Below are 57194 nucleotides of genomic sequence, written 5' to 3'. Positions count from 1 at the left end.
CCTCGGGGACCCCTGCGCGCACGACGGACCCGGTGGTGGGCCCTTCCGGGAGCCCTGGGACGAGCCGGTCGGGCGCGTCGGGCCCCGGACGCACGTCGACCCCGGGAGCCGACGGGGGGGACGGCTCGACCGGGGTCGACGAGAGCAAGCCTACGCACCCGTAGGGGGTGCTCGCGCACCGACCCGCCGCCGTCGTCCGTACGCTGGTCCCGCGGCGTCACGACCCCGCCAGCCGCCCGTCCAGCACCCCGCCCGGGCGGCCGCCCGCCGCCCGGCCCAGGAGCTCCGATGCCGCCCGACGTCCTCCTCCCCGCGTCCGACGCGGGCACGTCGCTGCGGCTCTCGCTGCCCTCCGACCTCTCGGACGCGTCCCTCGTCGTCGCGACCGTCGTCGCCGTCGTCGACGTCGTGCTGCGCGTCGTCGCGCTCGCCGTCGTTCCGCGCGACCGCCGGCCGTCGTCGGCGATGGCCTGGCTCATCCTCATCTTCTTCGTGCCGTCGCTCGGCGTGGTCGCCTACCTCCTCATCGGCAGCCCCAAGCTGCCGCGGGCGCGCCGGGAGAAGCAGGCGAGCATGAACCGGCTCATCGAGGAGGCCGCGCGGGGGGCCGACGACGTCGTCGAGGAGCACCCCTGGCCGCCGTGGGTGGAGGGCGTCACGCGCCTCAACCACGCGCTCGGCGCGATGCCGCTCCTGTCGAGCAACGACGCCCACATCATCGCGGACTACCACGACCAGCTGCGGGAGCTCGCGGAGGGCGTGGCCAAGGCGCAGCGCTACGTCCACGTCGAGTTCTACATCCTGTCCTACGACGACGCGACGGCCCCGGTCTTCGCGGCGATGGAGGACGCCGTCGCCCGCGGCGTCACCGTGCGGGTGCTGCTCGACCACATCGGCTCGTGGCGCTACCCGGGCTACACGAGGGCGGTGCGCGAGCTCGACCGCATCGGCGTGCAGTGGCGCCTCATGCTGCCGGTGCAGCCGCTCAAGGGGCGCTACCAGCGCCCCGACCTGCGCAACCACCGCAAGCTCGTCGTCGTCGACGGCGAGACGGCGTTCGTCGGGTCGCTCAACCTCATCGACCGCACCTACGACAAGCGCGCCACCATCAAGAGGGGCCTGCTGTGGCAGGACCTCCTCGTGCGCCTGCACGGCCCGGTGGTCCACGAGGTCGACGCGCTCTTCGTCACCGACTGGTACAGCGAGACCGACGAGGTCGTCTCCCAGGCGACCGACCACCTGGCGCCGCCCGACCCGGGCCGCCGGCTGCACTGCCAGGTGGTCCCGAGCGGCCCGGGCTTCGAGGGGCAGAACAACCTCAAGCTCTTCAACGCGCTGCTCTACGGCGCCTCGCGCCGCGTCTCCATCACGAGCCCGTACTTCGTGCCGGACGAGTCGCTGCTCACGGCCGTGACGACGGCGGCCGAGCGCGGCGTGGAGGTCGAGCTGTTCGTCGGGGCGATCGGCGACCAGGTGCTCGTCTTCCACGCCCAGCGCTCCTACTACGAGGCGCTGCTGCGGGCGGGGGTGCGGATCTGGCTCTACCCGGCGCCGTACGTGCTCCACGCCAAGCACATGTCCGTCGACGACGACGTCGCCGTCGTCGGCTCGAGCAACATGGACATCCGGTCCTTCGAGCTGGACCTCGAGCTGACGCTGCTCGTCCTCGGGCGCGAGCTCACCGACGAGCTGCGGCGCGTGGAGGACGACTACCGCTCCCGCAGCACCGAGCTGACGCTGGAGGCGTGGTCCGGCCGCGGCTTCTGGCGCCGGCTGGCCGACGACCTCGCCCGGCTGACCTCCGCCGTCCAGTGACGACGACGCCCGCCGCCCGTCAGCGGGCGGCGGGCGGGTCGTCCGGCGTCAGAGGCCGCGGCGGCGGGCGGCGCGGTCGGTGCCCTCGGACGGCACGAGCACCCACAGCACGACGTAGATGATGAGCTGGGTGCCTGGGAGCAGGAACGAGAGCACGAAGAGCAGGCGCACCAGGGCCCTGCTGAGGCCGAAGCGGTCGGCGAGGCCGGCGCAGACGCCGGCGACGACGCGGCCGGAGCGGGGGCGGACGAGCACGGGGGCCTCCTCGGGGGGTCGGGACGGTCGGACGAGCCTGGCAGCGGCGGGCGCCGGGCGCCCGCCGGGACCGAGCACCAGCCGGTGGGGGCGTCAGCCGGTGGGGGCCGCCGAGGCGGCGATCTCCGAGAGCGGCACGGCGTCCTCGGGCGCTTCCACGACCACGTCGGCGCCCCAGTCGGAGAAGTCGACGGTGGACGTCGAGGAGACCTGCTGGCCTCCCGAGCTGGTCTCGACGCTCGTGGCCATGCGCACGGGCAGGCCGTCGGGGCCGACGTAGAGGTCGAAGGGGACGCTCGAGAGGCCGAGCTGCTCGTACTGGCTCCGCAGCTGCTCGGGGTCGGCGCCCTCCTGCTGCGCCCGCTCGGCGGCCGCCTCGAGGTCGACCGTGCCGGTGTAGTGGGTCGTCGCGGTGCCGTCGACGTCCTCCGGGCCGACCTCCTCGACGTCGTCGCCGGCCTGCTCGAGCAGGCGCAGCTGCTGCGAGGGGTCGGCGCCCCCGAGGGGGCCGCTGGAGGCGCCGAGCTCCGGCAGCGACGCCTGCACCCACCGGTCGGGCGGCTGGCCCGGCAGCCCGGAGACGTAGACCGAGCCGTCCACCTGGCGCAGGTCGAGGGCGACCTCCCCCTGGCCGGGCAGCTGGGAGGTCAGCCGCACCTCGAGGGTCTGCGCCGCGCTGTCGAAGGCGCCCTGGCCCGTGGCCGTGACCACCTGGCCGCCCGCGCTCGTCCGGGAGGAGAAGTCGAAGGAGCCGCTCCCCGCCTCCTGGCCAGCCGCGAGCGCCCGGGCCACCGCGGCGGCGGCGCCCGAGGACGACGTCGAGGTCGCCGACGGGCTCGGCGCGGAGGTCGCGGCAGCGCTCCCGCCGTCCGAGGAGCCGCCGTCCGAGCCCCCGCTGCAGCCGGCCAGCGCGAGCGCCCCGGCCGCGAGCAGGGCCGCGGGCGCGCGCAGGGCCCGGCGGGGGCGCAGCTCCCGACGGGCGCCCGGCTCCGGGTGGAGGGCGGCGGCGCGCGCGGCGTCGCGGTCGGGGACGGCGTGGGCCGCGCGGGTCGTGCCGGTCATGGGGCCTCCTCGTGCGGGCGGGCTCCCACCGTCGCACGCCGCGCCGGACGGCGCCGGGGGGCGACCCGTCAGCCGGTGCGTCAGCGGGCGGTGGCCCGGCGCACGAAGTCGGCGAGGTCGGCGCTCTGCTGCCGCCGGCTCGGCTCGTGGACGTACATCATGTGGCCCGCCTCGTAGTACCGGTGCTCGACGAGCTCGCGCTGCGCGGCCGGGACGCGCAGGTGCGCGAGGTCGTCCTCGGCGCTCGAGAAGGGCGTGGCCCCGTCGTAGCGGCCGAGCGCGACGTGGACGCGCAGGTGCGGGTTCTGGCGCATCGCCCGCGACAGGCGGTCGAGGACGCTGACCGAGGCGTTCTCGAACTCCTTGTAGCTCCACGCCTCGTGGACGCCCGGGCCGAAGACGTGGAACGGCGCGGTGTCCTCCACGCCGAGCTCGGCGCGCAGGAGGTGCTGGTTCGCGGCCGCGTAGGCGCCGAGGAGCGCGTCCACGGCGGGGTCGTCCTCGAGGGTCTCCGCCGTGCCCGAGGCGGCGGGCCCGGTGAAGCGGGAGTCGAGGCGCCCGACGACGAGGCCCTCGTCGCGCAGCAGCTCGGCGAAGAAGCGCAGGTGCTCGACGCGCAGGTCGGCGCGGTCGACGTAGGCCTCCGAGAGGCCGGTCAGCCGGGCCAAGGTCGCCACGGCGTCCGCCCGCTCCTCGGCCGTGAGGCGGGAGCCGCGCGCCAGGACGACGGGGTAGCGCTGCTCCGCGTACGCCTCGGCCTCGGCGACGACGTCGGCCAGGTCCCGGCCGGGGTGGCGGCCGTGGCGGTGCGCCGTCGCGGCGTAGAAGGGCAGGTACCGCGGGTAGGAGCGGTCGTCGCCCGGGGTGGCGAGCAGGACGCCGAAGTTCAGCACCGCCGAGACGAGGACGAGCCCGGACAGGTACAGGCCCGCGCCCTGCAGGTGCTCGGCGAGGGCGGCGGCGCGCGTGGTGCCGTAGGACTCCCCCGCGAGCAGCTTGGGCGAGAGCCACCGCCCCTCCGCGGTCACCCACTGCCGGACGACCTCCCCGACGGACTCGACGTCGGCGGTGAAGCCGTGGAAGTCGCCGGCCCGCTCGCCCTCGACGACGCGGGAGCGGCCGGTGGAGACGGGGTCGACGAAGACGAGGTCGCTCACGGCCAGCAGCGACTCGGGGTTGTCGACGAGGCGCCCCGGCGGCGGCTCGGGCGCCCCCGCGTCGCCGGCGACGACGCGGCGCGGGCCGAGGAGGCCGAGGTGGAGCCAGACGCTCGAGGAGCCGGGACCGCCGTTGAAGGCGAAGGTGACGGGTCGCGTGAGCGGGTCGGCGCCGTCGAGCGTGTAGGCCGTGATGCCGACCTGCGCGCGGGGCCGCCGCCCCTTCCACACGCCGTCCTCGACCCGGTCGCCGGAGAGGACGACGCGGCCCGCGCGGGCGGTGTAGCGCAGCTCGCCGTCGGGGGTGGCGAGGACGTGGTGGGTCGTCACCAGCTCGTCCTCGACGGGGGCCGCGCCGCTGCCGGCCGCCCCACCGCTGGCCGACCCGCCCTCGGCCGACCCGGCGGGGCGTCCGGGGGCGTCCGCGTCGTCGTGGCGCTCGCCGGGGCGGTCGGGCTGGTCGGCGTCGTCGCTCACGGCGCGACGCTAGCCGCCGCAGCGCCCCGCCCGGCCCTACGAGACGGGCTCACGCGGGCCGGCTCACGCGGGCCGCAGCTGGTCGGCGCCGAGCCAGGACTCGACGACCGTGGCCATCTCCCCGTCGCCGAGGGCGTAGACGACGCGGGCCAGCCAGCCCGTCGGGCCCAGCCGCCACTCGGCCACGACGCCGGCGAAGGGCTCCTCCTGCTCCCCGCCCTCCCCCGGCTCGTCGGGCAGCACCCAGCAGTGGCGGTGCGCCCGGCGCAGCTCCGCCGGGTCCGCCGCGGGGCGGTCGTCACCGGGCGCCTCGTGCTCCTCGACGGGCGGCGGCGCGGAGGGCCCCGAGGGGACGGCGCGACCCGGCCGGTGGGCGCCCCCCGGGCCCCCGTCCGGCCCGGACCGGCCGAGCAGCGCGCCGCCCGCCGCCGTCCGCGCCACCGGCTCGCCGCGCCGGGGCCCGCGCCCGGCCGTCATCCCGCCCGCCACGGGTCCATGGTGCCCCGCCGCGAGCCACCTGTCGAACGCGTGTTCGACCTTGGCTGTCCGGGGGGCCCGCCGGGACGTCCGGCGAGCCGTCAGAGGGCGCGCGGCCGGTAGGCCTCGACGAGCCGGTCCATGACGCCGTCCATGTGCGGGTCGACGACCTGGCGCGCGGGGTCCGCGTCGTACCACTCGACGACCTCGCGGGCGCCCCGCGCGAAGGGGGTCGTCGCGGCGAAGCCCGGCACGAGGGTCTTGAGGACCGTGTTGTCGAAGACCATCGAGTGGGCCTTGTCGCCGAGCAGCCCGGCGCCCCACTCCGCGTCCGCCGCCGCGATGGCGTCCGACGGCACGTGGACGATCCGCGGCTCGACGCCGGCCGCCGCCGCGACGGTCCGGTAGATCGCGTCCCACGGCAGCGCCTCGTCGGAGGTGATGTGCACGGCCTCGCCCAGCGCGCGCTCGTTCCCCAGCAGCCCGGTGAAGCCCTGGGCGAAGTCGCGGTGGTGCGTCAGGGTCCACAGCGACGTCCCGTCGCCGTGCACGACGACCTCCTTCCCGCGGCGCATGCGGTCGACGACCGTCCAGCCGCCGTCGAAGGGCAGCAGGGTCTTGTCGTAGGTGTGCGAGGGGCGCACGACCGTCACGGGGAAGCCGTCTTCGCGGTAGGCCGCCGTGAGCAGCTCCTCGCAGGCGATCTTGTCGCGGCTGTACTGCCAGAAGGGGTTGCGCAGCGGCGTCGACTCGACGACGGGGACGCGCAGCGGCGGCGTCTGGTACGCCGACGCCGAGCTGATGAAGACGTACTGCCCGGCGCGCCCGGTGAAGAGCTCGACGTCGGTGCGCACGTGGTCCGGGGTGAAGGCGACCCAGTCGACGACGACGTCGAACTCCTCGTCGCCCAGCGCCTCCCGCACGGAGGCGGGGTCGCGGACGTCGGCCTGCCGCACCCGGGCGCCCTGCGGCAGGGGCCGCGTCGTCGTGCTGCCGCGGTTGAGGACCGTGAGGTCGATCCCCCGCTCGACCGCGAGGGCGGAGCAGGCCGAGCTGATGATGCCGCTGCCGCCGATGAACAGGACCTTGAGGGCGCTCATGGCCTCACGCTAGGTCCGCGGCGTCGTCGGGGCCCGTCCCGACCGCGGGCGCCGGGACGCGCTCGCCCCCGCTCGACCCCAGCGACGACAGGACGAGCCCGACGACGAGACCCACCAGCGTCCCGCCGCCGACGAAGGGCAGGCCGTCGACGCCGATCTCCGCGCCCGCCGGGGCGGTGAGGACGAGGGACACCAGTCCACCCGGCAGCGCCGCGAAGAGGATCGGGCCGGCCAGGAGGCCCACGAGCTCCTCGAGCGGGCCCCCGCCGAGGAGCACCGCCGCGGAGGCGGTCCCGGGCGTCGCGGCCGCCGCGGCGAGGGCGAGCCGCCGCCGCCCGGGACGGGGAGTGGGCCCGAGCAGCACGAACGTGACGGTGAGGACGCCGAGCACGGCCGCGGACAGCGCGGCGGAGGCGGCGGCCGCCGGCACGAGCAGGTACCCCCAGCCGTCGCCCAGCCCGTCGACCTCCAGCCCGTTCACGCCCAGCGCCACCGCGGTCCCCGCTGCGGCGCCGGCGCCCACGAGCCGGCCGCGGAGCGTCAGGGGGTCGCGGCCGGCGCGGCTCGGCCGTGCACCGGGCAGGGCGGCGGCGAGGCCGGCGGCGACGGCGCAGCCCACGACGACGACCGCGAGCAGGCCGGCCGTCCCCGCGAGCACACCCCCCGCCCCCTCCCCGACGGACGGGGCCACGAGCACGTTGCCCAGGACGAGCGCCGCACCGCCGCCGAGCACCACGGGCCAGCGGGGTCCGCTCGCCGCCCGGCCCGCCGGGGCGACGAGGAGCACCAGCGCCAGGAGCACCACCACGAGCGCCCCGAGGCGGGTGTCGTGGAGGGCGAGGTCGACGGTGCCCACGCTGTCGACCTGCCAGGGGTCGCCCCCGGGCGGTGCCCCCGCTTCGACGAGCGCGAGCTCGGCCGCTCGCGCCGCGCCGGTCGACGCCACCGCCGACGCCCACGCGGTGGCGCCGCCGAGGGCGCCGAGCGCCCCGACGGCGCGGCAGGACCAGGTGCCGGAGGCGATCTCCGCCCGCTGGGACCTCGTGGCAGCTGACACCGGCGCCTCCCCCGTGGCTCGTCCCGCCGTCGCGGGACGGCACGAGTCTGCCGGTCCTCGCCGTCCGGCGGGAGCGTCTCGCACGCACTCCTCAGCCGTCGGCGGCCCGCCGTGCGGCGTTCACGCGCCGGCCGAGCGGCCGACGCCTCTCGGCGGGACCTTCCGGGCGTGAGCGTGCAGACCCCCACCTCCCCGGCGACCGACGCGGGCTCCGCGAGGAGCGTGTCCCGGCGCGGCGTCCTGCTCGGCGGCGCCGCGGCCGCCGGTGCCGCCGGGCTGACGCCCGCCGACGCCCGGGCCGCCGTCGGCGACCTCCTCTCGCGCGCCGGCGTCTTCGCCTTCGGCGTCGCGAGCGGCGACCCCACCGCGACCGAGGTCCTCCTGTGGACGCGCGTCACGCCGGTGCCCTCGGCGGTGCCCGGCAGCGGTCGCGGACCGGCGCGCGACGTCGTCTGGGAGGTCGCCGCGGACGAGGGCTTCCGCGAGGTCGTCCGGCGCGGGCGCACGTGGACGAGCGCGGAGCGCGACCACACCGTCAAGGTCGTCGTCAGCGACCTGCAGCCCTACACCGAGTACTTCTACCGCTTCCGCGTGCGCCGCGACGTCTCCCCGGTGGGGCGCACGCGCACCTCGCCCGACGAGCCGGGCACGACCCACGCCCTGCGCCTGGCCTTCGCGTCGTGCAGCAACTACACGGGCGGCTACTTCACGGCCTACCGCGGCATCGCGGCGCGCGACGACCTCGACCTCGTGCTCCACCTCGGCGACTACGTCTACGAGTACGGCAACGAGCCCGCCGTCCCCGGCGTCCCCGGGTCCGGGGACCGCTACGGCCCCCGCGAGCTCGTCGGCGTCCGCGACCACCAACCGCCCGTCGAGATGGTGACGCTCGAGGACTACCGGGTGCGCCACGCGCTCTACAAGTCCGACCCGGACGCCTAGGCCGCCCACGCCCGCCACCCCTGGGTCGTCATCTTCGACGACCACGAGATCACCAACGACGCCCACGCCACCGGCGCCGAGAACCACGAGGAGCAGGACGACCCGGGGACGCCGTACACCGGCCCCGGGCAGGCCGACGGGGTCCGCCCCGAGGGCGACTTCCTCGAGCGGCGGGCGCGCGCCTTCCAGGCGTACCTGGAGTGGATGCCGATCCGCGAGCCCGAGCACTGGCAGCTGGAGCCCCACCAGGGGCGGCAGTTCTTCCGCCGGTTCTCCTTCGGCGACCTCGCCGACCTCTCCGTGGTCGAGACGCGGCAGCACCGCAGCCAGCAGGTGCCGGCCCTCGTCGACGGCGCGGTCAACCCGGCCCTGGTCGACCCGGAGCGGCAGCTGCCCGAGCGTGAGCAGCTGGCGTGGCTGACCGAGGGCCTCCGCCGCAGCGAGAAGGCGTGGCACCTGGTGGGCAACCAGACCGTCTTCGCGCGGGTGCTCAGCACGAGCGGTCCCGAGGGCGCCGTCTTCAACACCGACCAGTGGGACGGGTACCAGGCCGACCAGGCCGCGGTCCTGGCCGCGATGGCGGACGCCACGGCCGACCCCGTCATGCTCACCGGGGACATCCACTCCTCGTGGGCCAACGACCTCCCGACGGACGTCGCGGCCTACACCGCCGACCCCGGCGCCACGTCCGTCGGCGTCGAGTACGTCTGCCCGTCGGTCACGAGCAACGGGTTCAAGGAGTCGCTCGGGGGCGCGGCGACGGCGCAGGCCGTCACCGCGGCGTTCCAGCGGCGCAACCCGTGGGTGCGCTACCTCGACGGGATCGGGCACGGCTTCGTCGTCCTCGACGTGACGCCGGAGCGGGTCCAGGCCGACGTCCACTTCATCGCCTCGGGCGGCGACACGGGCCTGGCCGTCGACCCGCGGCTCGACCCCGACGCCGTCACGCGGTACGAGACCTCGTTCGTCTCGGTGCGCGGGTCCCGCAGGATCAGCGGCCCGGTGGACGAGCTGGGGCCGCGGAGCGACGAGCTCCGCTCGGCGTCGCGCCGCTGAGGTCGGCCGGGAGGGGGTCCAGCCGGAGGTGGCAGCCCCTCGTCGTGCTCTTCCACGACGAGGGGCTGCCACCCCGGCCGTCTCAGGCCTGGGCGGCGTCCAGCGAGCGCGACGGGCGCTGCACGTGCCCGAAGCGGTGCCGCGTGCGGCTCACGGCCTGCTCGCGGACGACGGTGAGCAGCTCGCGCCGTCCCGCGGCGAGCGCGGGACCCGGGACGAGGCTCGTGCCCGCCTCGGCGGCCGCCGTGGCAACGGCGTCCTCGAGCCCGCCGAGGACGCGCAGGCGCTCCCCCGCCCGGCCCTCGCGCAGACGGGCGCCGAGCGCGGCGGCGTCCTCGACGACGACCCGCACCCGCGGGGCCGGGTCCGCCCCGGCGGCCGCGACGGCCCGCAGGTCCTCCCGGCCGGCCGGGACGCTGAGCTCGAGCGGCGTCCCGGCGCGGGCCGCGGCGAGGCGCACGCGGGCGACGTCGCGCGGCGTCGTCCCGGGCCCGCACCGCACGCGCAGCGACGGCAGCGGCCGGTAGCGGAAGGTGTTCTCCTCGACCTCGAGACCCGTCTCGTCGTGCTCGACACCGACCTCGGCGGCCCAGGCGCCCTCGTCGGAGGCGGCGGCGGCGCGGAGCCACGCCGCGTCGTCGTCGCCCACGTGGGACGTCGTGGCGGCCAGCACCGCGGCGACGGACGGGACGACGTCGCCGCCCGTGGTCGCCGGGAGCGGCTCGGCGTCGGCCCAGGTGCCCAGCTGGGCGACGTAGTTCGGCCCGCCGGCCTTGGCGCCCGGGCCGACGGTCGAGCCGTCCCAGCCGCCGAAGGACTGCCGCTGGACGATCGCCCCGGTGATGTGGCGGTTCACGTAGGCGTTGCCCACGGGCGCCAGCTCGAGCCAGGCGTCGACCTCGGCGTCGTCGAGCGTGTGGATGCCGCCGGTGAGGCCGTAGCCGGTCTCGGCGGCCACCTGCGCGGCCTCCTCGAGGTCGCGCACCGCCATGACGCCGAGGACGGGGCCGAAGCACTCCGTCGTCGCGAACCACGAGCCGCGCCGCACGCCCTCGCGGACGCCCGGCGACCACAGGCGGCCCGAGCCGTCGAGCGGGCGGGGCTCGACGAGCCAGCGCTCGCCGGGCTCGAGCGTGGTCAGGCCGCGCAGCAGCTTGCCGCTCGGCGGCTCGATGACGGGGCCCATGACGGTGGACAGGTCCGTGCCCCACCCGACGGGCAGCGAGCGGACGGCGTCCGCCAGCTGGCGGCGGAAGCGGTCGGAGCGCGCCACGCTCCCGACGGCCAGCACGAGGCTCGCGGCGGAGCACTTCTGGCCGGCGTGGCCGAAGGCGGAGCGGACGACGTCCGCGACCGCGAGGTCGACGTCCGCCGACGGCGTGACGACGAGGGCGTTCTTACCGCTCGTCTCGGCGAGCAGCCGCAGGTCGGGCCGCCATGACCGGAAGAGCCGCGCCGTGTCGGACGCGCCCGTGAGGACGACGGCGTCGACGGCCGGGTGGGTGACGAGGCGCCGCCCGGCGTCGGCCTCGTCGGTGCGCAGCAGCTGCAGGAGGCCCTCGGGCGCCCCCGCCTCGGCGAGCGCCCGCTGGATCGGCTCGAGGCCGACCTCGGAGCACCGCACCACCTGCGGCGCGGGCTTGATGACGACGCCCGCCCCGGCCGCGAGGCCCGCGAGCACGCCGCCCATGGGGATGGCGACGGGGAAGTTCCACGGCGGCGTGACGACGACGACCCGCGCGGGGGCGAAGGCGGCTCCCTCGACGCGCTCGAGCTCGACGGCGCTGCGCGCGTAGTAGCGGGCGAAGTCGGCGGCCTCGGAGACCTCGGGGTCGGCCTCGGCCACCGTCTTGCCGGCCTCGTGCGCCATGACGGCGACGAGGTCGCCGCGGCGGGAGGCCAGCAGGTCGCCGGCGCGGCGCAGGACGGCGGCGCGCTCGGCGGCCGGGACGCGCGCCCAGGCCTCGCCGGCGGCGCGCGCCCGCTCGACGGCGGCGTCGACCGCGGCGACGTCGGTGACGACGGCCGCGCGGACGGGGCCGGGGTCGCGGGCGAGCACCCGCTCGGCCCAGACGCGGTTGGCGGGGAGCGACGGGTCGGTGTCGGGCTCGCCGGTGAAGGCGAGCGCCTCGTCGGGGGTGCTGCCGGTCGTGCGCTCGCCCGGGCCCTGCTCGCCCTCGGAGGCCTCCTCGGCGAGCCGGTCCTGCGTGCGCCGCGGCGCGGCGGGCACCTCGAAGCGGCGGCGCACCGAGTCGCGGAAGCGCTGCTCCTGGTCGGCCAGGGGCGCCCCGCCCGCGGAGTCGGGCGCGAAGAGCGCGTAGAGGTAGTTCTGCGGCGCGGCGTTCTCCTCGAGGCGGCGCACGAGGTAGGAGACGGCGACGTCGAAGTCCTCGGGGTGCACGACGGGCGTGTAGAGCACGAGCCGCCCCGCGTCGGCCCGCACGGCGCGCGCCTGCGCGGGCGCCATCCCCTGGAGCATCTCGACGTCGAGACCGTCCTCGGCCCCGCGGGCCCGCGCCACCTCCACGGCCAGCGCCACGTCGGGCAGGTTGTGGCTGGCGACGCCGATGCGCACCCAGCGCGTGCGCTCGGGCGTGAGGGCGACGTCGAGGAGGCGCACGTAGTTGGCGTCGACGTCCTCCTTCGAGGTGTACGGCGCCTGCGGCCAGTCGTGCACCTCGGCGTCGACGTGCTCCATCGCGAGGTTGGCGCCCTTGACGAGGCGGACCTTGACCGGCGCGCCACCGGCCTCGACGCGGGCGCGGGCGAAGGCCGTGATGCGCTCGAGCGCCGGGAGGGCGTCGGGCAGGTAGGCCTGCAGGACGATGCCCGCCTCGAGGTCCTCGAGCCCGGGCGTGGACACGAGCTGCTCGAAGACGTCGACGGTGAGGTGGAGGTCCTTGTACTCCTCCATGTCGAGGTTGAGGAAGACGTGCGGCGAGCGCGAGCGCGCCGTCCGGTACAGCGGCAGCAGGCGCTCGACGAGCCGGTCGCGGCTGCCCTCGACGTCCCACGGCACGAGCTGCGCCGCGACCGACGACGCCTTGACCGAGACGTAGTCGACGTCCTCGCGCTCGACGATCCGGCGGACGGCGTCGAGGCGGCGGTCGGCCTCCTCGTGGCCCAGCACGGCCTCGCCGAGGAGGTTGAGGTTGAGCTGGACGCCGTCCCGCCGGGCCTTCGCCAGGTGGCGGCCGAGCGGCCGGTCGCCGGCGTCGGCGACGAGGTGGCCGACGAGCTGGCGCAGGCGCAGGCGGGCGGCGGGCATGGCGACCCTCGGCAGGAGCGGCGCGAGGCGCGCGCCGGCGGCCATGAGCACCTTGTCCGGCACCGAGAGGAAGTCCGGCAGCGCGTCCCCGACCATCTCGCCGAGCGCCCGGGCGGCGACGGCGTCGTCCTCCGGGCGCGCGACGCGGTCGACGAAGAACATCGTCATGTCGACGCCGGCGGGGTCGTGGACGAGGGAGGCGAGGCGCTCGGTCGCCTTCTTCTCGTCGGCGGCCTGCGGGCCCTTCGTCGCCTCGACCCAGCGCTGCGCGCGCTCCAGCGCCGCGGGCACGCAGCGCTCGACGACGTCGTCGGCGGGGGCGGCGGGGGCGGACGCGACCCGGGCGTCCCACGCGTCGCGCTGCTGCCCGAGGCCCTTGCGGGCCGCGCCGGACGGGGGGGCGGGCGTCGTCGCCGCGCCGGGGGCGGGGTCGGTGAGCGTCATGCCCCGAGGGTGCGCCTGCCCGGGGGCACCTGTCTTGTACGGTCCCGACTCCCATGACGAGCGGCGCGGACCACGGCCCCGACGAGGGTGACCTCGGCGCCGTCGACGACGTCGCCGCCCCGCTCCCCGCCGGCGGCCGCCTCCCCGGCGGGTGGCCCGCGGAGGCCCTCGCGCCCGCGCTGCTCGACCTGCTCGACGAGACCGCCGACGTCATGTTCTGCGCGAAGGACGCGGGCGGGCGGTACACGGCCGTCAACGACGCCTTCGTGAGGCGCACGGGCGAGCGCTCGCGCCGCGACGTCGTCGGCCGCACGGCGCGCGAGCTCTTCGTGCCCGACCTCGCCGAGCGCTACGAGGAGCAGGACGCCGGCGTGCTGCGCACGGGCGAGCCGCTGCGCCACGAGCTCGAGCTCATCCGCCGCGAGGGGGGCGCCCCGGGCTGGTACCTCACGACCAAGCTGCCGGTGCGCGGGACGGACGGCGCGGTGCTCGGGCTGGTGAGCCTCAGCCAGGACCTGCGCGAGGCCGACGACGCGGACCCGGCCCTCACGGGCCTCTCACGGGTCGTCGAGCTCGTCCAGTCCTCGGTGGCCGCCCCGCCGCGCACGAGCGACCTCGCCGCCGCGGCCGGCTGCTCGGTGCCCGTGCTCGAGCGGCGCGTCCGCCGCGTGTTCGGCCTGTCGCCCCGCCAGCTCGTGCTGCGGACGCGCATCGACCGCGCCGCCGACCTGCTGACGAGCACCGACACCCCGCTCGCCGACGTCGCCGCCGCCTGCGGCTTCTACGACCAGCCGTCCTTCACCCGGCAGTTCGCCCGCCTGGCCGGGGAGACGCCCGGGCAGTTCCGGCGGCGCGGGCGCTGAGCGTCGGGGAGGGCCGCGGGCTCAGGCCAGCGGGTCGTTGCCCCAGTTCATGAGCGAGTAGCGCCACTTCGAGTGCTCGACGTCGTCCTTCGGCTTCTGCGCCCGGTGCCGGTGCACGTAGCCGACGACCTTCCTCATGTGCGCGACGTCGTCCTCGGTGAGGTCGTCCTTCTTGGTCCGCTGGATCTCGACGATCCGCCGCCCGCTCTGGTGGCCGGTCGACTCGCCGTCCCCGCCTGTGTCGCCCACGGACTTCGACTCGTCGGTCTCCAGCCACTCTTCGAGCTGCTTCGGCGTCATGTTCACCGCGTCCTGCCAGTCGTCCCACACGTCGTCGAGGCCCTCGGCCCGCTGGTTCGCCATGGCCAGCACTCTGCGACAGGCCCCCGGTGGCGGCACCTCGGGGCCGGACGAGCGGTGGTCTCCGCCGCCGAGGAGGACGACGTCCGGTGCTGCGCGCGTCGTCGCAGGTCAGCGGCTCGGTCCCGAGGACGGGAGGGGCTTCGTCCTCCCCGGCGGTGCCCTACCCGCGCGGCGCGTACTTGATCACGCCGACTCCGAGGACGCAGATCGCGGCGCCGACGACGTCGGCCGTCGTCGGGCGGAAGCCGTCGAGGGCCACGCCCCACAGCAGGGACCCGACGACGAAGACCCCGCCGTAGGCCGCCAGCACTCGCCCGAAGGAGGCGTCGGGCTGCAGCGTGGCGACGAAGCCGTACACGCCGAGCGCCATGACGCCGAGCCCGGCCCACCACCACGGCCGGCCCTCGCGCACGGCCTGCCACACGAGCCACGCCCCGCCGATCTCGGCGAGCGCGGCGAGGGCGAAGAGCGGGACCGAGCGCAGGACCGTCATGCGCCGAGCCTCCCAGCGGACCTCCGCGGGTCGACATCGGCGAGCGTACGTGGGCGAAGCCCGGCGCGACGAGGTGGGCGCGCGCCATGATGACCGGGCGGGCGCCGGTCCGCGCCGCCGAGGGGAGTCGCCGTGGACGTCAGGCGGAGCGAGCCGGGCCGTGGGCGGGGCTTCGCGGTCCCCGTCGTCACCGGGCTGGCGCTGTGGCTGGTGACGACGTCGCTGCTGCCGGTCCTCGTCCCCTTCCTGCAGGAGCAGACGGGCCTCTACCCGCCGTACGTGCTCACCGCGCTCTGGTCGGCGGTCCAGGTGGCGCTCGTCGCCCTCGCCCTCGTCCTCGTGCTCCTCGGCGTCTTCCGCCTCCTGCGCGCGCTCGAGCTGCACCTCGCGGCGGGACGCCCGGGGGTGGAGGCGCGGGTCGGCGCTCCGCGGGCGGACCCGTCCACCGGCGTCCGGAGCGGCCGGGACTGAGGTCCGGCAGCGCCCTGGCCGTCCACCGGCAAAGCGCTGGGCTGTCGCGCCCGGTGTCCCTAGGGTCCCCTTGTGGACGCCGACGACCTCCCGCCCGAGCTCGAGGCCAACCGGCGCAACTGGGACGAGCGCGTCCCGATCCACCTCGTGGGCTACGGCGCGGACGCCTTCGCCGCCGACCCCGAGCGCCTGAGCGACGTGGCCCGCGAGGACCTCGCCCTCATGGCGCCCCACCTGCCGGGCGGCACCGTGGCGGGGCTCGACCTCGTGCACCTGCAGTGCCACATCGGCACCGACACGCTGTCCTTCGCCCGCCTCGGCGCGCGCGTGACGGGCGTCGACCTCTCCCCGGCGGCCGTCGCCGCGGCCCGAGACCTCGCACGGCGGGCCGGGCTCGCGGCCGACTTCCTCGAGGCCGAGGTCACCGCGGCGGCGGACGTGCTGGGCCGGACCTTCGACGTCGTCCACACGAGCATCGGCGCGCTGTGCTGGCTGCCCGACCTCGACGCGTGGGCGCGGACCGTCGCGGCGCTCCTGCGCCCGGGCGGGCTCTTCTTCGTCCGCGACACCCACCCCGTCCTCGCCGCCCTGGACGACGAGCGCGACGACGACCAGCTGGTCCTCACCCGCCGGTACTTCGCCGGGCCACCGCTGCGGTGGGACGACGACGTCAGCTACGTGAACCAGGACGTGCGCATCGCGAGCCGCGAGACGTGGGAGTGGCACCACCCGCTGTCGGAGGTCGTCGGCGCGCTGCTCGGCGCCGGCCTGCGCGTCACCTCGCTCGGCGAGCAGACGACGCTGCCGTGGAGGGCGCTGCCGCACATGGTCGAGGTCCCCACGGAGCACGGCACCGCCCACGCTCTGCCCGAGGGGCGCGAGCGCCTGCCGCTCACCTTCTCCCTCACCGCCGTCCGCGACGACTGAGCACCCCGGACCGGCGCCCGGGACCGCCGCCCGAGCCCGGCGAGGCGGGTCGGGAAGCAGCCGCACTGCTCAAGCGTTCATGCACCTCGCGCGCCGACGGTCGGCGCGGGGACGGAGCGCTGCCATGTCGATCGTCGTCACCGGGGCCACCGGCCAGCTGGGCCGCCACGTCGTCGAGGAGCTCCTGGAGCGCGGCGCCGCCGCCGACCAGGTGCTCGCGACGGGGCGCCGCACGGACCGGCTCGAGGACCTCGCCGCGCGCGGCGTCCGCACCGCGCAGGTCGACCACGACGACCCGACGACGCTCGACGGCGTGATCGGGAGCGGCGACGTCGTCCTCCTCGTCTCGGGCTCCTCCCCGGGCGCCCGGGTGGAGCAGCACCGCGCCGTGGTCGACGCGGCGGTGCGCGCGGGCGCCGCGCACGTCGTCTACACGTCGGCGACGCGGGCCGACGACACCCCGCTCGTGCTGGCGCCCGACCACGCCGCGACCGAGGAGCTGCTCCGAGCGGCCGACGTGCCGGTGACGGTGCTGCGGAACAACTGGTACACCGAGAACTACGGCGCGGACCTCGAGCGGGCCCGCGAGAGCGGCGTGCTCGCCGCGGGCGCCGGCGACGGCCGGGTCGCGAGCGCCTCCCGCCGCGACTACGCCGCCGCGACGGCCGCCGTCCTCCTCGACCCCGCCGCGCACGCCGGCCGCACGTACGAGCTCGGTGGCGACGTCGCCTGGACCTACGACGAGCTCGCGGCGGCGATGGGCGAGGTCCTCGGGCGCGAGGTCACCTACCAGCGCCTGTCGGCCGAGCAGCAGGGCGTCGCCCTGCGCAGCGCCGGGCTGGACGAGCAGACGGCGGGCTTCGTCGTCGCGCTCGACCAGAGCATCGCGGCGGGGGCGCTCGACGTCGTCACCGGCGACCTGGCGCGCCTCGCCGGGCGCCCCAGCACCCCGCTCGTCGAGGGCCTGCGCCCGCTGGCGGGCTGAGCCGCGTGCCCCTGGCGGTCAGGCGCGTGGAGGGCGCAGCGCGGCGGCCGCGCGGGCGAGCTGCGTGATCTGCTCCCAGTCCCGGGCGGCCACCAGGGCCGGCGGGGCCAGCCACGAGCCGCCGACGCAGGCGACGTTGGGCTGCGCCAGGTAGTCCACCGCCCCGGTGGCGGTGACGCCGCCCGTCGGGCAGAACGCGACGTCCGGGAAGGGGCCGGCGAGCGCCGCCAGGAGACGGACGCCTCCGACCTGCTCGGCGGGGAACAGCTTCATCTCCGACAGCCCCAGGTCCTGGACCGCCAGCACCTCCGTGGGTGTCGCCACCCCCGGGAGCACCGCGGCGCCGGTCTCCTGCATGGATCGCACGAGGGAGGCGTGCGAGCCCGGGCTGACCAGGAAGCGCGCTCCCGCGCGCACGGCCTCGCGGGCCTGCGCGCCCGTCCGGACCGTCCCCGCCCCCACGACGGCGCCCGGGACCTCGGCGGCGACGCGCTCGAGCGCCGCCAGCGCCGCGTCGGTGCGCAGCGTGACCTCGAGGACGGGAAGGCCGCCGGCGACGAGCGCTCGCGCCACCGGGACGGCGGTCGTGGCGTCGTCGAGGACGAGCACGGGGATGACGGGCGCGACGGCGAGGAGCTCCGCGGCTCCGGGACCGTCCGCGCCGGGGACGCTCATGACGGCGTGCCCGCGGCCAGGGCCCCGCGCACGCCGTGGGTCCGCAGCGCGTGGAACCAGTCGTCCGCCACCGAGACCCACGCCTGGTCCTCGGCCAGGGCGGGGTCGAGCACGGCCACCAGCCGAGCCACGACGTCCCGGCCAGCGCTGCGCTCGACCACCTCGCGCAGCCGGTCGGCCAGGGGGTCGTCGAGGGGGGCCGGTCGACCGTCCGGGCCGAGGGGGTCGGCCACGTGCAGGCACCAGGCGGCGACGGCCAGGGCCACCTGGTCCGCCGGCGCCCCCGCGGCCCGCCGGGCGCGCGCCGTGCTGAGCAGGCGGGGCCCCAGCTTCTGCGACCCGTCGGCCGCCACGCGCGACGTGGTGTCCGGCAGGGCGGAGTTCGCGAAGCGCTCGAGCACCTGCTCGCCGTACGCCGCCAGGTCGACGCCCTCCGGCGGGACGAGCGAGGGGAGCGCGTCGTCACGCAGCAGCGCTCGCGCCGCGCGCTCGATCGCTGGGTCGGTGACGGCCTCCGCGACGGTGGCGGCGCCCGCGCGCAGCCCCAGGTAGGCCAGCAGCGAGTGGGTGGCGTTGAGCACGCGGAGCTTGGCGCGCTCGAAGGGCGCGGCGTCGGCCGTCAGCCGGGCCCCGACGGCGTCCCACGCGGGGCGCTCCCCGGCGAAGCGGTCCTCCACCACCCACTGGAGGAAGGGCTCGGCCACCACGAGCCCCTCGTCGCGCAGACCGCTGAGGCCGGCCGCGGCGGCGCGGTCCTCCTCGCGGGTGCCCGGGACGATGCGGTCCACGACGCTCGAGGGGAAGGCCACGTCCCCGAGCGCCGCGGCGGCGTCGGCGCCCGCAGCATCGAGGAACTGCGTCACGAGCCCGCGCAGGAAGCTCCCGTTGCCGGGCAGGTTGTCGCAGCAGACGACCGTCTGCGGACCGGCACCCGCCCGGGCGCGCTCGACGAGGGCACGCCCCAGCTGGCCCACCGCCGTCCGCGGCGGGCGCCCGGCCAGGTCGGCGGCCACCTCGGCGTCGTCCGTCCTCAGCCGCCCCGTCGCCGGGTCGTGGCGGTAGCCCTTCTCGGTGACCGTCAGGGTGACGACGCGGGTCGCCGGGTCCGCGAGCGCGGCCACGACGTCCTCGGGCTGCTCCGGCGCCGCGAGGACGCGGCGGACGGCGCCCCCGACGCGCAGCTCGCGCGCGCCACGCCCGGACACGAGGACGCCGTAGAGGCCGTCCTGCGGCGCGAGCTGCTCCAGCACGGCGCGGCTCCTCTGGCTGACCCCCGTGATGCCCCAGGACAGGTCGCCCGACGCCGCCATCGCCCCGTCGGTCAGCAGCGCCTGGTGGGCCCGGTGGAAGGCGCCCAGCCCGAGGTGGACCTGGCCCGGGGTGACGTCGCGGGGGTCGAAGCCGGGCGCGGCGACGGGACGGCCGGCGAGGCGGGGCAGGCTGGCGAGGCTCAAGCGGTCCACGGGTCCTCCGTCGGGTCCAGGACGACCGGCGGTCGGCCCGCGGTCGCCAGGTGAGCGCGCACGTCGGCCGCCGACGCGACGAGGCCCGTCCCGCCGCGCCCGCCGAGCGCCAGCGAGGCCGCGGCGGTCCCGGTCCGGACGGCCTGGACGAGGTCGTCGCCCTGCGCCAGCCGGGCCGCCGTCGTCCCGGCCAGGACGTCCCCCGCACCGGTCTGGTCGACCAGCGCCGGGGCGGGCACCGCCGGCACCCACGTGTCGGGGCCGTCGCCGGACACCAGCACCCCTCGGCTGCCGCACGTGACCGCCGCGGCGGCGGCCCCCAGCGCCCGGACCGCCGCCGCCGCGGCGCGCGGGTCGTCGGCGTCGAGCAGGAGGCCCGTCTCGCCCGGCCAGGAGGGCGTCACGAGCGCCGCGCGCGGTGCCAGCTCGGCCAGCACGGCGCGCGCCGCGGCGGCGGAGGTGAGGCGGGGGCGGTGGTTGGGGTCGAAGACGAACCGTCGGGCGGACCTGGCGGCCCGTCGCACCGCCGCGAGCGCCGACGCCGAGACGGCCGCCGTGATGCCGCTCGCGAGCACGACGCCGGCGGCGGCGACCACGTCGTCGTCCAGGTCCTCGGCGTCGAGCGTCGAGCCCGCGCTCCCGGCGCGGGCGTAGGAGAACTGCCGCTCCCCCGCGGGGTCGCTGTGCTGGAGGTACACGCCGTGCTGGCCGGGGACCCGCCGCAGGAGGTCGGTCCCCACGCCGAGGGCCGCCACCCGGTCCACGAGCGCGTCGCCGAGCTCGTCGTCCGGCACGCGCGCCACCAGACCCGTGCGGGCTCCCGCGGCGGCCGCGGCGGCCGCGGCGTTGAGGGCGTCGCCGGAGAAGGACAGCACGGCCTCGACCCCGGCCGCGGCGGGCAGCGCCGTCGAGACCTCGACGAGCACCTCCCCGAGGACGACGACGTCGTGCGCGCTGCTCACCAGTCGTGCACCGACCCGTCGAGCAGGCGGTTCACGGGGAGGTACCGCGGCGCGTAGGGGTACCGGGCGGCGGCTTCCTCGTCGACGTCGACCCCGAGGCCGGGGGCGTCCCCGGGGTGCGCGACGCCGTCGGCGATCTCGTAGCCGGTGCGGAAGACCTCGCCGGCCGGGTCGCGGTGCCCCATGTGCTCCTGGATGCCGAAGTTGGGGATCGCGAGGTCGACGTGCAGCGCCGCCGCGAAGGAGACGGGGGACAGGTCGCTCGCCCCGTGCGACCCGCTGCGGACCCCGTACAGCTCGGCGAGGGAGAAGACACGGCGCAGGTGGGTGATGCCGCCCGTGTGGCTGACCGAGGTGCGGATGTAGTCGACGAGCCGCTCGGTGATGAGCTGCTGGCAGTCCCAGATCGAGTTGAACACCTCGCCGACCGCGAGCGGCGTGGTCGTGTGCTGGCGGATGGTGCGGAAGGCGCTCTGGTCCTCGGCGGGCGTCGGGTCCTCGAGCCAGAACATGCGGTAGGGCTCGAGGCTGGCGCCCAGCCGCCCGGCCTCGATGGGCGAGAGGCGGTGGTGGGCGTCGTGCAGCAGCGCGAACCCGTAGCCGAAGCGCTCGCGGACCGCGGCCATGAGCTGCGGCAGGAATTCGAGGTAGGCGGCCGTGTCCCAGCGGTCCTCCGCGGGCCGCTCGCCGGAGGCGGGCTCGTACACGCGCCCGTCGGCGGGCGGGACGCCGTAGCTGCCCGCCTCAGCGCCGGGTACGGCCGCCTGCACCCGGACGGCGCGGTAGCCGGCGTCGAGGTGGGCGGCCACGTCCTCGAGGGCCTCCTCGACGGTCGCGCCGCTGGCGTGGCCGTAGAGCGTGACCTCGTCGCGCGCGGCGCCTCCGAGCAGCCGGTGGACGGGTGCTCCCGCCAGCTTCCCGGCGACGTCCCACAGCGCGACGTCCACGGCGGCGATGGCCGTCATGGTCACCGGGCCCCGCCGCCAGTAGGCACCCTTGTAGAGGTAGGACCAGGTGTCGGTGATGCGCGTGGCGTCCCGGCCGACGAGCAGCGGGCACACGTGGTCGCGCAGGTAGGACGCCACGGCGAGCTCGCGACCGTTGAGCGTCGCGTCCCCCCACCCGACGACGCCGTCCTCCGTGGTGACCTTCAGCAGGACGAAGTTGCGCCCCGGGCTCGTGACGACGACCGAGGCGTCCGTGATCTTCAACGCGCTCCTCCTCGAGCGTGCACCGGTCGGCGTGACCGGCGCGCCGTGACGACTGCCATGCAAGTATGGCAGTCCGACTCGGTGTCCGGCGTCACCGCGTCAGGTCGCGCGCCGTCGCCTGCGCCCGCAGGGCCACCTCGATGGCTGTGAAGGCGTGCTCCTGCGTCATCGCCTCCTCCGTGCGGCGGAGGCAGTCGAGCACGAGCTGGCCGAAGTACGGGTAGCCCACCTCCCCGTGCAGCCGGAAGTGCGTCTCCTGGTCGCCGTTGGCGAGGAACAGGTGGGCGGGCCCGTCGTCGGTGCCGAGGTTCATGTACTTGCGCTGCTCGATGAAGCCGTCGGTGCCCAGGATGAAGGTGCGCCCGTCACCCCAGGTCTGCAGCCCGTCCGGGGTGAACCAGTCGCAGCGGAAGTACCCCGTGGCCCCGGTGCTGGTGACGAGGTTCGCGTCGCCGAAGTCGTCCAGCTCGGGGTGCTCAGGGTGGGCGTAGTTGGCGATCTGGCTGCTGACGACCTCGGCGTCGGTCGCACCCGTGTAGTGCAGGACCTGGTCGACGTTGTGGCTGCCGATGTCGGTGAGGATGCCCCCGTACTTTTCCTTCTCGAAGAACCACGCCGGCCGGCTCGGGGCGTTGAGCCGGTGCGGACCGAAGCCGACGACCTGCAGCACCCGGCCGATCGCCCCCTGCTCGATGAGCTGACCGGCGAAGACCGCCGTCTCCACGTGCACGCGCTCGGAGTAGTAGACGGCGTACTTGCGGCCGGTCCTCGCGACCGCGGCGCGCGCCGTGGCCAGCTGCTCGAGCGTGGTGAGCGGGGCCTTGTCGGTGAAGTAGTCCTTGCCCGCCTCCATCACCCGCACCCCCAGGGCGCACCGCTCGCTGGTGACCGCGGCCCCGGCGACGAGGTGCACCTCGGGGTCGTCGAGCACCTCCGCCTCGCTGCGCGCCACCCGCACGTCGGGGAAGCGGTCGCGGAAGCGCGCGACCTTCTCCGGGTCGCCGTCGTGCACCCACCTCAGCGTGGCGCCGGCCCCGAGGAGCCCCTCGCACATGCCGTAGATGTGCCCGTGGTCGAGGCCGACGGCCGCGACGACGAACTCCCCGGGCTCGACGACGGGGGCCGGCAGGGGGGCGGGCGCGTAGGTGCCGCCGTCCGACGTGCTCATCACTTCTCCTCGTGCTCGTGGTCGCGCGGGGTGGCGCCGTCGGCGCCACCGGGAACGCTGATCGCCCCGGCGAGCTCGGTGACGGAGGCGGACTTGGTGAAGAAGCGGGGTGCGCGCTCGACCAGCGTCCCCGGCAGGGCGTAGGGGTCGTCGGGGGCCAGCGGCAGATCGACGCCGCGACGCTCGATCCCTGCCTGGTAGATCGCCGTGATGAGCTCGATCGTGCGGCGGCCGTCGTGCCCGTCGACGACGGGCCGACGTCCCGTCTCGATCGCGGTCAGGAGGTCGTCGACCTGCCCCTCGTGCCCGGTGTGCGCCAGCGGCTCGTGCGAGTCCGCCAGCGCGCGCAGGCGCTCGACCAGGTCGGCGCCGCCCCCGGGGACGGGGAACCCGTTGGGCTGGGAGACGGAGGCCACCACGTCGCCGTCCAGACCGACGCTGGCCTCCCGGCCCTGGACGACGACCGCCTGGCGCTCGCCGTGGTCCACCACCGAGCTGGTCACGGTCGCCAGCGCACGCTCGTAGGCCAGGACCGCGACCGAGAGGTCCTCGACCTCGGCGTTCTCGTGCGCCACGTTGGCCAGCACGGCCGTCACCGACAGCGGCGCGCCCAGCAGCCACAGCAGGAGGTCGATGTGGTGCACCGCGTGGTTGAGGGTGCAGCCGCCACCTTCCTGCTCCCAGGTGCCGCGCCACGACAGGTCGTAGTAGGGCAGGCCGCGCCACCAGGCCGAGTCCACCTGGACCCGCGAGACGGGCCCGGTGAGCCCCGAGTCGACGGCGGCCTTCAGCCGGACGACGTCGTCGCGGAAGCGGTTCTGCGCCACCGACGAGAACATCGCCCGGCTCTGCTGCTCCGCACGCAGGATGGCGTCGCAGGCGGCCAGCGAGGGAGCCATCGGCTTCTCGCACAGCACGTGCACGCCAGCCGTGAGGAGGTCGACGCTGATCTGCTCGTGCGTGGCCGGCGGCGTGCAGATGCTGACGAGGTCCACCCCCTCACCGGCGAGGAGGTCCTCGTGCGTCGGGTAGATGCTCGCCTGCTCGAGGCCGAGCTCGCGGCGCAACGCCTCCGCCCGCTCCGGGACCATGTCGACGAGGGCCACGACGGAGCAGCGGTCCGGGAACTGCTGGTAGGCACGGATGTGGGACGGCGCGATGTTGCCCGTCCCGATGACGGCGACTCTGATCACTCGCTTCTCCCTCTCGGTGGGTCGTTGGGTCGGGCGCGGGGCCCTCTCGTGCGGGCGGGGTCTCGCGGGCTCCTCGTCGGGGCCGGTCGCCAGGGCAGCACCCGTCGCGGCTCGCCGCCCTCGGGCGTCGTCACCGACGGCTGAGGGCCTGGACGGGGTTGGCGAAACGCAGGCTGACGGCGAGCCCCACGACGGCGACGACCATGTAGTGCACCGTCATCGCGGCCGTCAGCCCCGCGGCGACCCCCCCGGGGTTCGACAGGGCGCCGAAGATGGTGACGACGAGCGTCTGGGTGTCGGCGGAGGAGACGAAGAACGTCAGCTCGAAGGAGCCGAGCACCCGCACGAGCGTGAGCACCCCGGCGGCCGCCACCCCGGGCAGGAGCAGGGGCACCAGGACGAGCGTGAAGAGCCGCCAGGTGCCGGCGCCGAAGACCCGGGCGGCGTCCTCGACGGCGGGGTTCACCTGCTCCACGTAGGGGACCGTGATGAGGATGACCAGCGGCAGGGCCGGCACCACGTTGACGAGGATGACGGCGGTGAGGCTGCCCCCCAGGCCGACCCGGTACATGAGGGCGGCCAGCTGGGTGGCGTAGGTGATCTGCGGCAGGATGATGGGCAGCAGGAGGACGAGCATCAGCGCGCTCTTGCCCGGGAAGTTCTTGCGCGCCAGCGCGTACCCCGCCGGCACCCCGGCCACGAGCGACAGGGCGACGACGGCGACACCGACCTCGAAGGTCACGACGAGGGCTCGGGCCACACCCGTGGTCGCCCACGCCCGCCGGTACCACTCCAGCGTGCCTCCGTCCGGCCACCAGCCCGAGCGCCAGGACCCGCCGAGGGACTCGACGAGCACCGACCCGAGGACGGCGACGACGAGCAGGACGAAGGCCGCCGCGGCGGCGTAGGTGATGAAGGCCGTGAGGGTCACGCCCCGCAGGCGCTGCAGGCGCCCGCCCCCGGGCGAACGGCGTCGTGCGCCGTCGCCGGCGGGCGTGGTCGTCCGTGGCGGTGCTCCGGTCGACGCGCTCATCCCTTGCCCCCCGAGCTCGTGCCGCGGAAGAGGCGGTCCCGCACCGCGAACAGGACGACGAGCAGCACCACCTCGAGCACCGTCATGACGACGGCGATCGCCGACGCGGCCGGGTAGTCCGAGCGCTGGGAGGCCGCCTGGTAGATCGGCAGCGTGAGGACGTGGGTCGCGTTGTCCGGCTCGCCGACCAGGATCGCCGAGGGGAAGATCGCGAAGGCCTCGACGAGCGCGAGGGTGAAGACGGTCACGATCCCCGGCAGCGCGAGCGGCAGCGTGATGCGCCAGAAGCGGGCGGCGCGGCCGGCGCCGAGCGTGGCCGCCGCGTGCTCCAGGGACGGGCTGATCCCGCCGAAGAAGCCCATCAGCAGCAAGAAGCTGAGCGGCAGCGTCGTCAGCACCCCGGCGATGAAGGTCCCCCAGTAGTTGTAGATGTACTGGTGCTCGCCCAGGCCGAGGGCGCCGGAGAGGAGGTTCACCCAGCCGTAGGTGGAGAAGACGCGCGTCATGCCCTGGGCCACGAGGACGCTGCCGAAGGTGATGGGCAGCATGAGCACGAGCACCACCGCGCCGCGGCCGGGGAAGTCGCGCCGCAGCTGGTACGCCAGCGGGGTCGCGAGGAGGACGGCGACCACCGCGACGGGGACGGCCAGGCGCAGGGTCTTGAGGATCGAGTCGCGCTGGTAGGCGCTGCCGAAGAATTCGGCGTAGTTCGCCAGCGGACCGCCCCCCTGGAGGGGCTGGAAGGAGATCGACACCCCGTACAGGAAGGGGTAGACGAACAGCGCGCCGATGACGACCACGGCCGGGAGGAGCAGCAGCAGGCCTCGGTCGACACCCCTCTCCGCCAGCCGGCGCCGCAGGGCCCCGGCGGGGGGCGCGTCACCCTCGTGGGGGGCCGTGGTCCGAGGCTCAGTGGTCGTCGCCACGGCCGACCTCCTCCCCGCCCGGCGCGCCCGCGCCGGCGCCCGGGAACACGAGGACCCTCTCCGGGTCGATCCTGAGGGTGAGCTGCTCCCCCGCGCCCACGTGCTGGTCCGTCCTGACGTGCAGGACGGAGCCCCCGGCGGTGCGCGCCTGCACGGCGAGCTCACGACCGTGGTACTCGACGACCTCCGCCACGGCGTCCAGCTCGTTGCCGCGGCCACCCCTCGAGCCCACGACGACGTCCTCGGGGCGGATGGCGACCGAGACCGGGTCCCCCGGTGCGCCGGGCGCCGAGGTCGCCGCACCACCGCGCAGGAGCCCGGTGAGCCGCGTCCCGTCGACCACCACCCCAGCCGTCCGACCGCGTGGAGACGCATGACCCGCGCCCGAGACCTGACCCGAGAAGAGGTTCCGGTAGCCCATGAAGCCGGCGACGTAGGCGCTCGCCGGGTTCGTGTAGACCTCCTCCGGGCGCCCCGTCTGCTCCAGCCGGCCGGCACGCAGGACGACCAGGCGGGTGGCGAGGGAGAGGGCCTCCTCCTGGTCGTGGGTGACGTAGAGGACGGACAGCCCGCGCTCCTGGTAGAGGCGCTTGATCTCCGTGCGCAGCTCCACGCGCAGCGCGGCGTCGAGGTTGGACAGCGGCTCGTCCATGAGGACGACCTCGGGCTCCACCGCCAGCGCGCGGGCGATGGCGACGCGCTGCTGCTGACCGCCGGACAGCTGCGAGGGGAGCTTCGAGGCGTAGTCGCCGAGCTGCACGAGCTCGAGCGCCTCCGCGGCCTTCCGGGCGCGTTCGGCCCGGCCGGCGCCCTGCATCCGCGGGCCGAACTCGACGTTCCGCTGGGCGCTCATGTGCGGGAAGAGGGCGTAGTTCTGGAAGACCATCCCGAAGCCGCGCCGCTCCGGCGGCAGCATGTCGATGCGCGTGCTGTCACGCCAGATCGCGCCGGTCGTGAGGGGCTGGAGGCCGGCCATGCACGCGAGGGCCGTCGACTTGCCGCAGCCGGACGGGCCGAGCAGCGCCACGAACTCGCCGTTCGACAGCTCGAGGTCGAGGTCGAGCAGCGCCGGCGAGCGCCCGTACCAGCGCGAGACCCCCTCCATCCGCAGGGAGGAGAAGGACGCCGACGTCGTCCCGGGCGGGATGGGCCCGCCGGCCCGGTCCTGCGGAGGCGCACCGACGCGCGACCCACCGCCCCGCACACCGGTCGTGGGCTCAGCCGCCGACATTGCTGCCGATCCTCTCCTGCCAGAGCTCGAACATCTCGGTCAGGTCCGCCGGCGCCAGGGGCGGCTCCACCGTCCCCTCGGAGAAGGCGGCGGGGTAGAAGTCGGGGCGCCCCCACTGCTGGTAGTCCGCCTGGGCCTGCTCGGAGGCCTGGTCCAGCGACGTGCTGGCGTTGGCCGTGTTGAGGGCGCCGCTGTCGTAGGCCTTGACCTGCTGCTCGGGTGTCAGCTGGTCGCTGATCATGGCGAGCGCCACGTACAGCGCCTCCGGGGAGACCCCCTTCGGCACCATCATGAAGTGGCCGTCCTCGATCCAGTGCTGGTCGGCGAAGAGGGTGACGGCCGTGTCCGGGCTCCAGCCGCCGTCCCGGCGGTTGTTGATGTCCATCGAGACGATGGTCGGCACGAGCTCGAGCTGGCCGGCGCCGAACTGCTGGTTCATGATCGTGGAGCTGGCCGGGTAGGAGCTGACGTGCTGGTTGAGCTCGTCGAGGTAGGCCCAGGTCTTGTCCCACCCGTCGACCGGGTCCGACGGGTCGGAGTCGCCGAGCAGGTACGGGAGGGTCTGCACGAACCCGCGGCCCGGCCCGGAGTTGTCCGGCTGGGCGTAGGCGAACTTCCCCGGATGGGCTTCCGCCCACTCCAGCAGCGCTTCCGGGGTGTCAGGGACGTCGGTGACCGTCTCGGGGTCCGACGCCAGCATGGGTCCGGAGTAGTCGAAGCGGTTGACGACGCCCTCGCCGTCCGAGAGCTCCTGGAGCAGCGCGCGGGGCTCGTCCTGGACGTCGTCGAGGTCGGGGAGGCTGTCGGCGTGGGCTGGGTAGAGCTCCAGGAGCGCGTCCTGGCTCTGCGCGGCACCGAGCACGTCGGGCCCGCCGATGACGATCGTCGTCGTCACCTCGCCCGCCGTCTGCTGCGCCCGGATCTTGCCCATCACGTCCGGCGCGGCGGCGGACTCGTAGGAGATGTCGGAGACGAGGTCGGGGTGCTCCTCGACGAAGCTGTCGAACATGGGCTGGCTGCCGACGAGGTTGCCGGCGCCGTCCAGGACGGTGACGGCGATGGGCTCGGAGGGCTTCTCGGGCGTCACGTCGGACGCCTCCTCCTGCTGTTGGGCGCCCGGAGCCCCGCAGGCGGCGAGGCCGAGGAGCATCGAGGAGGCGAGGGCGACGCCGCGGAGGGCGTGGGCTTGACGACTACCGGGCACGGGTACTCCTTCGTACGCGTAGTGGTGCTCTGTCGGGTGCCGCCGCTGTCTCCGACGACGGCGGGGTGAGCGTCGCGCGAGGTGGTCCAGGCGCCCACGTCGGTGCTCGGCGGGCCGGCGGCGAGGTGCGTCCCCGCGGCGGTCCCGATGACTGCGCCGACGTTAGTGATCGATCACTTTTCTGACAAGACCCCTCGGCGACGATCTCTCGCAGGCGTGCGGCACCCGTCCGGCTCGGTCCGGCCCCTCAGTCGTGGGGCGTGCGACCGGCGTCAGGCAGTCGCTCGGGCTGGGGCTCGAGGTGCAGCAGCGGACCCCGTGGTGGCGTGAGCGGGCGCCGGCGTCCCGGCGCGGGGCCCGTGGAGGACCGGAGGACGAGTCGCATCAGCGGGGAGTCGGGCGCGTCCTCGCCCCTCGTCGCCCTCCCGGGCGAGGTCGGGCGGGCGGCCGGCAGCGCGTCGACGAGCGAGGTCATCGCCTGCCGTCCCAGGGCCTCACGGTCGACGCTGACGGTCGTCAGCCCCGGGGCCGACCACGGCGCGAAGGACTCGTCGTCCCAGCCGACGACGCTCGCGTCGGCGGGGACTCCGAGCCCTCGCGCCTGCAGGCCCCGCAGGACGCCCAGGGCGGTGAAGTCGTTGGCGGCGAAGACGCCGGTGACCGGGGTGCCCGCGGGGAGCGCCAGGACCGCCTCGTAGCCGCACGTCACGGACCAGTCCCCCTCGCGCACCAGGGGGGCGGGCAGGCCGCGTCGCCGGGCTGCGGCCAGGAAGACGTCCCGGCGGTTGCGGGCCGACACCCACCCCGGCGGCCCCGAGACGTGGAGCAGGTGCCGGTGGCCGAGGTCGACCAGGTGGTCGAGGATGTCGGCGGCCGCCGCGGCGGTGCTCGTCGCGCCGAAGGAGCGCATCCGGTCGTCGAACTCCTCGGCCACGACCACCGGGGTGCCGTCGACGGCGGACCGTTCGACACCTTCGAGGGGGGCGAGGGAGAGCACCCCCTCCAGCCGGCTCGAGCGAAGGAGGTCCCGGAGGCGTCGGGATCGCTGCGCGCCGCCCCCCTCCAGGCTCACCACCTCGACCTCGTAGCCCTCGGCGTGGGCGACGGCGGCCGCGCCGCGCAGCATGGCCACCGGGGCGCCGTGGGTGAGGTCGGGGAGAAGGACCGCGAGCCGCCGGGACCTCCGGGTCCTCATCGAGCGGGCGATGGCGTCGGGGCGGTAGTCGAGCTCCCGGACCGCGCGCTCCACCACCTCGACCGTCGAGGGCTTCATGCCGCTGTCGCCCTTGAGGTATCGCGAGACCGTCTGGTGCGAGACGCCCGCCCGCGCGGCGACGGTGTGGATGGTCGCGCGACCGGCCTGGCGGTCCGGCGACGACCCGAGGGACCGCTGGCTCCCCTGGTGGCCCTCGACCGCCCGTCCGTGCTCCTCCGACGCCGTCAGGACCACCTCCGCACGGCTCCGACCCGCGAGGCCGGCCGAGGCGGGTGGCCGCGGCCGGAGCACGCCGACCCGGGACGTGCGCGCCGACCCCTCATCCGGCCTCCCCCGCCGCCCAGGGCTCGACGTCCGTGGTCACGGGGCGCCCGGACTCCGCGGCGGCGGTGATCGCGAGACCCAGGAGGTGGTCCTGGCACGCCTCGGCCAGCGGGTAGGGGGCGGGCCCGCCCTCCCGCGCCCAGGCACCCGTCGCCTCGAGCGCCGACGCCATGGCGATCTCCTCGTCCGACAGCCGCGCCCCGGGGAAGGGGTTGCGGTAGACCACCTCGCCGTCGAACGAGACGTGGTCGAGGTCGAGCACCTCGAAGTCCGCGTGGGCGCCCGTCTGCCGTCGCACGAGCCGGGACTCCACCACCGTCGCCGGCCCCAGCAGACGGACGACCCGCTCGTCCACCACCTCGCCGCGCTCGCCGCGCACCACGACGCGCGTCGAGCGCAGCGGATTGCGCGTCTGGGTCTCGGTGAAGTCGTACAGGCCCGCTCCGGTCCCGAAGTCGATCGTGGCGTGCGTCGTGGTCACCGGTCGCACCTGCACCTGGTCCGCCCAGCCGGCCCGGGAGAGGGGGTCGGCGAGGAGTGACTCGGTGCTCGTGGCGCGGACCTCCGTCGGTCCGCACCCGGCTCCGAGAGCTCCCCGCAGCAGCGAGACGGCGTGGTAGAGCTGGGTCATCGAGACCTGCGCGGAGGTCACCCTCCCGATGTGACCGGCTCGCAGGACCGCGCTACGGGCCGCGCTCATCGGCTGCAGCCCGTACTGCTCCGCCACCTGCACCAACCCGCTCCCCCCGACGCGCGACCACAGCTCCCGCAGGCCTGCGGCGTCGCGCGCGGGCGGCGTCTCGGACAGGACGGGCAGTCCCCGCTCGACGAGCTCCTCCACGACGACCGGGTTCGCCCCCCAGGGCAGAGCGGTGAGCACGACGTCGGGACGCTCGCCGGCGAGCTCTGCCGTGCTGGAGAGGACCGGGACGGACCACCGGGCAGCGACATCGTCCCGGCGCTGGGCGGAGCGGGACACCACGCCCACGACGGCGAAGCGCCCGGGCAACCGTCGAGCGAGGTCCACGAACAGCCCGGCCCGGAAGCCGCTGCCGACCACGCCGACGCGCACGGGGCTGGCGGTCTGCCGGGGGTCGTCGCCGACCGGAGCGCTCGGGGTGAGCACGGGGCCTCCTCGTCGTCGACGGCGTGCGGGCACCCTACGCGCGGCAGGTCCTGCGCTAGCGTCGACGGTCGAAGTGCCGCCGCGCCGACCGCCTGGTCGCCGGCTCCGGGGCGCGACGGCGCTGCTCGAGGAGCCGGGCTCCTGCCGCCGCGGGGCTCGGACCTCCGGCCCGGGCCGACCGGCTGCCTCCCCACCCTCGAGGAGAACTGCGTGACCACCCCGCTCCGCCTGCACCCGGACCGGCTCCTGCCGGCCGACCCGAGCACCCGGGAGGTGGCCCGCCGCCTGCACGCCGCCGTCGTCGACGCCCCGATCATCTCCCCGCACGGCCACGTCGACCCCGAGCTCGTCCTGCGCGACGAGGCGTTCCCCGACCCGGCGTCGACGTTCATCACCCCGGACCACTACGTGACGCGCCTCCTGCACGCGCAGGGCGTCGACCTCGCAGACCTCGGCGTGACCGACGCGGACGCGCCGGTCGGCGCGGCGCCGCCAGACCCGCGCCGCGTCTGGCGGCTGCTGTGCCACCACTGGCCAGCGCTGCGGGGCACGCCGTCGCGCTACTGGCTGGAGAGCGAGCTCGCCGAGCAGTTCGGCGTAACGACCCGCCCCTCGGAAGAGACGGCCGATGCGATCTACGACCAGGTCGCGGCGAGCCTGGCCGAGCCGGCCTACCGGCCCCGAGCCCTCTTCGAGCGCTTCCGCATCGACGTGCTGGCCACGACCGACGACCCGGTCTCCGACCTCTCGGCCCACCGCGCCCTGGCCCAGGACCCGACCTTCCCCGCCCGCGTGCTGCCCACCTTCCGCGCCGACCGGTACCTCGACCCCGGCCAGGAGGGGTGGGCCGCCCACGTCGCGGCGCTGGGCGCGGCCGCCGGGGTCGACACCGCCTCCTGGGACGGGATGCTCGAGGCCCTGCGGCGCCGGCGAGCCTTCTTCGCCGAGCACGGCGCCACCGCCACCGACCAGGGCCCCGTGGACACCGGCTCGGAGCCGCTCTCCCGGGCCGAGGGCCGGCGCCTGCACGCCGCCGCGCTCACGCAGGGGGTGAGCGCGGCCGAGGCCGCCGCCTACCGCCGGGCGATGCTCTTCGAGAGCGCCGCCATGGCGGCCGAGGACGGCCTCGTCATGCAGCTGCACCCCGGCGTCCTCCGAGGCCACCACACGCCCACGCTCCGCCGGTTCGGCCCGGACACGGGTCACGACCTGCCGCTGCCGACGGACTTCGTGCGAGGGCTCCGACCGCTGCTCGAGCGCTTCGGGACGTCGCGCACCTTCCGGATGGTGCTCTTCACCGTCGACGAGACGACGTTCTCCCGCGACATCGCTCCGCTCGCGGGCTTCTACCCCTCCGTCTACGTGGGTGCGCCGTGGTGGTTCCTCGACACCCCGGACGCCGTCCTGCGCTTCCGCGCCGCTGTCACGGACACGGCCGGCTTCTACCGGACCGCCGGTTTCGTCGACGACACCCGCGCGTTCTTCTCGATCCCCGCCCGCCACGACATGGCGCGACGGTTGGACGCGGCCTTCCTCGCCCGCCTCGTCGTCGAGCACCGGCTCGACGAGGACGAGGCCCGCGAGACCCTCCACGACCTCGTGGAGCGCCAGCCGCGCGAGGCGTTCCGGCTCTGACACGCCGGGCCGCCCTGAGGCATCGCCGGATCCTGCACTACCTTGCGAAGTGTGGTGGTAGCGGACGGATGGTCCGGCGGGGCTCCGCCGGCGGTCCTCTCGCGCGGCCGGCGGGGAAGCGCCCGCCAGGTCGTCCACGACGTCCTGCGCCGCCGCGTGCTGTCCCTCGAGCTCCCACCGGGGGCGCCGTTGTCGGAGAGCGAGCTGGCCGCGGAGCTGGGCGTCTCGAGGACGCCGGTCCGCGAGGCGCTCATCCTGCTCGCCGACGAGGGGCTCGTGGAGGTGGTGCCGCAGGCGGGCACGCGCGTCTCCCGGCTCAGCGTCGCGGCCGTCCGCACAGCGCAGTTCGTGCGCGAGGCCGTCGAGACGGCCGGCCTGGCGCTGGCCGTCTCCCGGGCGGGCGCCGCCGACCACCGCGCCCTCGAGGAGCTCCTCGAGCGGCAGGACCACGCGCGCCGGGAGGGCGACGTCGACGCCTTCATGGCGCTGGACGACGCCTTCCACGCGCGGCTGCTCGAGGTGGCGGGCATGGCCGGCGCCTGGTCGGTGGTCGACGAGGCGAAGACCCACCTCGACCGGGCGCGCCGACTGTCCCTGCCGGGCGACCACCGCGTCGAGGACCTGCTCGCGCAGCACCGCCTCGTCGCGCGGCACCTGCGCGACGGACGGTCCGAGGCGGCGGAGGCGACCCTGCGCGCGCACCTGCGGCTGGTGCTCGAGGACCTCGAGGGCGCCCGGGTCCGCCACCCCGGGCTCTTCGACGACGGCCCGGGGGCGTCCAGGCCGGGCCGCGTCCGCCGGACCGGTGGCCGACGAGTCCCGACGACCCCCGCGCGGCCGACCGCGCACCGCCCCGAGAGAGGTGCTCCATGACCGAGGACGTCCACGCCGCCTGGCTCCCCGACCGGGTCCTCGCGCCGCTGGGACGGGGCGGGGCGGCGCTCCTCGCCCCCGACCTGGAGGACGGCCCGGTGCTCGGCGCCGTCCGGGCCGAGCTGGAGCGGGCCGCCGCTGCCCACGGGGGCCGCATCACCACGTGGTCGCCGGGGCATGCGGTCCCCGACGTGGTCCTCGCCACGCCCGCCGGCCTCGCGGACCTCCGCCACCCGGCGGCGGAGGGGGCCGCCGCCGGCGCGGCGGACCTGTCGGACGAGGGCTGCCGCGTCGTCGCGGCCGGCGGCGCGACGGTCGTGTGCGCGCGCACCGCGACCGGGCTCCTGCGCGGCCTCTTCGCCGTCGTCCGGGCCGGCGCCCGACCCGGGGCGCGCGCCGCCGGAGCGGAGGACGTCCGCGTCGCGGTGCACGAGCCGGACGCGCCGTGGCGCGTGCTGGACCACTGGGACAACCTCGTCGAGCACCCGGTCATGGGCGTCGTCGAGCGGGGCTACGCCGGCGCGTCGCTCTTCTGGGCCGACGGGCGGGTCCGGGAGGACCTCTCCCGGGTCCGGGACTACGCGCGCCTCCTGGCCTCGACCGACGTGAACGCCGTCGGGCTCAACAACGTCAACGTGCACGCGGTCGAGGCCCGCCTGCTCATGGACGGGCTCGACGACGTCGTCCGCCTCGCGGACGTCTTCCGCCCCTACGGCATCCGCGTCCTGCTCTCGGTCTCGTTCGCGGCGCCCGTCACCGTGGGGGGGATGGACACGTCCGACCCGCTCGACGAGGGCGTCCGGCGCTGGTGGGCCGACCGCGCCGCGCAGGTGTGGGCGCGCATCCCCGACTTCGGGGGCTTCGTCGTCAAAGCGGACTCCGAGGGCCAGCCGGGTCCCTTCGCGTACGGCCGCACGCACGCCGACGGCGCGAACGCCCTCGCCCGTGCCGTCGCCCCTCACGGAGGCACGGTCTTCTGGCGCGCCTTCGTCTACGACCACCACCAGGACTGGCGGGACCGCTCCACCGACCGCGCCCGCGCGGCCCACGACCACTTCGCCCCGCTCGACGGGGACTTCGACGACGCCGTGGTGCTCCAGGTCAAGCACGGGCCGATGGACTTCCAGGTCAGGGAGCCCCTCTCGCCCGTGGTCGCGGCCATGCCGCGCACCCGGCTCGCCGTCGAGCTGCAGGTCACCCAGGAGTACACGGGCCAGCAGCAGCACGTCTGCTACCTCGGCGTCCCGTGGTCGGAGGTGCTCGGCTGGCTCCCGTGGGGGGACGGGGGCGCGAGCGTGGCCGACGTGGTGGCAGGACGCGGGCCCGGCGGGTGCGCGGCGGGTCTGGTGGCCGTGTCCAACGTCGGCCGCGACGACTTCTGGACCGGCCACCCCCTGGCCCAGGCGAACCTCTACGCCTTCGGCCGCCTCGCCGCGGAGCCCCGCCTGGACCCCCTCGAGGTGCTGCACGAGTGGATCTCGCTGACCTTCGGCGACGACGCCGACGTGGTGGCGACGGTGCACGCGCTGATGGACGACTCGTGGCGTACGTACGAGGACTGCACGGCGCCCCTCGGCGTCGGCTTCATGGTCCGTCCCGGGCACCACTACGGCCCCGACGTCGACGGGTACGAGTACACGCCCTGGGGGACGTACCACTTCGCCGACCGCGACGGCATCGGTGTCGACCGCACGCGCGCCACGGGGACCGGCTTCACGGGGCAGTACCCGCCGCCCTGGCGGGACGTCTACGAGTCACTCTCCGACTGCCCCGACGAGCTGCTGCTCTTCTTCCACCACGTGCCCTACGAGCACCGCCTCGCGGACGGGACGACGGTCGTGCAGCACGTCTACGACACGCACTTCCGGGGCGCCGAGCGGGTCGAGGAGATGGTCGCCGCCTGGGAGGACGCCGCCGGTCGCGTCGAGCCGGACGTGCACGCGCGGGTGCGCGAGCGCCTCGCCGAGCAGCTGCGCTCCGCGCGCGAGTGGCGCGACCAGGTGAACACCTACTTCTGGCGCAAGTCCGGCGTCCCGGACGCCCACGGGCGGACGATCCACTGACCACCCGCGTCGGCGGGCGCGCTCACCCCGGGGGCGCCTCCACGAACTGCTCCCCCACCTGGCGGAGCACGGGCTGCTCCCCTCGTGCGAGGAGGAAGGTCAGCACCGAGCCGAGGAGTACCACCACGCCGTCGAAGGTGACGTACGTCGTGCCGGCGACGAGCACGAGCAGCGACAGCAGGGCCAGGCTCGCCGCCGGGCGCACGACGAGGGTCAGGACGGACAGCCGAGCGGCGTCGCGCCATCGGAAGGCGTAGGAGGCGGTGATCGACAGCATCCGCAGGGCCCACAGGAGCACCACCACCCCCAGGGTCACCTGGGCCACGACGAGCGCGCCTCCACCCGGGACGGCGTCGCGGTAGGCGACCGACACCCCGAGGACAGTGAGGACGCCGAGCGCCGGCACCCAGGTCCAGAGGGCGTCGCCGACCCCCAGCCGGTACCCGCGCAGGAAGCGGCGGGCCGGTTCGTCGTCGCGGTCGGAGAGGAAGGCCCGCCAGGCGTGCAGCGCCGCCGCCACGGCCGGCCCGACGGGCACGGCGCACAGCGCGTACAGCGGGAGGTTGCTCGCCACGGGCGCCAGCAGCAGAGCGGCCACCAGCCCGGGCGCGGTGACGAGGACGAGGAGCACTTCGACCACGAGGAACCAGTGGACCACCGCCGCGAAGCGGGTCAACGGGCCCTCGCCGGGGGCCCTCACCGCTGCGGCACCCGACGGGCCACACCGTCCGGGCGGGTCGGGGGGCCCTGGCGGATCTGTGGACCCAGCCGGGTCGGGGGCGGCGTGAAGGTCGCGTCCATGGCGGCAGCGTCCTCTCCTGGGGGCGGTGGTTCGCCGGAGGGCCCGGTCCACGGGGCGTCGCCGCGGGCCCTGGACGGGCGAGGGCCCGGCCCCCTCCGGGGAGCCGGGCCCTCGCAGGCGGCTCTCAGCCGTTCGTCTCGGCGAACCGCTGCTGGGCCTCGTTGACGGTCTGCAGGTAGGCGTCCAGGTTGGACGCCTCGAGCTCGCCGATGAAGGCGTCGTAGTCGGCGATGTCGCGCTGGCCCAGGATGAACTGGAGCGTCCCCTGGCGCGTCAGGTCGGTCAGCGCCGTCTGGTAGAGCGAGACCTGCTCGCGCTCGATCTCGTCCAGCGGGTAGGGCGGCGGCACCGGGACCGACTCCTTGGAGAGCATCTCCTCCTGCCAGGCCACCTCCTCGTCGTAGAGGTTCGACAGCACGAGGTCGCGGGTGGAGCCCGAGGCGAACATGTACACGCCGTTGAAGAAGCCGTAGTCACTCTGCATGTCGGTCTGGGCGCCCGGGTTGAGGCCGGTGAAGGTGACGTCCTCCGCCGGCATGCGCTCACCACCCGTCTTGGTGTAGGTCTCCCCCTCGACCCCCCACTTGGCGAACTCCATGCCCTCGTCGGAGTAGTACAGCCAGTCGATGAACTGCATCATGGCCGTGAAGTCGTCGTTCTCCACGGCAGTCGAGGAGACCATCAGGCCGTTCTCCAGCCGCGTCCCGCCGACGACGTCGCCGGCCGGTCCAGCGGGGAGGATCGTCTTGGACAAGGCGTACGCGTCCGTCCCGACGGAGGCGTCGAGGGCAGTGCGCGCGCCGAGGATCTCCTGCGAGTTGGTGCTGATGGCGTAGGACTGCTCGTTGGCCAGCTTGGCCAGCGCGTCCTCGTCGGACTGCGTGAAGCTCTCCGGGTCCATGAGGCCGTCCTCGACGAGCCCGCGGAAGTACTCGACCATCTCGCGGTACTCGTCGGTCGTCGGCGCGAAGACGTACTCGCCGGCCTCCTCGTCCCAGACCACACCGTCCCCGAAGCCCCAGCCTCCGATCGTGCCGAACGCCGGCGCGGCGTAGTTCAGCAGCGACTCCCCCTCCCAGCGGTCGGAGAAGGGGTAGGAGGCGGGATCGCGTTCCTTCATCGCCTCGAACGCCGTGCGGAGCTCGTCCCAGGAGGTCGGCTCCTCGAGGCCGAGCTCTTCGAGGACATCGGTCCGGATGCCGACGGTGTAGTCGGGGCGCAGGTCCTGCAGGAGGCCCGGCAGGAGGTAGAACTTGCCGTCCTCCTGACGCAGGGAGTCGATCTCCTCCTCCAGCCCCCACTCCTCGACCTTGGCCTGGAAGTTCGGCATCAGCTCGACGTAGTCGCTCACGGGCAGGATGGCCCCCGACGCGACGTAGGGCGCCTCCTGCCCGGGGTAGGTGACAGGGATGAAATCAGGCGCGTCCCCAGCGCCGATGACCAGACTGCGACGCTGCTCCCAGTCGCTGAGCGGGGCGAGCGTCGTCTCCAGCGTGACGCCGTGCTCCTCCTCGAGGGTCTGGTAGAAGAGCCAGTCCGGGTCGTTGGGGTAGTTCGGGTGGTCCCGGTAGAGGAGCGAGAAGGACACCGGCTCCGTCGCCTGGAAGGTGTCCCCGACGCCGAAGTCCTCCATGGCGCCCACCGAGGACTGCTCGATGACGTCTTCGACGGCCGCGTCGTCGTCGCCGCCGGAGCAGGAGGTGAGGGTGAGGGCCAGGCCCATGGCCGCGGCCAGCGCGGTCGATCGCTGCGTTGCGAGTCTCATCGTCGTCCTTCTCGGGGTGGGTGGTCCTGGGCCTCGGTGGACCCGGTCGGGGGTCGGGGTCGTGGTCGGCGGAGTCGTGGCCGCGGGTCGAGGCCGCAGTGCTGCTCGGGCAGGGGTCGCGGGGCCCGACCGCGTGCGGCGCCGGCGCCGGGGGCTCAGCCCTTGACCGAGCCGAGCATCACGCCTGACACGAAGTACTTCTGGAGGAAGGGGTAGAGGCAGATGATGGGCAGCACCGTGAGCACCATCGTCACGGCCTGGATGTTCGCCGCGACCTGCGCGGCATCGTCCGCGCTCGCCCCCATGGAGGTCGAGGTGGTGGCGCCCGCGATCATGTTCCGCAGGTAGACGGTGACGGGGTACAGCTCCGCACGGTCCAGGTAGAGAAAGGCCTGGAACCACGAGTTCCAGAAGAAGACCGCGTAGAAGAGCACCATCGTCGCGATGACCGCCTTGCTGAGCGGCAGCACGATGCGGAAGAAGATGCCGTAGGTGGTGAGGCCGTCGATCGAGGCTGCCTCCTCCAGCTCGGCCGGCAGGTTCTCGAAGAAGGCCTTCATGACGAGCAGGTTGAAGACGCTGATGGCGTTGGGCAGCACGATGGCCCACAGCGTGTTCGTCATGCCCAGCTCGTTGATGAGCACGTAGTTGGGGATCAGTCCGCCGTTGAAGAACATCGTGAAGACGGCGACGCCGATGAGGACCGACCGCCCCTTGAGGTCCTTCTTGGAGATCGCGTAGGCGAACGTCGTCGTCAGCACCATGGCGATCGCCGTGGCGACCACCGTGTAGACGACTGTGTTCCGGTAGTTGACCCAGAACAGGGAGTCGCTCATGACGAGCCGGTAGGTCTCCACGTTGAACCCGCGCGGCACCAGGTTCACCTGGCCCGAGGTGATGGCCCCCTCCGAGGAGAAGGACTGGGCCACGATGTTGACGAAGGGGTAGAGGACCAGGCCGACCACGAGCAGCAGGACGGTCACGTTGACGACCCTGAAGACCTGATAGCCACGGCTGTCCTTGACCCGCCGGGTCGGCGGGGTGGCAGCCACCCGGCGGGTGGCGCGGTCGGGATCGGCGACGGTCACCACAGGCTCGTCCCCACTGCTCGGCGCGAGATCGCGTTGGCGGACAGGATCAACGTCAGCCCGATGACAGCCTCGAACAGGCCGATCGCCGCGGCGTAGGAGAAGTTGCTCGAGAGGATGCCCACCCGGTAGAGGTACGTGGAGATGACGTCTGCGGTGGGGTACACCAGCGGGTTGTACAGCAGCAAGATCTTCTCGAAACCGACTGCCATGAACGTGCCGATGTTGAGGACGAGCAGGGTGATCATGGTCGGGCGGATCCCGGGCAGCGTCACGTGCCACGTCTGCTTCCACCGGTTGGCGCCGTCGATGCGCGCCGCCTCGTAGAGGTTCTCGTCCACCTGGGTGAGGGCGGCGAGGTAGAGGATGGTCCCCCACCCGACGGTCTGCCAGACCTCCGAGGTGATGTAGACGGTGCGAAACCACTCGGCCTGCTGCATGAACGGGATCGAGTCCCCGCCGAAGAGCTGGACGAGCTGGTTGATCGTCCCTTGCGCCGAGGTGAGCTGGAGCACGAGGCCGGCCACGATGACGATCGATATGAAGTGCGGCAGGTAGGACACCGTCTGGACGAACCGCTTGAAGCGCTTGGAACGCAGCTCGTTGAGCAGCAACGCCAGCACGATCGGCATCGGGAACACGACGACCAGCGTGAGCGCCCCGAGGACGAGCGTGTTCTTGAAGACGTTCCAGAAGAGCGGGTCGTTGACGAAGAGCTCGAAGTACCGCAGCCCCACCCACTCGTCGCCGAAGATGCTGCCGCCGGGCCGGAAGCGCCGGAAGGCGATGACGTTGCCCAGCATGGGCAGGTAGCGGAAGACCGCGAAGAAGAGGAGGGGCAGGAGCACCAGCGAGTAGAGCCGCCAGTCGCGCTTCAGCGCGCTCCGCCACGTCCTGCGCGGCGGGCGTCGGACGGGCGTCTGCTCCTCCAGCGCCACGGCAGCCGCCTCCGACGCCCCGCCCAGGGCGGAGCCGGTGCTGCCCGACGCCCCGCCGGACGAGGACAGGGCGCTCATGTCGCCCCGTCCCGGCGCCCCGGCCGCGACGTCCGCCGCGACTTCGTTGCGCTCGCGGTGCTCTCGCCTGCTCGCACGACGCCCCCAACCCACACCCATGTGTGTCGAAAGTTTCGACCACCTTGTCGATACGTGCAGCACTGTAGGCGGCTGCGCGACGGCGGGTCAACCACCAGGACGGCCTCTCTTCCCGCCATCACCTCACACGTGGGGCCGACGAGAAGACGGAGTCAGCGCGAGCGTCCTTCTCGTGCCGTGGTGACGGTGCTAGCGTTCTCGCAAATTTCGAGCCGAGCACAGGACAAGCATGACGACGGACAGCGCGCGGCCGACCCTCGCCGCCATCGCCGCAGACGTGGGCGTCTCCGTGGCGACGGTGTCGAAGGTCCTCAACGGCAGGTCGGACGTCGCCCTCTCCACCCGCGCGCGGGTGGAGGAGACGATCGAACGCCTGAGCTACCAGCGGCGCCCCTCCCGGACGACGGGCGGGCCGCGTCTCCTCGAGCTGGTCTTCCACGAGCTCTCGACCTGGGGCGAGGAGATCATCCGCGGCGTCGAGTCGGTGGCCGGCCCGGAGCGCGTGGCGCTCGTGCTGACCGAGCTCGGCGGGGTGCACAGACCCCCCCAGGAGTGGCTCGACGACTGCCTGGCGCGACGCCCGATGGGCGTGGTGTTCGTCCTCTCCGAGGTGAGCCCGGACCAGCGCCGCCAGCTGCGGGCGCGATCCATCCCCTTCGTCGTCGTCGACACGGCGGGCGAACCGCCTCCCGAGGTGCCCACGGTGGGGTCGACCAACTGGAACGGCGCGCTGGCGGCGACGCGCCACCTGATCGAGCTCGGGCACCGCCGCCTGGCGGTGGTCACCGGCCCCGCCGACGTCCTCTGCAGCAGGGCGCGGCTCGACGGCTGCCGGACGGGGCTCGCCGAGGCCGGCCTCGACCTCGACCCCTCCCTGGTGCGGTACGGCAACTTCCACGTCGAGGGCGGGTACACCCACGGCTCCCAGCTGCTGTCGCGACCGGACCGGCCGACCGCCGTCTTCGCCGGCAGCGACTACCAGGCCCTCGGGGTGCTGCGGGCGGCGCGCGAGCTGGGGCTCCGTGTGCCCGAGGACGTCTCGGTCGTCGGGTACGACGACCTGCCCGTGGCGCGGTGGATCGGTCCGGCGCTGACGACCGTCCGCCAGCCCCTGCAGGAGATGGCCGGCACGGCGACGCGCATGGTGCTCGACCTGGCCCGCGGCGAACGTCTGGCCACGCCGCGCATCGACCTCGCCACCGAGCTCGTCGTCCGCGAGAGCACGGCGCCGCCCAGCCCGGTGCACCGATGAGGCAGGCGGAGTCCTGGGTGCACACCTGGGCGTGCACGCCCCGGCGGAGCGAGGCGTCGGACCTCCCCCCGACCCCCCCGGGCGACGGCTCGGGCACGACCCTCCGGCAGACCGTCCGCACGTCCGTGGGAGGGCGGCGCCTGCGCGTGCGCCTGTCGAACGCCTTCGGCGACGAGGAGCTGCGGGTGGCACGCGCCGTCATCGCCCGCCCCGTCGGGGACCGGTCGGGCGCGAGCGCCGTCGAACCGAGGTCCCCGCTCCCGCTGACCTTCGGAGGACGCCCCGACGTGCGCGTGCCCGTGGGAGCCCTGGTCGTCTCCGACCCCGTCGACGTCGTCACGTCGGCGAGGTCGGCACTCACGCTCACCACGCACCTGCTCGGCGAGGCGTCCCGGTGGGGGCTCACGAGCCACCCGGGATCCCGCACGACGTCGCACGTGCTGGCGGGCGACCGCGCCGGTGACGAGGACCTGCCCGGCGCTGCGCCCGTCGAGCACTGGTACTGCCTGGCGGGGATGGAGGTCGTCCCCGAGAGGCCCACCCGGGTCGTCGTCGTCCTCGGCGACTCGCTCAGCGACGGGAGGGGCTCGACCACCGACGGCGACGACCGGTGGCCGGACCTGCTCGTCGCGCGGCTCCAGGCGGCGGGCCGCACCGATGTGGCCGTCGTCAACGCGGCGGGCGGAGGTGGCCGCGTGCTGGCCGACGGCCTCGGGCCGAGCGCCCTGGCGCGCTTGGACCGGGACGTCCTCGCCGTCAGCGGTGCCGCCTGGCTCCTCGTGCTGGCCGGGGTCAACGACCTGGGGACCGCTGCCCCGACGGCGGAAGCCCAGCGGGAGGTCGCCGAGGATCTCGTGCGCGGCTACGAGCAGCTCGTCGTCCGTGCGCGGGCCCGGGGGCTGCGGACCCTCGGCGCCACGCTGCTCCCCTTCGGGGGCCACGTCGACTACGACGACCCGGAAGGGCAGCGGGAGGGCAGCCGCGGCGTGGTCAACGAGTGGGTGCGCACGAGCGGATGCTTCGACGCCGTCGTCGACCTCGACCGCGCCGCGCGCGACCCGGCCCGGCCCGGCCGCCTCCGGCCGGCCCTCGACGGCGGGGACCACCTGCACCTGGGCCCCGCCGGCTACGCCGCTCTGGCCGCGGCCGTGCCGCTGGACCTGTTCGAGCCGCCGGAGCCGGCCTGACAGGTCCTCCTGGTCGGTGGCGTCGCACGAGGCCGCGCGGGTCAGCGGTAGCGGTACAACCGGACCCGCTGGACGGTCATGCGTCCGGGCGGCAGCCGGACGTGCCGTCCCTGGTGGGTCTCGTCGCCGTTCAGCCAGCGCAGGTGCCGCCAGGCCCCGTCCTCGTCGAAGCGACCTTCTTCGCAGCTGAGGATGCCGACGCGCTCCTGGCCGAGCTGCGTCGGCGAGAAGGTGATCGTCACCCCGATCCCGCCGACCACCAGCTCGTCCTGGCCCGTCCGGACGACGACGGCGCCCGCCGGCAGTCGCCGGCCGTCCGTCGACCGGTCACCGGCCTCGTTGATCACGCCGTCCGCGAGGCTGGGCGCGGACTGACGTTCGTAGGTCACGTCGAGGACCACCTCACCGACTCGCACCCGGTGCGGCGTGCGCATGTCGTCGGCCGGCGGCAGCAAGCCGGTCATGCGACCGTCTCCCGCGTGGGCCGTCATCAGCGGCGTCAGCTGGCGCACGACGTCGTTGGCTGCGGCGAGCAGCTCCGCCGCGTCACCCTCGATCGACTCGATGCCGAAGGGCGAGAAGCCGATCGCCGAGTGGGCGCCGTAGGCGTAGAGGGCGTTGGCGGCCGCGTCGACGCTGCGGAGGGCCTCCGGGACGAAGAGCGGGTCACCGGTGCGCGCGTACCTGCCGGCCCAGCCCGCGAAGTCGGGGAAGTAGATGTCGGGGGCGATGAAGTCCAGGGACGGCGCGCCCGCGCGCCAGACGTCCACCAGGTGGGGCAGCGGGCCTGCGCTGGGGTACTGACCGGGCAGCGCCCCAGGTCGGACGAGCGCCGCGTTCGTGTACATGGGCAGGTCCAGCTCGGCCTTGCCCGCCTCGACGACCGCCTGCACGTAGCGGGCGAAGTGCCAGGCCATGAAGAGCTCATCGGTGGCGGGGCCCTCTCCCAGTGCATCGGCCCAGCTGCCGCCCCCGGTCGAGGCCAGGGCCTCCCACGCCGGGGCCAGCTCCGGCGCCAGGCGCCCGCCGTGCTCCCGTACGTGGGCGAGCAGCTCCGCCGGCACCGAGGACGTGAAGGCCGCCTCTGCCTCCGGGGACCGGTCGCGCGCCTCGGGGATCATGCCGATCTCGTTCTCGACCTGCACGAGGACGACCGTGTGTCGCCGGTCGTGCTCGCGCAGGTGCCTCATCAGAGCGGCGAAGACCCTCGCGTCGGCGTCGCGGTTGGCGGTGCTGAAGGGGGTGAGCATCTCCAGCGGCTCGCCGGTCGAGGTCCGGCACCGCGGGAAGCGGTCGACGTCGCTCTTCACCCAGTCCGGCGCGTAGCAGGACATGCTGTTCTTCCAGGTGCCGAACCAGAGGACCACCAGCCGCATCCGGTGCTCCTGCACGTCTTCGACGAGTTCGTCGACGCTGCTCCAGTCGAAGGTGCCCTCCACCGGCTCCACCAGGTCCCAACGCACCGGCGCCACGACCGTGTTGAGCCCGAGCGCCTCGAGCTTCGGCCAGGAGCTGCGCAGGTGCGCGCGTTCGGCGCTCGAGTTCCCCAGCTCACCGCCGCGGACGAGGAAGGGCGCACCGTCGACGACCAGCTGGGTGGCGTCCCCGGAGCGCTGCAGTCTCGGCAGCGACCCGGGTCCCTCGCCCGGGCGGTCCCCGGGCCCTTGTCCTGGTGCCTCGCGCATGGGCCGCGAGTCTGGCACGCCCGGGTCCGACCTCAGCCGTCGCGGCGTGGTGGTGGGGCGTCCTGGGCGAGGAGGTCGGGCGAGAGATCGACCGCGCGCGGCGCGCCGACCTGCTGCAGCACGAGGGCCAGCTCGTCGGTGAGCCGCCGCAGGACGTCGGCGACGCCCGCCTCCCCGTCGGCCGCCAGCCCCCACATCGCCGGGCGGCCGACGAAGGCGGCGCGCGCGCCGAGCGCGAGCGCCGCCGCCACGTGGCCGCCGGAGCGCAGGCCGCTGTCGACGAGGACCTCGGCGCGGTCCCCCACCGCGGCGACCACCTCCGGCAGCGCGCGCAGCGCCGTGACCGACGTGCCGAGCCGCCGCCCGCCGTGGGTGGACACGACGACCCCCGCGGCCCCGGCGTCGACGCAGCGCGCCGCGTCGTCGCCGCGCAGGACGCCCTTGACGAGGACGGGCAGGCCGGAGAGCTCGCGCAACCAGCCGACGGTCCCGGCGTCGAGGTCGCGAGCCGTGCCCGTCGCCCCCTCCTCGCGGTCGGCGAGGTCCTCGGCCGTCAGGGCCGTCGCCCGCTCCCGGGCCGGCCCGGGCGGCCACTCGGTCGGCTCGACCCCGGGGACGGTCGAGGCGAGCGCCGTCGTGTCGAGCGTGAGCACCAGCGCCCGGGCACCCGCGGCGGCGGCGCGCTCCACGAGCAGGCGGGTCAGCCCCCGGTCCCGCATGACGTAGACCTGGTACCACCAGGGCGCCCCCGTGGCCGTGACGGCGTCGAAGGGCACGGCGGTGTTGGTCGAGACGCCGAGCAGCGAGCCCGCCGCCGCGACGGCGCGGCCGGTGGCCGCCTCGCCCTCGGGGTGGGCCGCCACCTGCTGCGCCATGGGCGCGACGAGGACGGGGGTGCGGAGCTGGGTGCCGAGGACGGTCGTCGAGAGGTCGACGGCGCTCGTGTCCGTGAGCACGCGCGGCCGCCACCGCAGCGCCTGCCACCCCGCCAGCTCCTCCGCCAGGCACTCGCCGGCGCCGGCGCCGGCGGCGTAGTAGCCCGCCACGTGCGCGGGCAGCACGGCGCGCGCCCGCTCCTCCAGGTCCTCCAGCCACGTCACGCCCGCGAGCATCCCCCGGGCAGCGGCGCAGCGGGGGGCACGGTCGTGCTGGACGCGCCGCCGAGGGGCCGCCGCGCCGGAGCCCGCTGTCGGTGGTCCGCGCTAACGTCCCCGCACCGCGGCCGACGGCGGCCGCGACCGGGTCAGGGAGAGGCCATGACCACGCTCGAGGGCCGCAGGGGCACGGCGCTGCCCGTCGTCGACGTCCAGGTGGACGTCGTCGCCGGCGCGCACGACCGCGACGCCGTGGTGGGCCGCGTCGCCCGCCTGGTGGAGAGGGCCCGCGCGGCGGACGTGCCCGTCGTCTGGGTCCAGCACTCCGACGCCGGGCTGGTGAGCGGCAGCCCGGGGTGGCAGCTGGTGCCCGAGCTCGCGCGGGGCGACCACGAGGCCCTGGTGCCCAAGGAGCACGGCGACTCCTTCGAGGGCACCGACCTCGAGGAGGTGCTGGCCTCGGTGGGCGCCGGGCACCTCGTCGTCGCCGGCGCGCAGACCGACGCGTGCATCCGCTCCACCGTCCACGGCGCCTTCACCCGTGGCTACGACGTCACGCTCGTCGGCGACGCCCACACCACGGAGGACCTCAGCGCCCACGGCGCCCCGCCGCCGGCGGCCGTCGTCGCCCACACGAACCTCTACTGGCAGCGCCAGACGGCGCCGGGGCGCACGGCCCGCGTGGTCACGGCCGAGGAGGTGCGCCTCGACGGCTGAGCTGCGGGCGGCCGGGGTCAGGCGCTCGCCGGCTGGTCCCGGTCGTGCACCTGCGCGGGCGGGTGGGTGGCCTCGACGGCGGTGAAGGGCTCGAGGATCGCGTAGGCGTGCACGGCGCCCTTCGGCACGACCCACGAGTCGCCGGCCTCGAGGACCACGACCTGGCCCTCGCTGCGCAGCTCGGCGCGGCCGGCGATGACGTAGCCGACCGTCTCGTACTCGCGGGCCACCTCGGGCTCCGGGTCCCCGGGCGGCTGCTCGCGCCACATCCGCATGCTCGTCGTCGCCCCGCTGGCGAGGTGCACCTGCCCCATGGCGCCGCGCGGGGAGTGCGCGCTGTCGACCTTGATGATCGTCGTGTCACCCATGCCGCGACGCTACGGCCGCCCCGCGGCGGCAGCGAGCCGCGGCCGCAGGAGCGGTTCACTAGGAGCGGCGGCGAGGACGTCCACGGGCGTGACCGTGCACGGTCACGCTCGTGGACGTCGTCGGCTGCAGGGGCGACCGCTCACGCCCCCCGTGACGGGCGCGACGGCCCGGTCACGCGGTCCAGCCACTCCCGCAGCAGCGCCCGCTCCGCCGGGCTGAGCTCGTCGAGCCCCGGGAGCTCGGCGCGCAGGGCGTTGGCCGCGGGCACGGCGCCCGCCGCCGGGCGCTCGACGGCGTCGGTCGTGACGGCGGCCATGACGGCGTCGAAGGTGCTGCGCGACAGCGCGGCGTCGCGCTCCCCCTCCTCGAGCCCGAGGAGCGTGAGGACGACGCCGCAGGCGGCCGCGTGCACCATGTCGGCGGCGAGCTGCACGTCGACGCGCAGGCGCCCCGCAGCGGCGATCGCCGTCATCCGGGAGCGCAGCACGCCGAGCGCCCGCGACGCCGCCTCGGGCCGCCGCCCCGGGACCGGGTCGCCGTACATGAGCGAGAACAGCGCGGGGTTGGCGAGGCCGAAGCCCACGTGGAGGTCCCAGCCCGCGCGGAGCTCGGCCACCGGGTCACCGCCCCGCGCAGGTGGCTTCGCGGCGAGGTAGGTCGCGTACCCGTGCTCGGCGACGGCGGCGAGCAGGCCCGCCTTGTCGCCGAAGAGGCGGTAGATCGTCGGCGCCTGCGTCCCCGCGGCGGCCGCGACCGCCCGGGTCGAGACCGCGTCCCGACCGCCCTCGGCGAGCAGGTCGAGCGTCGCGCGGACGACGTCGTCGCGCAGGCGCCCCCGGCCCGCCTCGGCGACCGCTGGTCCCTCTCCGACGTCCTGGCTCATGGTTCCGATGGTAACTCGCGCTTGCTAACGACGGACACCGGCGCTTACGGTCGTGACGTTATCGACGGAAGCACGAGAGGGAGAACACCGTGATCATCGTCACCGGAGCCACCGGCCAGCTCGGCCGCGCCAGCGTCGAGCACCTGCTCGAGCGCGTCCCCGCCTCCGAGGTGGGGGTCAGCGTCCGCCACCCGGAGCGGGCCCAGGACCTCGCCGACCGCGGCGTCCGCGTCCGCCGCGGCGACTTCACCGAGCCGTCGACCCTGGCCGCCGCCTTCGAGGGCGCGACGCAGGTGCTGCTCGTCTCCGGCCCGACGGGCGCGGAGTCGCACGTCGCGGCGGTCGACGCCGCCGTCGCCGCCGGCGCCCGGCGCGTCGTCTACACCTCGCACATGGCCGCCGGCGCGACCCCGGCGCCGGTCTTCATGCCGGCCGTCGGCCACGCCGAGACCGAGCGCCACCTCGAGCGCAGCGGCGTCGCGTCCACGGCCCTGCGCGACGGCTTCCACGCCACCAGCGCGCTGCACATGCTGGGCCGCGGCGTCGAGACGGGCGAGCTGCGCCTGCCCGAGGGCGGGCCCGTCTGCTGGACGGCGCAGGACGACCTCGGCGTCGCCGCCGCCGTCGCCCTCACCGCGCCGGAGCGCCTGTCGGGCACCACGCCCCCGCTCACGGGCTCCGAGCTGCTCGACATGGACGAGGTCGCCGACGTCGTCGCCGAGCTGACGGGCCGCCCGCTGCGGCGGACCACCGTGTCGGACGAGGACTTCCTCGCGGAGCTCGTGGCGGGTGGCACGCCGGAGGCGTACGCGCCGCTCGCGCTCACCTTCTTCACCGCCGGGCGCCGCGGCGACTTCGCCGTCACCGACCCGACCCTCGCCGAGGTCCTCGGCCGCGAGCCGGTGCGCCTGCGCGACGTGCTGGCCGCCCAGCTCGGCGTCGCCGCACCCGCCGGCGCCTGACCAGCCCCCGTCCGGACGGAGCCGTCCACGAGCACCGACGGCGGGGCCGTCCACGAGCACGACCGCGCACGGTCACGCTCGTGGACGGCCCCGGGCTCACACCGGCCCGGCGACGTCCTCGGACGCCTGCGCCGCCGGCAGCTCGGCCGGCGCGTAGACGAGCCGGAGCACCCCGGTCGGCAGCGCCTGGGAGGTCAGCAGCCGCAGGGGCTGCAGCTCGTCGCCCTCGTCGAAGAGCCGCCCGCCGCGGCGGGCGGCCACCGGGTGCACGAGCAGGCGCAGCTCGTCGAGCACCCCGGCGGCGAGGAGCTGGCGCACCACCGAGGGGGACCCCGCGACGAGCACCTTCCCCACCGACGCGTCCTCCCGCAGGGCCCGCACCGCGGCGACGACGTCGGGCGCCGCCTCCGCGTTCCGCCACCCCAGGTCGTGCGCGCCCCGCGTCGCGACGACCTTGCGGACGTCGCCGAGCTGCCGGGCGAAGTCGGCGTCCTCCCCGCCGGCGGCCTCGCGGTCGGGCCAGGCGCCGGCGAAGCTCTCGTAGGTCACGCGACCGAGGACGAGGACGTCGACGTCCTCGTAGTCCTCGTCCACCGCCGCCCCCACGGCGTCGTCGAAGTAGGGGAAGTGCCAGGCAGGGTCGACCTCCACGACACCGTCGAGGGCGGAGAACAGGGTCGAGACGACGATCGCCACGGGGACCTCCCGGCCGTCGCGCCCGTCCGGCGCGGGCGCTGGTGAGGGGAGGACCGGCGGGGCCGCCGGGACTCATCGCCCCGCGCGCGGTCGGCTCGCCCCACGGCCCCTCCCCGGCGCAGCGGTGGAGCCACGGCGCCATCAGGCGCGCCGTCGCTCCACCGCTGGTCTCCCTCCGCCGCCGGCGGCGTCAGCGCCGGACGGTGCTCATGTCCGGGTAGCGGTCGCCGGCGCTCGCGCCGACGGGCAGCACGGCCTCGAGCCGGTCGAGCTCCTCGCGCGTGAGCTCGACGTCGACGGCCGCCACGTTCTCCGCGAGGTAGCTGCGGCGCTTCGTGCCCGGGATCGGGACGACGTCGGGCCCCTTCGCCAGCAGCCAGGCCAGGGCCACCTGGCCCGCCGTCGCGCCCTTCGCGTCCGCGAGCGCCCGCACCTCGTCGACGAGCTGGAGGTTGCGCGTCATGTTCTCGCCCTGGAAGCGCGGGTTGGCGCGGCGGAAGTCGTCCTCGGCCAGGTCGTCGGTGCTGCGGATCGCCCCGGAGAGGAAGCCCCGGCCGAGCGGGGAGTAGGGCACGAAGCCGATGCCCAGCTCGCGCGTCGTCGCGAGGACGCCGTCCTCCTCGACGTCGCGGGTCCACAGCGACCACTCGGTCTGCAGCGCGGTGACGGGGTGCGTCGCGTGGGCCCGCCGGATGCTCTCGGGCGCCGCCTCGCTGATGCCGAGGTGGCGCACCTTGCCCGCCCGGACGAGCTCGGCCATGGCGCCCCACGTGTCCTCCACGGGCACGGAGGTGTCGACGCGGTGCTGGTAGTAGAGGTCGATGACGTCGACGCCGAGCCGCTGCAGGCTGGCGTCGCACGCCGACCGCACGTACTCGGGGCGCCCGTTGACGCGGAACCCGCCGTCGGGCAGGGCCTCGTTGCCGAACTTCGTGGCGAGGACGACCTCGTCGCGGCGCGAGGCGATCGCCCGGCCGACGAGCTCCTCGTTCGTGAACGGGCCGTACATGTCGGCGGTGTCGAGGAGGGTGACGCCGGCGTCGAGCGCCGCGTGGACCGTCGCGGTCGACTCGTCCTCGTCGAGGGCGCCGTAGAAGGCGCTCATGCCCATGCAGCCGAGGCCGAGGGACGAGACGGTCAGCTCCGTGCCGTTCGCGGCGCTGCCGAGCGTGCGGGTCGGGATGGTGTCTGCCATGCCACCAGCGTGCGCCTCGGCGGGCGGCACGGCTCGGCGAGAGGTGTCGAGCGAGGCCGTCAGACCTTCCCGCGAAGGATGCGGTGCCAGTAGAGGACCGGCAGCCCGTACCGGTCGAACAGCCAGGTGAGCCGCCGGGGGCGGAAGCGGCGCAGGACCGGCAGGTGCCGGGGCCGCGGGCCTTTCCGGTCCCGCTCCACGAGCACGAGCCGCCGGTGGCTCGTCGTCACCGGCATGACGGTGAAGCCGTCGTAGTGGTGGAGCTTCCTCCCCTTCGCCACCGCCGTGAGGTTCTTCGCGAGGACGTCGACCTGCTTGCGCAGCCCACCGCCCGAGGAGCTCGTGGCCATGGCGGCGACGTCGCCGATGGCCCACACGGCGTCCGACGCGCGGGAGCGCAGGGTCTCCGGGTCGACGTCGACCTGCCCGGCGGGCGTCCCGAGCCCGGCGTCGGACACCCAGCGCGGCCCCCGGTAGTGGGGGACGACGTGCGCGTGGGCGAGGTCGTCGAGCCGCACCGTCCCCGTGGACGTCGTCAGCTCGACGGACCGCAGGACCGGGTCGACGCGGGCCACCCGGGTGCCGCGCAGGACGCGGACGCCGTACCGCTCGAAGGCCCGCTCGAGGCGGGCGTCGGCCATCGGCACCTCGGTCACGTGCTCGCCCGGCAGGGCGAGGACGACGTCGAGGTCGTCGAGGACTCCCGCACGCCGCCACGCGTCGCACGCCATGAGCAGGGGCTTCAGCGCGGTGGCCGCGCAGGGCGCCGGCTCGGGCGGGACGGTGAAGAGCACGGTGCCGGAGCGCACGCCGCGCAGGGCCGGCCAGACGAGGGGGGCCGCGCTCGGGACGTACGTCGAGGTGGCCCAGCCGGCCGTGTACGCCGACTGCAGGCCCGGGGTGTCCTCCCAGTCCTCCTGCGTGCCGGGGCAGACGACGAGCGTCGTGTACCGCAGGCGACGGCCGCGGCCGGTCGTCACGACCTTCGCCGCGGGGTCGACGGAGGCCACCGCGTCCCGCACCCAGCGGACGCCGTCTGGGACGACGCGGCCCATGGGCTTCTCGAGCGAGCGCATCGACGCCTCGCCCGCGCCCACGTAGTTGAGCAGGGGCCGGTAGCGGTGCACGGGCGAGGGCTCGACGAGGACGACGTCGCGCCACCCGTCCCGCCGCAGGCGGGCGGCCAGGGAGATCCCGGCGTTGCCGCCGCCCACGACGAGCACCTCGGCCCGGTCGGCGGTCGGGTCGGGCAGTGCGGGGGCGCGCGGGGGCGAGAGGGTCACCCCTCGACCATGGGCGCCCCCGCCCGCGCCTGCCACTCGTCCCGTGCCGCTCGCCCGTGCCGGTCAAGCCGTCGCCGGCCCGGCGGACCCGCCCCCGACCCTGCGGCCGCCGGGAGGCGTCCGCGGTGGCCCGGGCGCGAGACCACCCGCCGCCGGGGAGGACGAGCTCGTCACGGGAGCACCCGGCGAGCCGCTGACCTGCGGCGACGCTCCGTCGCCGCGGCTTCGTCCTCCCCGTCGGCAGCCGGTGGCGGCCGCCTCACCAGCCCAGCGGGCCGTGCCGGTCGGTGTAGGTGCCGGTGGGGCCGTCGGCGCCGATCGTCGCCATGCGCACGATGACCTCGGCGCCCTCCTCGACGGTCTGCGGGCCGCTGTGGCCGTTGAACTCCGTGGCGGTGTAGCCCGGGTCGACGCAGTTGACCCGCAGCTCGGGCAGGGCGGCGGCCCACTGGCTGGTCAGCATGTTGAGGGCGGCCTTGGACGACGTGTACGCGGGCGCCTGGAAGGAGCTCTCGACGCGTCCCGGCTCGGACGTGACGGCGTGGGAGCCGAGGCCGCTCGAGACGTTGACGACGACGCCGGCCGGCGAGCGCCGCAGGAGCGGCAGGAAGGCGTGCAGCACGCGGACCGGTCCGAGGACGTTGACGGCGAAGACCTCCTCCACGTCCGCGGCCGTGATGTCGGGCGTGGGGGCGGAGGTGCCGGAGACGCCGGCGTTGTTGACGAGGACGTCGAGGGAGCCGCCGGTCGCGGCGGCGACGTGCTCGGCGGCCGCGGCGGCGCTGGCGTCGTCGGTCACGTCGAGCTGGACGAAGCGGGCGCCGAGGGCGTCGGCGGCCTCGCGGCCCCGCCCCTCGTCGCGGGCCGCGACCCAGACGTCGTGGCCGAGGTCGCGCAGCTGGCGGGCGGACTCGCGGCCCAGGCCCTTGTTGGCTCCGGTGATGAGGATGGTGGACATGGCGACCACGCTGCGCCCGGCGCGGACGGCGCACAACGGGTCGGTCGGAGGTACCACCACCGGTCCCACCCTCGCCGCCCGTCCCACCCCGCCCGCCCGGCACCGCCTGCCCCCGGCCCGGGGCGGTGGCAGCATCACGGGCGTGCACGAGGACCTGGCCGCCTGCCTGCGGGCGTGGCGCTCCCGCCTCGACCCTGCGGACGTGGGCCTGCCCCGCAGCGGCTCGCGCCGGGCGACGGGCCTGCGCCGCGAGGAGGTCGCGGCCCGGGCGGGCATCTCGGTGAACTACCTCGTGCGCCTCGAGCAGGGGCGGGCGCAGGCGCCGTCGGCCTCCGTCGTCGCCGCGCTCGCCCGGGCGCTGCGCCTGCCGGGCGACGAGGCCGAGCACCTGCACCTGCTGGCCGGGCTCGCCGCCCCGCTGGGTCGGACGGCCGACCGGACGATGTCGCCGTCCCTGCGACGCCTCGTCGAGCGCTTCGACGACGTGCCGCTCATCGTCGTCGACGTCGCGTGGGACGTCGTCGCCGCGAACGAGCTGGCCACCGCCTTCCTCTCCGAGGACGACCCCGTGGGCCAGAACGCCGCCTGCCGGCAGTTCCTCGGCGCCCCGTGGGGCGAGCGGGCGCCCGCGGACGACGCGGCCTTCGAGCGCGACCTCGTCGGCGAGCTGCACCGCCAGCGCGTCCGGCACCCCGACGACGAGCGCCTGGGCGCCGTCGTCGCGCAGCTGCGCGCCGGCTCGCCGCGCTTCGCCGCGCTGTGGGACCAGCGGCCGGCGGGAGTCCACACGGTCTCGCGCAAGACCTTCACGCACCCGGACGTCGGGCGGGTGACGGTGGACTGCGACGTGCTCGAGGCCCGCGGCACCGACCTGCGGGTCGTCGTGTGGACCGCAGCCCCCGGGACGCCCGACGGCGACGCCATCGCCCGGCTGCACCGGCAGCGGCGCCCCGCGGCGACCGTCGGGTGACCGCGGCTGCGGACGTCCGCGGACTCGCGACGGCGCCCGGGGCCGGCCGGCCCCGGGCGCCGTGGCGGTGCGGCGTCAGCCCTTGAGGCCCGTCCCCGCGACGCCCTCGACGATCCGGCGCTGGAAGAGCAGGTAGAGGATGACGAGCGGCAGCGCACCGAGCACGGCGGACGCCTGGATGTCGGCGAAGCGCTGGCCGTAGGAGCCCTGCACCGTCGCGAGCCCGACCGGGATGGTCATGAGGTCGGGGTTCGAGAGCACGAACAGCGGCAGGATGAGGTTGTTCCACACCGTCACGAAGGTGAGGATCGAGACGGCCGCGATGACGGGCCGCGACAGCGGCATGATGACCGACCAGAAGGTCCGCCACACGCCCGCGCCGTCGATGCGCGCCGCCTCGTCGAGCTCCTTGGGCAGCCCGTCGAAGAACTGCTTGAAGATGAAGACGGCGATGACGGCGGGCACCTGCGGGAAGATGACCGACCAGTAGGTGTTGAGCAGCGAGAAGCTGTCGAGCAGCTGGAAGATGGGCACGATGAGCACCTGCGCCGGGATCATGATCCCGGCGAGGATGAGCACGAACACGAGCTTCCGGCCGCGGAAGCGCAGCCGGGAGAGCGCGTAGGCCGCCATCGAGGCGAAGACCACGGTCAGCACCACCGTGCCGGCCGAGGTGACGAAGCTCGCCAGGTACCAGTTCCAGATCTGCCCGGACTGCAGCAGGGTGGCGTAGCTCGCGAGCGTCGGGTCGGTGCTGCGGAGGATGGCGTCGGCGCCGAGCGAGGCGGTCTCGTTCGAGACCAGCGACGTCTTGATGGCCCAGAAGCTCGGGACGAGCCACAGGAAGGCGAAGACCCCGAGGACGATCCCGGCGACGATGTTGAAGGTCCGCGGGCTCCGGATCCTCGTGGGGTCCGTCCGGGCGGGCGCTGCGGCGGAGACGCCGTTGCCGCCGCGCGTCCTGGTGCTGCGGTCGGTCGTGGTCGCCATCTCAGGCCTCCCGGTCGGAGCGGTCGAGCAGCTGGCGCGCCACCGCGATGACGACGATGACGATGAAGAGCAGGACCGACGCGGCGGAGGCGGCGCCGACCCGGTAGTCGGTGAAGGCCGTGTTGGTGATGAGGCCCAGGGCGACCTGCGTCGAGATCCCGGGGCCACCGGCGGTCATCAGGTAGACCTGGTCGAAGATCTTCAGGCTCGCGATGATCTGCAGGATGATGACGAGCGTCGTCGTCCGGCCGAGCAGCGGGACGGTGATGTAGCGGATCTGGTGCCAGGGGCTCGCCCCGTCGACCGACGCCGCCTCGTACAGCTCCCGCGGGATGTCCTGCAGCCCCGCCAGGTAGAGCACGAAGTTGAAGCCGATGGTCCACCAGATCGTGGCGACGGCGATCCCCACCATCGCGAGCGACGGGTCGGCGAGGACGGCGTCGGGCTCCAGGCCGATGAGGGACTGGAACTGGGGCCAGAGGCCGGACGCCGGCGTGAAGAGGAAGATCCAGATGAGCGAGATCGACGCCGAGGGAAGCACGAAAGGCACGAAGAAGGCCAGCCGGAAGAACCACTGGCCGCGCTGCACCCGGTTGGCGAGCACGGCGAAGACGAAGGACAGGACGACGAGCGGCGGCACCGTGTAGAGCGTGAACTGCAGGGTGTGCCACATCGCGGACCAGAAGTCCGAGCGGGTGAGCATCTCGGCGTAGTTGCCGAGCCCCGCGAAGGTGCCGAGCCCCGGCTGGACGATGCTCGTGTTGAAGAAGCTGACGACGAACATGTAGACGGTCGGCCCGATGAGGAAGGCCAGGTAGAAGACGCCGAACGGCGCCAGGAAGAGCCAGGCCGGCCGGCTGTCCGGCCGCCGCTCCGAGGTCCGCCGCGCGGTCGTGGTGGCCTCGGCGGGGGGCCTGAGGGTCTGGGTCGTCATCGGGGGACCTCCTGCAGGGCCGGCCGGGGGGACGGTGCGGGCGCCGCGGCCGCGCGGCGACGGCCCGTCACACCGGGCTCTGGGTGTCGAGGTAGACGGCCAGCTGCTGCCGGATGGCCGCCATGGCCTGCTCCGGGGTGAGCCGCTGCTGCTGCACGAGGCCGACCTGGGCCCCGACGGTGTTCTCGAAGGTCGAGCCGGAGCCCGAGTACCAGGCGGGGGCGTCGTAGACGACGTACTCGGCGGCCTGCGCGTAGTCCGCCTGCGGTGTGAGCTCCAGGTACTCCTGGCTCTCCAGCGTCGGGATGTACGCCGGGATGTGCCCGCCCTTCGCCCACGTGAGGCTCTGGTCGAGCATCGACCGGACGAAGCCCATGGCGAGCTGCATCTGCTCGGGGGTCCGGTCCATGCGGGGCAGGACGAACGTGTGCGAGTCGCCCTGCGCCGCCGGCTGGTCGTACAGCTGCGGGATGGGCACCATGCCGAAGTCGAGCCCCTCGACGCCCTGCGCCGTGGTGATCTCCCACTCGCCCTGCAGGTAGAAGGCCGCCTCGCCCGTGAACATCTGCGTCTGCGACCCGGCGTAGTCGATGGCGCGGGGCAGCCACCCCTGCTCGGACATGCGGCGGATGTAGGCGAGGGTGTCGAGCGCGGCGTCCTCGTCGACGGTCAGCTGCGTCCCGCCGTCGCCGAGGAAGGGCGTCGCCCCGGCGTGCTGCTGGTAGAGCGTCTGGAAGAGGCGCCAGGGGGTCGCGTTCTCCGACACGTTGGCCGAGCTGACGGCGAAGGCGCCCGTCACCTCCTGGGCCGCCGTGAGCGCCGCCTCCCACTGCTCCACGCCCTGGATCGGGGCGAGCGTGCCCGAGCCGTCGAGGAGACCCGCCTGCTCGCAGACGTCCTTGTTGTAGAAGAGGACGAAGGGGTGGGTGTCGAGCGGGATGGCGTAGGACGTGCCGTCGATCTTCTGGCCGTCCCACACCTTCGGCGTGAAGTCCGACGGCGAGAGGTCGACCAGGGCGAGCATCTCGTCGGTGATGGGCGTCAGGAGGTCGGCGTTCGCGAGGTTCTGCGAGCGCGTGAGGTGCGCGACGGCCACGTCCGGCGGCTTGTCGCCGAGCGTGGCCAGCGAGACCTTCGTGTAGTACGGGTTGCCCCAGGCGAAGGTCGCCGCCTGGAGCGAGGACGAGCCGCCGTGCTCCTGCACGTAGACGTCGAGCATCGTCTGGAGCCGGGCGCCGTCGCCGCCGCCGAAGAGGTTCCAGAAGGTCACCGTCCCGGGGTTGAGCGGCGTGCCGGCGAGACCGGCGGCGAGCGGGCTGCCGCAGCCGGAGAGGGCGCCCGCGGCGCCCAGCCCCCCGACCGCGAGGGCGCTCTGGAGCAGGCGCCGTCGGGACCAACCTGGGGTCGTCGTCATGGACATCCTTCCCGGCCGCCGTTGGCCTGGGCTGGGTCTGCTGGGTACCACCGCCGGTGCGCGCGGCCCCCGTCGCCGTCGCCGCGCCCTGCGCCCTCCGTCCTCTCCGTCGAGGCTCGATGGCCGCAATGTGAACGGTCACATGACGGGTGTCAAGGTCCGTGGGGGAGCCGCTCTCCACGCCGCCGACGGCATGCTCGCGCGCGGGAGCGCTCCCACGGGAGAGGTGGTGCGGGCCGTCACGACGACCGGCCGTCGGGGGCGCGGGGGCCGGGAGGAGGTGCCGGGCGGAGGCGGCCGGGCGGAGGGGTCCGCCGCGGGCGCGGGTAGCCTCCTGCGGT

49 protein-coding genes and 1 pseudogene are annotated in these 57194 nt (G+C 75.1%); 14 read left to right on the top strand and 36 right to left on the bottom strand.

Annotated features, from left to right (window positions below):
- Positions 1–288: 288 nt before the first annotated feature.
- Positions 289–1815, top strand: a complete 1527-nt coding sequence (gene cls / locus Q0789_RS04095; protein ID WP_298802392.1) for a cardiolipin synthase — start codon at positions 289–291, stop codon at positions 1813–1815.
- A gap of 48 nt (positions 1816–1863) precedes the next feature.
- Here cls and Q0789_RS04090 read toward each other — a convergent pair whose 3' ends face one another.
- The 6 genes from Q0789_RS04090 to Q0789_RS04065 form a co-directional block, all read right to left on the bottom strand.
- Positions 1864–2070 (bottom strand): PspC domain-containing protein, encoded by a 207-nt coding sequence (locus Q0789_RS04090; protein WP_298802390.1) that lies wholly within the window; start codon positions 2068–2070, stop codon positions 1864–1866.
- 93 nt (positions 2071–2163) lie between these two features.
- Complete coding sequence (locus tag Q0789_RS04085) at positions 2164–3132, bottom strand: hypothetical protein (protein WP_298802388.1); 969 nt, start codon at positions 3130–3132, stop codon at positions 2164–2166.
- A gap of 80 nt (positions 3133–3212) precedes the next feature.
- Complete coding sequence (locus Q0789_RS04080) at positions 3213–4619, bottom strand: peptidase S10 (RefSeq protein WP_366917636.1); 1407 nt, start codon at positions 4617–4619, stop codon at positions 3213–3215.
- Between the two features lie 210 nt (positions 4620–4829).
- Positions 4830–5255 (bottom strand): hypothetical protein, encoded by a 426-nt coding sequence (locus tag Q0789_RS04075; RefSeq protein WP_298802384.1) that lies wholly within the window; start codon positions 5253–5255, stop codon positions 4830–4832.
- A gap of 89 nt (positions 5256–5344) precedes the next feature.
- Positions 5345–6343: an SDR family oxidoreductase gene (locus tag Q0789_RS04070; RefSeq protein ID WP_298802382.1), complete on the bottom strand. Its 999-nt coding sequence runs from the start codon at positions 6341–6343 to the stop codon at positions 5345–5347.
- A 4-nt stretch (positions 6344–6347) separates the two neighbouring features.
- Positions 6348–7400, bottom strand: coding sequence for a hypothetical protein (locus Q0789_RS04065; protein WP_298802379.1), 1053 nt, complete (start codon positions 7398–7400; stop codon positions 6348–6350).
- A gap of 111 nt (positions 7401–7511) precedes the next feature.
- Here Q0789_RS04065 and Q0789_RS04060 point away from each other — a divergent pair.
- A pseudogene (locus tag Q0789_RS04060) lies at positions 7512–9398 on the top strand (alkaline phosphatase D family protein).
- Positions 9399–9480: 82 nt separating this feature from the next.
- On the opposite strand, the gene Q0789_RS04055 reads toward Q0789_RS04060, so the two are convergent.
- Positions 9481–13110 carry a bifunctional proline dehydrogenase/L-glutamate gamma-semialdehyde dehydrogenase gene (locus Q0789_RS04055; RefSeq protein ID WP_298802377.1) on the bottom strand — a complete coding sequence of 1210 codons (3630 nt, stop codon included), beginning with the start codon at positions 13108–13110 and terminating at the stop codon, positions 9481–9483.
- 53 nt (positions 13111–13163) lie between these two features.
- Here Q0789_RS04055 and Q0789_RS04050 point away from each other — a divergent pair, with 53 nt between their 5' ends.
- Entirely contained in the window at positions 13164–13973 is an 810-nt protein-coding gene (locus Q0789_RS04050; RefSeq protein ID WP_298802376.1) for an AraC family transcriptional regulator, read from the top strand.
- Positions 13974–13994: 21 nt separating this feature from the next.
- Here Q0789_RS04050 and Q0789_RS04045 read toward each other — a convergent pair whose 3' ends face one another.
- Together Q0789_RS04045 and Q0789_RS04040 are read right to left on the bottom strand one after the other, a co-directional pair.
- Positions 13995–14336 (bottom strand): DUF3140 domain-containing protein, encoded by a 342-nt coding sequence (locus Q0789_RS04045; protein ID WP_298802375.1) that lies wholly within the window; start codon positions 14334–14336, stop codon positions 13995–13997.
- Positions 14337–14496: 160 nt separating this feature from the next.
- On the bottom strand, positions 14497–14829 hold the full coding sequence (locus Q0789_RS04040) for a YnfA family protein (protein ID WP_298802374.1): 333 nt from the start codon (positions 14827–14829) through the stop codon (positions 14497–14499).
- A 132-nt stretch (positions 14830–14961) separates the two neighbouring features.
- Between Q0789_RS04040 and Q0789_RS04035 the strand changes: the two genes are divergently transcribed.
- The 3 genes from Q0789_RS04035 to Q0789_RS04025 all read left to right on the top strand — a co-directional run bounded on the left by Q0789_RS04035 (position 14962) and on the right by Q0789_RS04025 (position 17212).
- Positions 14962–15300 carry a hypothetical protein gene (locus Q0789_RS04035; protein ID WP_298802372.1) on the top strand — a complete coding sequence of 113 codons (339 nt, stop codon included), beginning with the start codon at positions 14962–14964 and terminating at the stop codon, positions 15298–15300.
- Between the two features lie 72 nt (positions 15301–15372).
- Complete coding sequence (locus Q0789_RS04030) at positions 15373–16227, top strand: bifunctional 2-polyprenyl-6-hydroxyphenol methylase/3-demethylubiquinol 3-O-methyltransferase UbiG (protein ID WP_298802370.1); 855 nt, start codon at positions 15373–15375, stop codon at positions 16225–16227.
- Positions 16228–16351: 124 nt separating this feature from the next.
- Entirely contained in the window at positions 16352–17212 is an 861-nt protein-coding gene (locus Q0789_RS04025) for an SDR family oxidoreductase (RefSeq protein WP_298802369.1), read from the top strand.
- 18 nt (positions 17213–17230) lie between these two features.
- Here Q0789_RS04025 and eda read toward each other — a convergent pair whose 3' ends face one another.
- The 12 genes from eda to Q0789_RS03965 all read right to left on the bottom strand — a co-directional run bounded on the left by eda (position 17231) and on the right by Q0789_RS03965 (position 30944).
- Positions 17231–17887 (bottom strand): bifunctional 4-hydroxy-2-oxoglutarate aldolase/2-dehydro-3-deoxy-phosphogluconate aldolase, encoded by a 657-nt coding sequence (eda, locus tag Q0789_RS04020; RefSeq protein WP_298802368.1) that lies wholly within the window; start codon positions 17885–17887, stop codon positions 17231–17233.
- Positions 17884–19341 carry a mannitol dehydrogenase family protein gene (locus tag Q0789_RS04015; RefSeq protein ID WP_298802367.1) on the bottom strand — a complete coding sequence of 486 codons (1458 nt, stop codon included), beginning with the start codon at positions 19339–19341 and terminating at the stop codon, positions 17884–17886. Before Q0789_RS04015 ends, eda begins: the two co-directional genes overlap by 4 nt.
- On the bottom strand, positions 19338–20312 hold the full coding sequence (locus Q0789_RS04010) for a PfkB family carbohydrate kinase (protein ID WP_298802366.1): 975 nt from the start codon (positions 20310–20312) through the stop codon (positions 19338–19340). The genes Q0789_RS04015 and Q0789_RS04010 overlap by 4 nt, the downstream gene beginning before the upstream one ends.
- Complete coding sequence (gene manD, locus Q0789_RS04005) at positions 20309–21523, bottom strand: D-mannonate dehydratase ManD (protein ID WP_298802364.1); 1215 nt, start codon at positions 21521–21523, stop codon at positions 20309–20311. Before manD ends, Q0789_RS04010 begins: the two co-directional genes overlap by 4 nt.
- Before the next feature lie 91 nt (positions 21524–21614).
- Positions 21615–22691 carry a Gfo/Idh/MocA family oxidoreductase gene (locus Q0789_RS04000; RefSeq protein WP_298802362.1) on the bottom strand — a complete coding sequence of 359 codons (1077 nt, stop codon included), beginning with the start codon at positions 22689–22691 and terminating at the stop codon, positions 21615–21617.
- Positions 22691–23884 (bottom strand): Gfo/Idh/MocA family oxidoreductase, encoded by a 1194-nt coding sequence (locus tag Q0789_RS03995; protein ID WP_298802360.1) that lies wholly within the window; start codon positions 23882–23884, stop codon positions 22691–22693. The genes Q0789_RS04000 and Q0789_RS03995 overlap by 1 nt, the downstream gene beginning before the upstream one ends.
- A 130-nt stretch (positions 23885–24014) precedes the next feature.
- Positions 24015–24815 carry an ABC transporter permease gene (locus Q0789_RS03990; protein WP_298802358.1) on the bottom strand — a complete coding sequence of 267 codons (801 nt, stop codon included), beginning with the start codon at positions 24813–24815 and terminating at the stop codon, positions 24015–24017.
- 98 nt (positions 24816–24913) lie between these two features.
- A complete protein-coding gene (locus tag Q0789_RS03985; RefSeq protein ID WP_298802355.1) occupies positions 24914–25843 on the bottom strand; it encodes an ABC transporter permease in 930 nt (309 codons plus the stop codon).
- A complete protein-coding gene (locus tag Q0789_RS03980) occupies positions 25827–26948 on the bottom strand; it encodes an ABC transporter ATP-binding protein (RefSeq protein ID WP_366917635.1) in 1122 nt (373 codons plus the stop codon). The genes Q0789_RS03985 and Q0789_RS03980 overlap by 17 nt, the downstream gene beginning before the upstream one ends.
- Positions 26949–27060: 112 nt before the next feature.
- On the bottom strand, positions 27061–28278 hold the full coding sequence (locus Q0789_RS03975) for an extracellular solute-binding protein (protein ID WP_298802351.1): 1218 nt from the start codon (positions 28276–28278) through the stop codon (positions 27061–27063).
- Positions 28279–28525: 247 nt separating this feature from the next.
- Positions 28526–29728, bottom strand: a complete 1203-nt coding sequence (locus Q0789_RS03970) for a LacI family DNA-binding transcriptional regulator (protein ID WP_298802349.1) — start codon at positions 29726–29728, stop codon at positions 28526–28528.
- 85 nt (positions 29729–29813) lie between these two features.
- Entirely contained in the window at positions 29814–30944 is a 1131-nt protein-coding gene (locus tag Q0789_RS03965; protein WP_298802347.1) for a Gfo/Idh/MocA family oxidoreductase, read from the bottom strand.
- A 210-nt stretch (positions 30945–31154) separates the two neighbouring features.
- Here Q0789_RS03965 and uxaC point away from each other — a divergent pair, with 210 nt between their 5' ends.
- Genes uxaC through Q0789_RS03950 form a run of 3 tightly spaced genes read left to right on the top strand, consistent with a single transcriptional unit; the run spans position 31155 to position 35515 of the window.
- Positions 31155–32579: a glucuronate isomerase gene (gene uxaC, locus Q0789_RS03960; protein WP_298802345.1), complete on the top strand. Its 1425-nt coding sequence runs from the start codon at positions 31155–31157 to the stop codon at positions 32577–32579.
- A gap of 54 nt (positions 32580–32633) precedes the next feature.
- Complete coding sequence (locus Q0789_RS03955) at positions 32634–33452, top strand: GntR family transcriptional regulator (RefSeq protein ID WP_298802343.1); 819 nt, start codon at positions 32634–32636, stop codon at positions 33450–33452.
- A complete protein-coding gene (locus Q0789_RS03950; RefSeq protein WP_298802341.1) occupies positions 33449–35515 on the top strand; it encodes an alpha-glucuronidase in 2067 nt (688 codons plus the stop codon). Before Q0789_RS03955 ends, Q0789_RS03950 begins: the two co-directional genes overlap by 4 nt.
- Positions 35516–35537: 22 nt before the next feature.
- Here Q0789_RS03950 and Q0789_RS03945 read toward each other — a convergent pair whose 3' ends face one another.
- From Q0789_RS03945 to Q0789_RS03930, 4 genes are all read right to left on the bottom strand, one after another.
- On the bottom strand, positions 35538–36191 hold the full coding sequence (locus Q0789_RS03945; RefSeq protein WP_298802339.1) for a hypothetical protein: 654 nt from the start codon (positions 36189–36191) through the stop codon (positions 35538–35540).
- A 250-nt stretch (positions 36192–36441) separates the two neighbouring features.
- Positions 36442–38082, bottom strand: a complete 1641-nt coding sequence (locus tag Q0789_RS03940) for an extracellular solute-binding protein (RefSeq protein ID WP_298802337.1) — start codon at positions 38080–38082, stop codon at positions 36442–36444.
- 155 nt (positions 38083–38237) lie between these two features.
- Positions 38238–39173, bottom strand: a complete 936-nt coding sequence (locus tag Q0789_RS03935; protein WP_363325908.1) for a carbohydrate ABC transporter permease — start codon at positions 39171–39173, stop codon at positions 38238–38240.
- A complete protein-coding gene (locus tag Q0789_RS03930; protein ID WP_298802333.1) occupies positions 39167–40186 on the bottom strand; it encodes a sugar ABC transporter permease in 1020 nt (339 codons plus the stop codon). The genes Q0789_RS03935 and Q0789_RS03930 overlap by 7 nt, the downstream gene beginning before the upstream one ends.
- 307 nt (positions 40187–40493) lie before the next feature.
- Here Q0789_RS03930 and Q0789_RS03925 point away from each other — a divergent pair, with 307 nt between their 5' ends.
- Positions 40494–41516 (top strand): LacI family DNA-binding transcriptional regulator, encoded by a 1023-nt coding sequence (locus Q0789_RS03925; RefSeq protein ID WP_298802332.1) that lies wholly within the window; start codon positions 40494–40496, stop codon positions 41514–41516.
- Positions 41517–41641: 125 nt separating this feature from the next.
- On the top strand, positions 41642–42703 hold the full coding sequence (locus Q0789_RS03920; RefSeq protein WP_298802330.1) for an SGNH/GDSL hydrolase family protein: 1062 nt from the start codon (positions 41642–41644) through the stop codon (positions 42701–42703).
- Positions 42704–42744: 41 nt separating this feature from the next.
- On the opposite strand, the gene Q0789_RS03915 is transcribed toward Q0789_RS03920, so the two are convergent.
- Positions 42745–44388 carry a DUF5597 domain-containing protein gene (locus Q0789_RS03915; protein ID WP_298802328.1) on the bottom strand — a complete coding sequence of 548 codons (1644 nt, stop codon included), beginning with the start codon at positions 44386–44388 and terminating at the stop codon, positions 42745–42747.
- A gap of 32 nt (positions 44389–44420) precedes the next feature.
- Positions 44421–45488 carry an alpha-hydroxy acid oxidase gene (locus Q0789_RS03910; protein WP_298802327.1) on the bottom strand — a complete coding sequence of 356 codons (1068 nt, stop codon included), beginning with the start codon at positions 45486–45488 and terminating at the stop codon, positions 44421–44423.
- A 156-nt stretch (positions 45489–45644) separates the two neighbouring features.
- On the opposite strand from Q0789_RS03910, the gene Q0789_RS03905 reads away from it, so the two are divergent.
- Positions 45645–46199 carry an isochorismatase family protein gene (locus tag Q0789_RS03905; RefSeq protein ID WP_298802325.1) on the top strand — a complete coding sequence of 185 codons (555 nt, stop codon included), beginning with the start codon at positions 45645–45647 and terminating at the stop codon, positions 46197–46199.
- A 17-nt stretch (positions 46200–46216) separates the two neighbouring features.
- On the opposite strand, the gene Q0789_RS03900 is transcribed toward Q0789_RS03905, so the two are convergent.
- Together Q0789_RS03900 and Q0789_RS03895 are read right to left on the bottom strand one after the other, a co-directional pair.
- On the bottom strand, positions 46217–46567 hold the full coding sequence (locus tag Q0789_RS03900) for a cupin domain-containing protein (protein WP_298802322.1): 351 nt from the start codon (positions 46565–46567) through the stop codon (positions 46217–46219).
- Between the two features lie 140 nt (positions 46568–46707).
- Positions 46708–47451 (bottom strand): TetR/AcrR family transcriptional regulator, encoded by a 744-nt coding sequence (locus Q0789_RS03895; protein ID WP_298802320.1) that lies wholly within the window; start codon positions 47449–47451, stop codon positions 46708–46710.
- An 89-nt stretch (positions 47452–47540) separates the two neighbouring features.
- Between Q0789_RS03895 and Q0789_RS03890 the strand changes: the two genes are divergently transcribed.
- Positions 47541–48413 (top strand): NAD(P)H-binding protein, encoded by an 873-nt coding sequence (locus Q0789_RS03890; RefSeq protein ID WP_298802318.1) that lies wholly within the window; start codon positions 47541–47543, stop codon positions 48411–48413.
- A gap of 96 nt (positions 48414–48509) precedes the next feature.
- On the opposite strand, the gene Q0789_RS03885 is transcribed toward Q0789_RS03890, so the two are convergent.
- The 4 genes from Q0789_RS03885 to Q0789_RS03870 form a co-directional block, all read right to left on the bottom strand.
- Positions 48510–49109 (bottom strand): dihydrofolate reductase family protein, encoded by a 600-nt coding sequence (locus Q0789_RS03885; RefSeq protein WP_298802316.1) that lies wholly within the window; start codon positions 49107–49109, stop codon positions 48510–48512.
- A gap of 190 nt (positions 49110–49299) precedes the next feature.
- On the bottom strand, positions 49300–50304 hold the full coding sequence (locus tag Q0789_RS03880; RefSeq protein ID WP_298802314.1) for an aldo/keto reductase: 1005 nt from the start codon (positions 50302–50304) through the stop codon (positions 49300–49302).
- A 59-nt stretch (positions 50305–50363) separates the two neighbouring features.
- Positions 50364–51587 carry an FAD/NAD(P)-binding oxidoreductase gene (locus Q0789_RS03875; RefSeq protein WP_298802312.1) on the bottom strand — a complete coding sequence of 408 codons (1224 nt, stop codon included), beginning with the start codon at positions 51585–51587 and terminating at the stop codon, positions 50364–50366.
- Between the two features lie 259 nt (positions 51588–51846).
- Positions 51847–52545 (bottom strand): SDR family NAD(P)-dependent oxidoreductase, encoded by a 699-nt coding sequence (locus Q0789_RS03870; protein ID WP_298802310.1) that lies wholly within the window; start codon positions 52543–52545, stop codon positions 51847–51849.
- On the opposite strand from Q0789_RS03870, the gene Q0789_RS03865 reads away from it, so the two are divergent.
- Positions 52544–53515, top strand: coding sequence for a helix-turn-helix transcriptional regulator (locus tag Q0789_RS03865; protein ID WP_298802307.1), 972 nt, complete (start codon positions 52544–52546; stop codon positions 53513–53515). The genes Q0789_RS03870 and Q0789_RS03865 overlap by 2 nt on opposite strands.
- A gap of 75 nt (positions 53516–53590) precedes the next feature.
- Here Q0789_RS03865 and Q0789_RS03860 read toward each other — a convergent pair whose 3' ends face one another.
- The 3 genes from Q0789_RS03860 to Q0789_RS03850 all read right to left on the bottom strand — a co-directional run bounded on the left by Q0789_RS03860 (position 53591) and on the right by Q0789_RS03850 (position 56853).
- Positions 53591–54505, bottom strand: coding sequence for a carbohydrate ABC transporter permease (locus Q0789_RS03860; protein ID WP_298802304.1), 915 nt, complete (start codon positions 54503–54505; stop codon positions 53591–53593).
- Between the two features lies 1 nt (position 54506).
- Positions 54507–55439, bottom strand: a complete 933-nt coding sequence (locus tag Q0789_RS03855) for a carbohydrate ABC transporter permease (protein ID WP_298802302.1) — start codon at positions 55437–55439, stop codon at positions 54507–54509.
- A gap of 67 nt (positions 55440–55506) precedes the next feature.
- Positions 55507–56853, bottom strand: coding sequence for an extracellular solute-binding protein (locus Q0789_RS03850; RefSeq protein WP_298802300.1), 1347 nt, complete (start codon positions 56851–56853; stop codon positions 55507–55509).
- Between the last annotated feature and the right edge of the window lie 341 nt (positions 56854–57194).

This window comes from uncultured Pseudokineococcus sp. (assembly GCF_947499845.1).
In the GTDB taxonomy this organism is placed as follows: domain Bacteria; phylum Actinomycetota; class Actinomycetes; order Actinomycetales; family Quadrisphaeraceae; genus Pseudokineococcus.
The sequence above is the reverse complement of the archived record's forward strand: the minus strand, read 5'-3'. Positions and strand labels throughout refer to the sequence as shown.

What these genes read in the sequence shown, in the direction of transcription:
- Q0789_RS04045 (WP_298802375.1), bottom strand. Translation starts at nt 14,336, where the DNA reads ATGGCGAACCAGCGGGCCGAGGGCCTCGACGACGTGTGGGACGACTGG.
- Q0789_RS04055 (WP_298802377.1), bottom strand. Translation starts at nt 13,110, where the DNA reads ATGACGCTCACCGACCCCGCCCCCGGCGCGGCGACGACGCCCGCCCCC.
- eda (WP_298802368.1), bottom strand. Translation starts at nt 17,887, where the DNA reads ATGAGCGTCCCCGGCGCGGACGGTCCCGGAGCCGCGGAGCTCCTCGCC.
- Q0789_RS03900 (WP_298802322.1), bottom strand. Translation starts at nt 46,567, where the DNA reads ATGGGTGACACGACGATCATCAAGGTCGACAGCGCGCACTCCCCGCGC.
- Q0789_RS03895 (WP_298802320.1), bottom strand. Translation starts at nt 47,451, where the DNA reads ATGAGCCAGGACGTCGGAGAGGGACCAGCGGTCGCCGAGGCGGGCCGG.
- Q0789_RS04085 (WP_298802388.1), bottom strand. Translation starts at nt 3,132, where the DNA reads ATGACCGGCACGACCCGCGCGGCCCACGCCGTCCCCGACCGCGACGCC.
- Q0789_RS03905 (WP_298802325.1), top strand. Translation starts at nt 45,645, where the DNA reads ATGACCACGCTCGAGGGCCGCAGGGGCACGGCGCTGCCCGTCGTCGAC.
- Q0789_RS03855 (WP_298802302.1), bottom strand. Translation starts at nt 55,439, where the DNA reads ATGACGACCCAGACCCTCAGGCCCCCCGCCGAGGCCACCACGACCGCG.
- Q0789_RS03850 (WP_298802300.1), bottom strand. Translation starts at nt 56,853, where the DNA reads ATGACGACGACCCCAGGTTGGTCCCGACGGCGCCTGCTCCAGAGCGCC.
- Q0789_RS03940 (WP_298802337.1), bottom strand. Translation starts at nt 38,082, where the DNA reads ATGAGACTCGCAACGCAGCGATCGACCGCGCTGGCCGCGGCCATGGGC.
- Q0789_RS03925 (WP_298802332.1), top strand. Translation starts at nt 40,494, where the DNA reads ATGACGACGGACAGCGCGCGGCCGACCCTCGCCGCCATCGCCGCAGAC.
- Q0789_RS03980 (WP_366917635.1), bottom strand. Translation starts at nt 26,948, where the DNA reads ATGGAGGGGGTCTCGCGCTGGTACGGGCGCTCGCCGGCGCTGCTCGAC.
- Q0789_RS03915 (WP_298802328.1), bottom strand. Translation starts at nt 44,388, where the DNA reads ATGCGCGAGGCACCAGGACAAGGGCCCGGGGACCGCCCGGGCGAGGGA.
- Q0789_RS04050 (WP_298802376.1), top strand. Translation starts at nt 13,164, where the DNA reads ATGACGAGCGGCGCGGACCACGGCCCCGACGAGGGTGACCTCGGCGCC.
- Q0789_RS03930 (WP_298802333.1), bottom strand. Translation starts at nt 40,186, where the DNA reads ATGAGCGCCCTGTCCTCGTCCGGCGGGGCGTCGGGCAGCACCGGCTCC.
- Q0789_RS03860 (WP_298802304.1), bottom strand. Translation starts at nt 54,505, where the DNA reads ATGGCGACCACGACCGACCGCAGCACCAGGACGCGCGGCGGCAACGGC.
- Q0789_RS04000 (WP_298802362.1), bottom strand. Translation starts at nt 22,691, where the DNA reads ATGAGCACGTCGGACGGCGGCACCTACGCGCCCGCCCCCCTGCCGGCC.
- Q0789_RS04025 (WP_298802369.1), top strand. Translation starts at nt 16,352, where the DNA reads ATGTCGATCGTCGTCACCGGGGCCACCGGCCAGCTGGGCCGCCACGTC.
- cls (WP_298802392.1), top strand. Translation starts at nt 289, where the DNA reads ATGCCGCCCGACGTCCTCCTCCCCGCGTCCGACGCGGGCACGTCGCTG.
- Q0789_RS04040 (WP_298802374.1), bottom strand. Translation starts at nt 14,829, where the DNA reads ATGACGGTCCTGCGCTCGGTCCCGCTCTTCGCCCTCGCCGCGCTCGCC.
- Q0789_RS03865 (WP_298802307.1), top strand. Translation starts at nt 52,544, where the DNA reads ATGGCGACCACGCTGCGCCCGGCGCGGACGGCGCACAACGGGTCGGTC.
- Q0789_RS03950 (WP_298802341.1), top strand. Translation starts at nt 33,449, where the DNA reads ATGACCGAGGACGTCCACGCCGCCTGGCTCCCCGACCGGGTCCTCGCG.
- Q0789_RS03880 (WP_298802314.1), bottom strand. Translation starts at nt 50,304, where the DNA reads ATGGCAGACACCATCCCGACCCGCACGCTCGGCAGCGCCGCGAACGGC.
- Q0789_RS03870 (WP_298802310.1), bottom strand. Translation starts at nt 52,545, where the DNA reads ATGTCCACCATCCTCATCACCGGAGCCAACAAGGGCCTGGGCCGCGAG.
- Q0789_RS04070 (WP_298802382.1), bottom strand. Translation starts at nt 6,343, where the DNA reads ATGAGCGCCCTCAAGGTCCTGTTCATCGGCGGCAGCGGCATCATCAGC.